Raw genomic sequence first — 56,051 nt, forward strand, 5'->3', positions numbered from 1 at the left:
CCGCCAGATCCGCTTACCTCCCTGCCGGATCGAGATCGCAGTCTCTTTCAATGAAACATCAAGCCCGATATATTGGTCCATGGTTGCCTCCATTCGATGTTTGGGCCCGGTTCAATCGTGAGCCCGTATTGCCATCTTACCGGGGGCAACCACCCCAGCCAGCCATCATCTGATAAATATGACATGGGGTGATCGCGCCGCGATTACTCCATGTTTTGCGAGAACGACATGCGTACAAACAAAGACCTAAAGCGCGAGGAGCGAATCTGAAAGATCGCGACGCGCTTTAGAGCTTCGGCCGAGGATGCCCCATCAGCGCTTCGTACTCCCTGTCGGTCAATCGTGCGCTTGCCCGCAGCTGTGCGGGAATGTCCATGCGTTCGTGCAAGACGGCGGCAATGACGAAAGTTTCATCGTCAACGACAATGTAGGCGGCGTAGTGGTGCTCGATCCTGTGGAGCCGGAAGGGAGACTTCCCGACACGTTCGTCTTCCTTTGCCCTCAGGCGGGCATAGGCTGCCGGGATGTCTTCAAATCCGGCCCGCAGCAGGCGGCCATATGCTTTTGCCTGCTCGGCGGACCATTTCCGTGCTGTTTCGCGGACCGCCAGCCGATAGTTGTCAAGCGCGGTCGGCAGGATGAGAACGCGAGGGGCCACTAGCGCAGCTCTTCATCCAATTCGGCATCGACGGCATCCAGCGCCGACAGGGGCAGCATCTCACCGCGCTGGAATTCCTCTTCCGCCCGCAGCAGCGAGCGGATGGCATAACGGCGGTCTTCTTCGCGTGCCATGTCTTCGCGAATGAGGGCGCGCACATATTCGCTCGGCGTCGTATATTGGCTCTTCCCGTTGGCGCGCATATCGACGAAGGCACGCATTTCATCGGGCAAGCTAACATGCAGGCTGCTGGTCATGACCACGCCCTCCCAATCCAGATTGCTTGCTGAATTGTTCTCATTCAAGTCGCGATGTCAATATTTGACATTCCATGCCCGCAGATCAGCTCCCCCTTACCCTGGACCGCAGGATCATATGGTCGAGCGAAAATCGGCCGGGGCCGCCGGCGATGATGACGAGGAAGCAGACGGCCCAGGTTCCGTGGGTCGGCCAGGCATCGGGATAGACGAAGATCTCGATGACGACGGTCATGCCGAGAAGGGCGAGCGCCGAGAGGCGGCTGGCGAGCCCGATGACGAGCAGCAGCGGAAAGAAATGCTCGGCGAAGGCGGCAAGGTGTGCCGCGATCCAAGGATCGACGAAGGGCAGCCGGTATTCGGTCTCGAAGAGATAGACGGCATTGTCGGTGACATTCCAGCCGTCCACCTTGGTCTGGCCCGATTGCCAGAAGACGGCGGCGATCGACAGGCGCGCGATCAGGGCGATCAGATCGTGCGGGATGCGGTCGAAAAGCCTGAGCGTTGCGTAGAAACGCCCGGCGATCGTGCGCGGTGCGGGGGCGGTCATGCTCATCTCATTGGTCATCGGGGTCGGTCTCCTTGATGGCGGTGAAGGCGCCGGACTGAAGCAGGCCGGCGAGATTGGCGGAAAGATCGAATTCGGCCGTCGAAGTGGCCGCCGCCCCGGCAGCCTCCGAAAGCGTTGCGCCGTCGGCCAGCGCCTGCAGGAAGGCCGCGCCGCCCGGCGGCAGGCGATGGACGTCCACGAGCATATGCGGGCGCACGATCAGCGCATCCTCGCCGATCCAGGGCTCGATGGGCGCCAGATCGAGCGTGCCGCCATTCATCGCCCAGATCGTCACGACAGGGTGCGCAGATCGCAGGATCGACATCGAGGGATGGGCCAGGAAGACGAGACCTTCGAGCTTTTCCGGCGTCACTTTTGAAAGTTCGCCGGCATCGAGAGGAGCTGCATCGGCGGCATGGTAGGCGCGGCCGCGCGCCGCTTCGAGGCGGATGACGTCAGGGAGATAGGCAAGCTCCGACGCAGGCTCGAAGCTCTCGACGAAATCCGCAAAGCCGTCGCCATAGGACAGGAGCAGCGGCGAGCGGGGCGGAAAAAGCCGGATGAATTCTTGCGCCATCGCCGCGAAGAAATCCTTGCCGACGATCCGCTCGCTTGCCGGGAAACGGGAGACGAGCGCGCCGATGAGCCCGCTTGCGACATTGTTGCGGTAGACGCCGAAGCGGCGCGCGGGCTCGCCGCCGTTCCAGGCCGCAAGGCCGGCCGGGACGGGAAGCGCGGTATCGGCGAGCGCCTGGGCAAAACGTGTCTGGATATCGGCCGGCATGGCGGATCTCAGGCGGCGCGGCGGCTGGGGGCGGCATCGAGAATGGCTCGCGCGGCCTCCGCCTCGGCGCGCAGGACATGCCATTCCGGCACGTCATTGTCCCATTCGATCAGGCTGGCGACGGGACCGGTCCTGGCGATGACCTCTTCGTAGAGCGCCCAGACCGGATCTTTCACCGGCGTGTCGTGCGAGTCGATCAGCAGCGGCGCGCCCTGATCGTCCACTGTTTCGGAGTGGCCGCTGAGATGGATCTCGTGCACTCCTTGCACGGGGAAGCGGGCGAGATAATCGCGTGAGTCCATATTGTGATTGGTGGATGCGACGAAGACGTTGTTGACGTCGAGCAGCAGCCCGCATCCGGTGCGCCTGATGAGATCGGCCAGGAATTCCGTTTCCTCGAGCGTGCTTTCCGCAAACAGCAGATAGGTCGCGGGATTTTCGAGCAGCATCTGGCGCTGGAGCGTTTCCTGCACCTCATCAATATGGTCCGCAACGCGGGCAAGTGTCGCTTGCGTGTAGGGAAGCGGCAGCAGGTCGTTCATGAAGACCGTGTCGTGCGACGACCAGGCGAGATGTTCGGAGAAGCTTTCCGGCGCGTAGCGATCACAGAGGATTTTCAGCCGGGCGAGATGCTCGCGGTCGAGCGGCTGCATCGAGCCGATCGACAGGCCGACGCCGTGGATCGACAGCGCATAATCCTCGCGCAGCTTGCCGAGCTGGGCATGCGGCGGGCCGCCGGCGCCCATATAGTTCTCGGCATGGATCTCGAAGAAGCCGACCGGCTGTGGGCGGGAGATGATTTCGGAAAAATGCTCCGGCTTGAAGCCGACGCCGGGGCGGCGGGGAAGTTCGGACGGTTTCACGGATGGTCTCCTTGGAAGAAGCGGACGGCGCGGCTTGCGCCGTCCCTAAAATGCCTGCCGCGGCTCAGGCCGGAGCCTTGCCCTGCATCAGCGAGCCGTGGCCGTCGGGCGTCTTCATCGACATGCAGGTGCCGGCGGGAACGAGCTTCCAGGCGTTCTTCTGGTAATCGACCTTGGCGGTGCCGGCGCAGGTCGTACCGGGGCCGGCGGCGCAATCGTTCTGGCCCTTGAGCGCGACCCCGTAGCACTTCTCCTTGTTGTCGGCGGCGGAAGCGGCCGGCGCGGCAATGGTTGCGAGCGCGGAAGCGAGGGAGCCTGCCAGTGCGAGCGTGACGATGCTGTTCTTCATGATTTAATCTCCGTTGAATGGAGAAGCCGTGGAGTGGCTTCACATTGCGGGCTACGGAGGGAGCGCCGCCGTTGTTACAGCGGTCGGCGCGATTTTTTTAAAGCCGCACCCTTGCCCTTTACGATGGCGCAAGCGAAAAGCCTGGAAACAAAGGGATGCGAGGCCGCTCGAAATATTTTAGCCGGCGCGGTAACAAGAATGTGTGCGCATCCGTAGGGGATTATGTCGGGTGAAACATTCGGCGCGTGAAGAAGAATGGGCAGGCTGGATGCGCAGCGCCATGGCAGGCGATACGCAAGCCTATCACCGCTTCCTCTCGGCCGTCACCCCGCACTTGAGGGCGATGGCGCGCCGGCGTTGCGACCAGTTCGGCGCACCGGCGAGCGAGGCCGAGGACGTGGTGCAGGAAGTGCTGCTCGCCGTCCACCTGAAGCGCGGAACGTGGGACCCGGCGCGCCCGATCGGCCCGTGGCTGTCGACGATCGTGCGCAACAAGCTGATCGACAGCCTGCGCCGCCGCGGACGCCACATCGACGTGCCGATCGACGACGTGATGGCGACGCTGGAGGCCGAAGAGCAGACCGGCAACTTGGATCGGCTCGATGCCGAGCATATGCTGGAGCGCCTGAGAGATCCGCAGCGCGATATCGTCCGATCCATTTCCATGGAAGGGGCGGGCATACGCGAGACGGCCGAGAGGCTGAAGATGAGTGAAGGCGCGGTGCGTGTTGCCCTTCACCGGGCGCTGAAAACGCTCGCCGCGCTTTACCGGAGTGACGACAAGTGAAAACGGACGAGTTGATCAACCTTCTGTCGGAAGATGCGCCGGTGCGGTTGCGGCTCGGCCGCATGATGGCGCTGGCGCTGCTGATCGGCGCGGCGATCTCGGTCACGCTGATGGTTTCCACGATCGGCCTGCGCCACAACATGCAGACCGTCTTCGAGACGGCGCGCGTCTTCTTCAAGATCTGCGAGACGCTGCTGCTGGCGATCCTCGCCTCCCGCCTCGTCTTCCAGATCGGCCGGCCGGGCGTTCCGCTGAGGGCGCGCGCCCTTGCGCTGCTCCTGCCGGCGGCGCTGCTCGTCGCGGCCGTCATTGCCGAGCTTGTCGTCGTGCCGGAACAGAACTGGGCGGCGAGCATGATCGGCGACAATGCGGCGTTCTGCGTCTTCTTCATCCCGGTTCTGTCGCTGGCGCCGCTGGCGGGTTTCATGCTGGCGCTGAAGAATGCCGCGCCCGGCGATCCCGCGGCGGCGGGGGCGGCGGCTGGTCTTGCCGCTGGCGCCGTTGCGGCTGCGATCTATGCCTGGCACTGCCCGGATGACAGCCCGCTCTTCCTCGTCAGCTGGTATGTCCTGGCCATTGCGATCGTTACGACAGCGGGGTCGTTGATGGGCCGGCGTCTCCTGCGCTGGTAGTTTCCGCAGCGTTCGAATTTCAGGCGCCGTTCTTCATTCTTGCGGGACGCGCAGTCATGCGCGCGGCCGCCCTGCTTTCTTCCCAAGTAACTTTGTTGACTCCGTCTTTTACTCGGTTGAAAAGAGACTTGGCTATAGAGGAGACGACTGATGGCTGACGAGAATAATACAGGTTCCGCTGTCGCGGCCGCGGAGACGGCTGCATCTGCCAAAACCGAGGCGAAGAAGCCGCGTGCGCCGCGGCGCCAGAAGGCTGCCGCCGAAGCTGCTCCCACCGTATCGGAAGCGGTGAGCGCGCCTTCGCCGGCGGCAAGCCCGGCAAAGCCCGACGGCCGGTCCAAGGGCGCCAGGCGCAAGCCCGCCGAAGCGAAGGCTGCGGCCGGCAAGAGCGCGCCCAAGACCGCTGCTGCGAAGAAGGCGGCGAAACCTGCCGCGCAGCCGGCTAAGGCTTCCGCGCCCGCCATCGATGAGCTCGAAGACCTCATTCATCTCGAAGAGGAAAACAAGAGGCTTCGGAAATCCCTGGCCGACAAGCTGCGCCAGGAAAATGCCGAGCTGCGCAAGAAGCTCGGGCTTGCCTGAGTCTCCCGAGCGGGCAAGTCACGACGCCGATCTCAGCCATTTCATTTCACCGGGCGCATTTCGGTGCGCCCGGCCGAACGGCCCATGAGGGCATAGTCGCTGCAGCAGCATCGCAGCCCAATTGCGGGAGGGTTGAAGCATCATGAAGACACCGTGGAGATTCCTTGCCGATTTGACGTCACGCCGACGGCCGGCGAAAGCGCAGGAAAATTCGACCGGGCACGATGCCGAGCCGACCGAAAGCGAAGCCAAACCCGCGTCGGCCGTTGCTTCCGATGCGGCGGAAGCTCCGGGGGCGACCGGTCGCGACACGTTAGATCGGCCCGCGGCATCGAAGGAAGCGGAAGCCGTTCGCGATGCCGCTGAGGCGCAAACGCCCGACCTCGATGACACCAGTCCCTCGCCTGTCGAAACGGATGCTCCGGCGACGACCGCGAAGCCTCAGCGAAAGCCGCCGGCCAAGCGCCTGGGCAGCGCGAAGCGGACGGCGGCCGACGTGGCCGCCAAGAATACCGCCGCGCAGGAGCGATCCGCGCAAGCCTCACCTTCCCGCGATCCGTTCTTCGACGAAGTGGCGAGCCTCGACGAGGACATCAGGAAGCTGAGGAGCGAACTGGCGCAAAAGCTTCATCGGCAGAACGCCCAGCTTAAGAAAATGCTCGAGCGTTTCGACCGCTCCTGAGTTCCGTTTCCGTCAGTCCAGAATGACGTGGGGGACGAAACGCGAGAGGTTCGCGGTGATGCGCGATTTGTCCTCGCGGATGCCGAGGCCGCAGGCACGGTCGCCGACGACCCAACTGCCGAGCACCGCAAAGCCGCCCGGGCCTTCGAAGAGCGGCGTATAACCCTGAATGACGAAGCCCTCTTCGCCATAGCCCCCGGGCGCGGATGCAAATTCCTCGCCATTGCGGAAGATCGTCACGTTTTCGCCTTCGCGCGAAAGGAGCGGCTTGCGGACATAGTCCGTCAGGTCGGATGCCTTGGGATCGTCAGGGAAATAGCTCGGCAGCAGATTGGGGTGATTGGGATAGCGGCGCCACAGCAGCGGCAAAAGCCCCTTGTTCGAAAGCACGGCCTTCCAGGCGGGCTCGACGAAGGCGTCGCCGCTGCGGATGAGTTGCTGCCCGAAGGGTTCGCGCAGCATGAATTCCCAAGGGTAGAGCTTGAAGCAGCGATCGATCACCCGATCCTGCAGATCCGTATAACGCCCCTGCGCATCGATGCCGATTTCGCCGATATCGAGCAGCTGCACGCGATGGCCGGCCTGGATGGCGCAATCCATCAGGTAGACGGTCGTGCCCCGGTCCTCTTCGTTGTCGGTCATGACGGCGAAGTGGAAAATGGAATCGCGGGGAAACTGCTCGAACGCCTCGACGAGGCTTTCCTGCAGCAGATTGTACTGGTCGGCGCCGTCAGGCAGGACGCCCAGGGCAATCTGATCGGTCAGCCAATTATATTGGAAATAGGCGGTCTCGAAGACGGCGGTCGGCGTATCCGCATTGTATTCGAGAAGTTTGACCGGCCCCGTGCCGTCATAGGCGAGGTCGAAGCGGCCATAAAGATGCCGGTCGCCACGGCGCCACGACCGCTGCACCACGTCGCGCAGGTCCGCTGGGATGGCGAGCCTGTCGAGCGTCTCCTCGTCGTTGACGATGTCGCCGACCAGGTCCATGCACATGTCATGCAGTTCCTGGCTCGGCTCTTCGATCTTCGTTTCGATTTCGTCGAGTGTGAATGTATAGGCGGCATCGTCGAGCCAATAGGGCTCGCCGTACATTTCGTGAAAGCCGAAGCCGACCGCCCGGGCCTTGTCCAGCCAGTCCGGGCGCGCCGGAAGCGTGATGCGCTTCATGTCAGCCGCCGAAGCTGAAGGACGACCGGCCCCCGAAGCCCTGGCGGGCGACGGTGCGGGTGTTGACGTTGACGGGTTTCATCGTCTGGCGTGTCGGCGCAGCCACGTCGCTGCCGCCGCTTCTCACCGTCGTTACGAGTTCACCGGAGCGATTGCGGTAGATCGGCGACGCGCCGCCATAGGAGCCGCCGCCGCTCTCCTCCTGGCGCCGGCGGTAGGTGTAATAGTCGCCGATATTGTCGAGCGCCGAGGACAGGAGATAACCGGTGAGAAACGGCATGAAAAAGCTGCCGGTCGCGCCGAGATTGTTGGTGACCGTGGCCTTCGGCTGCTCCATGCATCTGCCCGCCCCGTATTCGGCTTCGCAGGCGGCCATGCCGTCGAAACGGGGCGCGGTCGCAAGATGGCCACGCATGGCATCCTGATAGGAGGCCTGGCACACCTGCTGGTCCATGCCGGTTGCCACGCACTGGTCGACGGAGGTGAACATCACCTGCGAGTCTGCAGGATCGTCTCCGCAGCCGGAAAGCATCATGGTGGAAACGGCAATGGTGCCGAGGGCAAGAACTGGCGGCCGGCGGCCGGTCAGGCGTCTGCGCATGGCGGCCTCCTCAGTAGGTCATGCAGGCGGCATTGAGGATACCGATCACGAGGGCGATGCCGCCGCCCCACAGACCTGCCGCGATTTCGCCGCGCGTGATCTTCTCGTGCAGATCCTGCATCGTGAAGTTGGCGATGAAGAAGCCGAGCACCTGCACCAGCGTGCCGATGGCCGCCCAGATGATGTAGTCGATGATGCTCACCGAATTGGCGGCGGCCGAGGCGAGCGGCAGGCTGAAGCCGAGGAGGGCGCCGAGGAAAGCGGTGACGGCGGCGAGGTTGCCCGCGCGGATCAGCTCGACTTCCTTGTGCGGGGTGAGCCGCGTGTAAACCGCGCCGAAAACCCCGTAGGCGGCGAGACCGATGGCAAAATAAATCAGGAAGGCTGGAAGTCCCGCCACATAATCGAGCATATAAAATTCCTCCATTGATAAATTGAAAGCTCTTCAAACCCGCCTGACATCGGCAGGCGCGATGCCGTAGCCGATCAGGAATTCGATGGAACTTCCCGCAAGGCTCTGGCCCTGATCGAGATCGCGCTCGACATTGAGAAGCAGCATCTCGCGCGTTCTGCCGAGCGGGCGGTAATAGAGCATGCAGGTCTGGTGAATGGATCGCTGCATCTCGCCGTCGTCGATGGTCTCGACGAATTGCACGAGTTCGGCGCGTTCCGGCCCTTCGCCCCAGAAGCGGTTGAAGACGATGCCGTCGGCATCATAGGAGGGCTGGCCGATCAGCCCGTTCGGGCCGGTCCATCGGTTCCATTCGCTCTGGCTGACCGGCACGACGCTGTCCCAGGGCCAGTAGAAGCTCACATCTTCGATGGCGTCACCCACCGCGCCCGAGGCCGACATGACCTGGACCATGCGATGCTCGTCGTCATAATAGCGGGAGAGGGTCGTGGCGGCGTCGAGCTGCACCTGGCCGTAGGCGGCGATGATGAACGGCCCGCTCTTCGGCAGAGGCATGGCGGGCGTGCCCGGCAGCGCGTCGGCTTCGAGCGACAGGAAATCGATCTCCAGCGCCCCGCCTATGCTGGCGCCGAGAGGGCCTCGCTCGGGCGCGAAAGTCTTGTCCTTGCCTCCGCCGAACCAGCCGATCATTGTACATCCCCCAGTTGAGCCCAGCCAATCGCGGCCGAACTCAACCGCATTTCGCTGATGTAGTAAAGTGTCTCGCCGCCGTTGAGCAGCAGGTCGTCCCGGCAGTTGAGGTCGGTGACGCCTTTGTTCAGCATACCGACCAAGGTCACTTTGTACTTACGCTTGAGGCTCAGGAACACCGAGCCGTAGCTGAGCGGCGCGGCGAGCTGCGGCACCAGCAGCGAGAAGGCGGTATCGGCTGAACCGGCCGACAGCAGGCGCGCCGCGATCTCCGACGAACCGGGATCGCGCGCCGAACGGGACAGCAATTCCTCGGCCAGCGATCCCACCGCTTCGACGCGGGGACGGCGCTGCTTGACCATCTGCGCGGTACGGTCGTCCTGGAAATAGGCGACGATGTGGGCGGCGGGCGCGTGCTCTTCGGCAATCAGCACGGCGGCCAGCGTCTCGTCGTCGTTTGCCCCGCGGATGATGATCGACCTGGCTCCTGCCGCGCCCGCGCGCGTCAGCGCCTCGGCATCCGCCAGCCGCTCGGTGCGGATGTAATCGGCGAAATCGATCGACGGATTTTCGGTGGGTTCCTTGGCGATCAGCACGCTCATCGGCTCGTGCGCTTGCCGCTCGGTGTGCAGGAGGCGCAGGATTTGCAGGGTCTGCCCCTCCTGCCAGCCCATGACGATGACATGGTCGGCTCTTTCGCCGTAATCGCCCAATCCCCGCATGCGGTTCCTCCAGATCGTGCCTATGCCTGTCAACAATTTGCCGAGGACAGCGGTGAAGATCGCGATGCCGCCGGGAAGCACGAACAGGGCGACGAGCAGCCGGCCCGCCCCCGATCTCGGCGAGATGTCCCCATAGCCGACGGTCGTCGCCGTCACCATGTAGTAATAGATGAAATCGAAGACGTCCCCGACGATCCCGCTTTCCCCGGCGAGGGCGAGCAGCACGTAGGAGGCGACGAGATGGACTGTGAAAATCGATAGCAGCGCCGACCATGTCAGCTCGCTCAGCGATAGGTAGACACGCCGCAGGATCGAGCCGAGAAATATCAAGCGAGTCCATTCCCCTGTTGCCGACCGGACATATATCAACTTATGTAAGCACCGCAAACTTTAGATTGATACTGACGACTACTTTCAGCCGACGGAGGATCTTTTGGAGACCTGGACCCTAACGACCCTGACCCGCCTATTCGCAGCCGATCCCGATCCCTTGGGCGACGTTGACGTCTCCGTTCCCGATCAGGGCGACGTCATCTGCGTGACCCTCAAGGAAAAAGGCGATCTCGACGTCTTCGTGACGGTGAGCGGCGAACGCGACATCCTTGTCAGCGCCGTTCTTCTGCCATGCAAGGACGTTCCCAAACGGGAGGCTTTCGAGCGCATGGTGCTCAAGACGCATAAATTCGTGCCGCTTTCCAGCTTCGGCATCACCACCATCGGCGGCGAGGAATGGTATGAACTGTTCGGCTCGCTCTCGGCGCGCTCGCGGGCCGACACCATCGTCGAGGAGGTGGCGATTCTCGCCGCCAATGCGGTCGATGCGGCAAGAATGGTCGAAGAGTGGAAGAAGGGAGAAATTGCATCGTGAGCACCTGGGGCAAGATTTTCACCGCCATTCGCGGCGGCATCAACGAGGCGGCCGAAGCCGCCGCCGACAGCCAGTCGATGCGCATTCTGGATCAGGAAATCAGGGATGCCGAGCAGTCGCTTCGCCAGGCACGCTCGGATCTGGCAGGCATCATGGCGTCGAACAAGAGTGTCACGCGCCGGCTCGATGAGAGCCGCGCCAAGGAGTACAAGGATACCGAAAGCGCCAGGGCCGCCATTGCCGCCGGCCGGACGGATCTGGCCCAGGGGCTCGCGCAGCGCATCGCCAATATCAGGGCCGAGGTGCAGCGGGATCAGGACGAGCTCGATCGCCTGCTGCCGCGCCAGCAGCAGATGCTGCGCACCATCCAGGACACCGAAGCGCGCATCACGCAGATGAAGCGCGAGATCGAAAACGTCAAGGCGAACGAGTCGCTCCTGCGGGCGCAGTCGGCCATCGCGCACAGCCAGTCCGGGATCAACACCCGCCTCGGCAGCGCCGTCCAGAGCCTGGAGCGCATCAAGAAGCGCCAGGAAGCGATCGCCGGCCGGATCGAGGCGGGCGCCGAACTCGCCGCGCTCGAAGACGGCAGCGATCTCGACCGCCAGCTTCGTGAAGCCGGTATCGGCGGCGCCAGCCAATCGGCCGACGACGTTCTCGCCCAGCTGATGGCGCCCACCTCGGCCCAGCCGGTCTTGCTGCCGCCACCGTCGGACAAGAAATAATAGGGATTCGGCCAGGGCCGGCTTTGCCGCCGATCCTGGCCGGGTTTGCCCGCATCAGCCGTTCGTCAGAAGACGGCAGGCGCGGTCTATGCGCGACAGAGCTTCGATGAGCTCATTCTCCGAGGTCGCGTAGGAAATGCGGAAATAGGGAGACAGGCCGAAGGCCGAACCCGGCACGACGGCGACATGGGCCTCTTCGAGCAGGTAATCGGTGAAGTCGTGGTCGGCTTCGATCTTCCGGCCTTTCGGCGTCACCTTGCCGATCACCCCGGCGCAGCCGGAAAAGGTATAGAAGGCGCCTTCCGGCGTGCGGCACTCCAGGCCTTCGATGGCGTTCAGCGCAGCCACGACGATGTCGCGCCGGCGGCGGAAACTCTGCTGGCGCTCCTTCAGGAAATCCTGCGGCCCGTTCAGGGCCTCGACCGCGGCGGCCTGGCTGACGGAGGATGGGCAGGAGGTCGCCTGGCTCTGAATGACGGCCATCGCCTTGATCAGGGCTTTCGGCCCGCCGGCATAGCCGATGCGCCAGCCGGTCATGGCATAGGCCTTGGAAACGCCGTTGACGGTCAGCGTCCGGCTCTTCAGCCTCGGTTCGAGGGCGGCGGGCGTGACGAAGCGGAATCCGTCATAGACGATGTGCTCGTACATATCGTCCACCATCAGCCAGACATGCGGGTGACGGAACAGGACGTCGAGCAGCGGTCGGTAATCGTCAGCACTGTAGGCCGCGCCAGACGGGTTGGACGGCGAGTTGAGCAGCACCCAGCGCGTCTTCGGCGTGATCGCTTTTTCCAACTGCTCGGCCGTCAGCCGGAAGCCCGCCTTGGCGTCGCAGGGGATCAGGACGCTGGTTCCGCCTGAGATCTCGACGATATCCGAATAGGATGTCCAGTAGGGCGTCGGGATGATGACTTCGTCGCCGGGGTCGAGGCTTGCCATGAAGGCGTTGAAGAGGATCTGCTTGGCGCCGGTTGCAACCGTCACCTCGTCAAGCGCGTAGTCGACGCCGTTCTCCCGGCGGAATTTTTCGACGATCGCCTTCTTCAGCTCCGGCGAGCCGTCGAGGGCCGTATACTTCGTCTCGCCCCGGTCGATCGCCGCCTTGGCGGCGTTCTTGATGTTTTCAGGCGTATCGAAATCCGGCTCGCCGGCGCAGAGCACGATGACCGGAAGGCCGTCGCGCTTCATGGCCGCGGCGCGGGCGCCGATCGCAAGGATTTTCGAAACGCCGACGGAGGCGATGCGCGAGGCGGGCTTGAAGCCTGCCTCTTCGATCCGGGTGGTGATCGTCACGCTGCTCTCCGATCCTATTCGATGTCGAAGGAAACGCCTTGCGCCAGCGGCAGGGCCTTCGAATAGTTGATCGTGTTGGTGGCGCGGCGCATATAGGCCCGCCATGCATCCGAACCGGATTCACGGCCGCCGCCGGTTTCCTTTTCACCGCCGAAAGCGCCGCCGATTTCCGCGCCCGACGTGCCGATATTGACGTTGGCAATGCCGCAGTCGGAGCCGTCGGCGGCGAGGAAGCGTTCCGATTCCTGCATGTCGCGGGTGAAGATCGACGAGGAGAGGCCGGCCGCGACCGCATTATGATCTTCGATCACCGCGTCGAAATCGCTGTATTTCATGACGTAGAGGATCGGCGCGAAGGTTTCCTCCAGCACGGGGCCGGCCTGCTTCGGCATTTCGATGAGCGCCGGCTTCACGTAATAGCCGGCTTCATGGCCGAGGTCGACGCGCTCGCCGCCATGGACGGTTCCGCCGTGTTTCCCGGCCTCGGCGATCGCCTTCTGCATGGCGTCGAAGGCAGCCTTGTCGATCAGCGGGCCGACGAGGGCCGCGGATTCGAGCGGATTGCCGACCGATACCGACGCATAGGCCTTTTTCAGGCGCGGAACGAGTTCGGAGTAGACGCTTTCATGAACGAACAGGCGGCGCATCGTCGTGCAGCGCTGGCCGGCGGTGCCCATGGCGCCGAAGGCGATGGCGCGCAATGCCATGTCGAGATCGGCCGAGGGGCAGACGATGCCGGCATTGTTGCCGCCGAGTTCGAGAATCCCACGGGCGAAACGCTTGGCAAGACGCGGGCCGACTTCGCGGCCCATGCGGGTCGAGCCGGTGGCCGAGACGAGCGGCACCTTCGGGTGGTCGACCAGCACTTCGCCGATCGCCCGGTCGCCGATCAGCACCTGCGACAGGTTATCGGGGGCATCGCCGAAGCGGGTAAGCGCGCGCTCGAAGACCGCCTGGGCGGCAAGCGCGGTCAGCGGCGTCTTTTCCGAGGGCTTCCAGACGACCGGATTGCCGCAGACGATGGCAAGTGCTGCATTCCAGGCCCAGACGGCGACCGGGAAGTTGAAGGCGGAGATGACGCCGACGACGCCGAGCGGATGCCAGGTTTCCATCATGCGATGGCCCGGCCGCTCGGTGGCGATCGTCAGGCCGTAAAGCTGGCGGGAAAGCCCGACGGCGAAATCGCAGATGTCGATCATCTCCTGCACTTCGCCGAGCCCTTCCGAGGGGATCTTGCCGGCTTCGAGCGAAACGAGGCGGCCGAGATCGGCCTTGGAGGCGCGAAGCTCCTCGCCGAGGATGCGGATCAGCTCGCCGCGCTTTGGCGCCGGCACGAGGCGCCAGGTGCGGAAGGCCTTGTCGGCCTTTTCGATCCTGGCGGCGGCTTCTGATGCCGAGACGGTTTTCAGGCTGGCGACCTGCTCGCCGCTGACGGGGCTGTAGGACGGCATGTCGCCGCCGGTATAGAGGTCCTTGGCGACGCCCAGCTTCTCCAGAAGTGCTGCGGCTTCCTTGGTGACGTCGATTTTCGTGGTCGCGATATTCATGAGCGAGCTCCTGTTTTCTCTTTTTCGACTGAGCCGAACCGCACGCTGCCGAGCCTGGCCGGCGAGGTGAGCGCTTTCAGGCCGGCGGCCATATGCTTTTGTTTTTCCGGGGTGTAGCGATCGTAGAAAGCCTGGTTGCGGCGACCGATGGCATGTTCGGCGCTGAAGCTGCCGTCATATTCGCCGACCGCGGTCTCGATCACCCAGTCCCGAAGCCGGCTTTCGAAGGTCTCGTCCTGCAGCAAGTGGCTGTCTTTGGGCACGACGAGGTTGAAGTGCACGCCGCCGTCACCGATATGGCCGAAATCGCAGATGGTGATGCCGGGGAATTTCGCCGGCATGTCGGCCCTCATGCGGTCGCAGAAGGCCATGATGTCTCCCCTGCGGAAGGAGAGGTCGAAGGCGATCAGCTTGCCGAGATGTTTGACGCCTTCCGACAGGCAATGACGCAGAGCCCAGATTTCCTGCGGCGGGCCGGGTAGGGCATCGGCCAGAGGTGCCGCCGGCAGTTCCCAGATCTCCGCCAAAGTGGCTTCGAGCACGGCGTCGAGCGGTTGTTCGCCCTCGCGCGGCGCCCAGGTTCTGCTGATCTCGGCCAGGATGACGTAATCCGGGACCTGGCCGCCCTGGAAGGGATTGCGCAGCGACGGCACATGCGCGAAGGCGGCTTTGACCGCGTTGGCGGACATGCCTTCGAAGGCGGAAAGATAGGCGCCGAGCCTCTCTTCCATCGCCCGCAGCAGCGGCAGAACATGCGCGCCGCTTGCCGGCACCAGAAGCGCCGTCGCCACCTGCCGGGGCAGCGGCTCGAGATTCAGCACGCATTCGGTCACGATGCCGAAGGCGCCTGACGTGCCGATGAAGAGCTGCTTCCAGTCGACGCCGGTATTGTCCTTGCGCAGATGGTTTTGCAGGTCGAGCACGCTTCCCTGTTCGTCGGCGAGCACGACGGTCAAGCCAAGCGTGTTGCGGCGCACGTCGCCATATTTGAGGAAGCGGGAGCCGCCCGTGTTCGTCGCGACCATGCCGCCGATGCGGGGATCGGCGCCGAGATCGATCGGAAAGAACAAGCCGTGCTCTTCCAGCCGTCCGTTGAGCTCCGAAAGTCGCATGCCTGCATCGACCCGCACCGAGCGGTTGTCGAGATCGAGATCCATTCCGGCGCTGAGCCGATCCAGGCTGAGAACGGCCTCGTTTCCGGAGGCGTCGGGCGTCGAGCCGGAAACCAGCCCCGTATTGCCGGACTGCGGGATGAGAGGGATGGCGTGGCGCACACAATAGGCGACGGCGGCCGAGACCTCGGCAGTCGTTCTCGGCCTCAGCACCGCGGCAGCGCGGCCGCGGTCATAGCGCGCGCCGGTTTCATAGGCTTCCATCCCGGCCTGCGCCACGATGCCCTTATCGCCGAGGATGGCGGTCAGGGCATCGATATGTAAGCGCTCCAGCGTCATTCCGCGGCGACCGAAGACAGGGCGCCGAGGGACTGTTCGATGGAAGCGGCCTCGATACCTGCATAATGATCGAACTCGTTCAGCACCGTGGCGCCGAGATCGGCTTCGAAGCGCTTCTGGTTCGGGCTGGCGACGAATTCCTGCTGCGCGGTGTCGCCGAGGTTCGACTGGAAGATGCCGGCGGCGCTGACGGGGAGGAAGTCCTCGTAGACGATCGGGTCAAATCTGATGAAACCGTCCGCGATCAGCGCGTCGAGATCTCGGGAGGCGAGTGGGCCGGCCGTGCGGCCCTTTTCGGTCAGGGAATAGCTGAAATAGCCGAGGCCAGCCGCGCGAATGCCGGCCCAGTTGTCCGGGAAGCCTTCGAATGCCTTTGCCAGCGCCGCCTCGTATTCGCGGGCGTTGGAACCGTCTGCCGCCGGGCGGACGATCTTGCGGGAGGCTTCCAGCAGTTCGTCGTAAAGGGCGCGCCCCTTCGGCGTCAGCGCAATGCCGCGCTGCTCGATCTCGCCGAAGCGGGCGGTGTGCGAGCCCTCCTTCCAGCTGCCGTCGCCGGCGGCGAAGGAAACCGGTTCTTCCAGCGCCTTGAAAGAGGTCTGGCGCAGCAGGATCGGGCACCTGCGGGTCGGCGGGCCCTCGACCACGGCCTTCGGCGCAATGCCGTATTCCGGCATCAGCGCCTCAACCCTGTCGATATCGAGCGTGCGGGGCGTCAGGTGGTTGATGTGCGGCCCCTTGAAGGAGACGACATCGGCGATCAGCCGGTGCGCATCGTGCAGGCGCTTGTACATGCCGGCATCGACATTGGCCTTGTCATGCCAGCGGAAGGTTTCGAGCACTTCGGAAACGAAGCGGTCGGCGTCCGCCTTGTCGAGCCCGCCGTTGCGTTCCGCCTTCTCGGTCAGTTCGACGGCGCCGGCCGTGAAGATCCGGCGCTTCGCCAGAACGGCCCCGGCCTCGGCGCGCAGGCTCTCGTCCTTGATCAGGTCCAGACGCAGGAGCGAGGTGAAGACGCGGAACGGGTTCTTCTTGAGCGCGGCTTCGCCGACCGGCCGGAAGGCGGTGGAATGGACGGGAACGCCCGCCGTGGAAAGATCGTAATAGCCGACGGGATACATGCCCATGACGGCGAAGACGCGGCGCATCATCGCCAGTTCGGCGGCGGTTCCCAAGCGGATGGCGCCGTGGCGCTCCTCGGAGATGCGCTCGAGCGAGTCGGTGGCGTCGAGGCGTTCCTTCAGATCGGGATCGGCGGCCAATGCCTCGTCGTTCACTCTTGCGACCAGTTCCATCAGCGTGTCGTAGGCCGGCACTTCCTGGCGATACATGGCGGACATGGCGGCGGAAAAGGCTGAGCGGATGTCGTCTGAGGAAACTAGGTTTTGCATGGCCACCTTCTTGAGGAAAATTCCGATTGGCTGGCGGCCACCTTATGCGTTGCCGTCCCCTTCGTGTTGTGAGATTAGATGTTCAGTTGATGCGGAAATGGAATGACCATGCGCCGAAGGTTGATACCCGACATCGCCAATCTGCAGGCTTTCGAATCCGCTGCGCGCCACGGAAACTTCACCAGGGCGGCGGCGGAACTCAACCTGACGCAAAGCGCAGTCAGCCGGCAAATCAGGGATTTGGAGGAGCAGACGGGGCTTCTGCTTTTCGAAAGGGTGCGCCAGCGCGTGGTGCTCTCGGAAGCCGGCGCGCGCTTTCTGCCCGATGTCCGCAAATTGCTCGGACAATCCGAAAAGCTCATGATCGGCGCCATGGCCGCCGAGCACATGAAGCAATCGCTGCACATCGCGACCCTGCCGACTTTCGGCGCCCGCTGGCTCGTGCCGCGGCTCGGCGGCTTCATGGCGCTCTCCGATGTCGCCGTCACGATCGAGTCCCGCTCGCAGCCCTTCGTCTTCGAGGAAGAGAATTTCGATCTGGCCATCCACTACGGCCAGCCCGTCTGGCCGCGCGCCACCTGCACCTTCCTGTGCAACGAGACCGTGCTTCCCGTCGTCAAGCGGGAGGTGGCGGAGAAATGGGCGCTCGAAGAGCCGGGCGGCCTGTCGGCGATACCGCTCATCCACCTGACGACCCGTCCGCGGCTCTGGTCGGACTGGTTCGACGCGCACGGCGTCGTCAGCGAGAACGCCTATCGCGGGCTGCGGCTGGATCAGTTCTCGATGATCATTTCGGCGGCCGTCGCAGGGCTCGGTGCCGCCTTGCTGCCCTCATATCTGATCGAAGAGGAATTGCGCAGCGGCATATTGGTCTCGCTGTTCGATCTGCCGATGGCGACGGAAAACAGCTATTACATCGCTGTCCCTGAGGAAAAGCAGCAGAACGCGGCCACGAAGAATTTCGTGGAGTGGCTGACGTCGCAGGTCGGAGGCGATATCCGCGCGTCGTGATCGCAGCCGACTAGGCGCGATCAGACCTCGTCGCGCTGGGCGCGCAGATTGGTGACGACGCGGCGGTTCTGCACCTTGCAGGAGCGTTCCGTGCAGTCGCGGACTTCGCGGTCGTTGCCGTAGCCCTTGGCCCACATGCGCCGTGCATCCACGCCCTTCGAGACGAGATAGGCCATCGCCGCGTCGGCGCGCTGCTGCGACAGCGTTTTCATCTTGGCCTCGGAGCCGGAATCGTCGGCAAATCCCTGCAGCTTGATCAGCCAGTTCGGATTTCTGGCGAGCCAGGCGGCCTGGCTGTCCAGCGTCGCCATGGCGACGGAATCGAGCCTGGCGGAGTCCTGGGTGAAATAGATCCGCCGGCCGACATTGAGGATGAAGTCCTCTTCGCTGCCGGCAGACACATTCTCGAAGCCGGGCGCGGGATCGTTGGTCTGGCCGGTCATCGGCGCCGCGGCCGGTTCTTCCACGGAGGCGATATCGGTGGTGGAGCAGGCGGAAAGCGCCAGCAGCATGGCCGCGGCGAGAAGGCGGCTCTTGTATCCGTTCGAAGCAGACATCAGGGCGTGTTCCTTATTCGACCGCGGTGACTTCAGTGACCGGAGGCGCTTGGTCGGCGATATGCGGCAGAACCTGCACGGCGGTGCCGATCGGGCAGCGCTGGTAGAGATCGATGGCATCCTCGTTGAACATGCGGATGCAGCCGCTGGAGGCATCCTTGCCGATGCTCCAGGGCTCCAGCGTGCCGTGGAAACGATAGCCGGTGTCGACGCCGTCGCGATGCAGATACATGGCGCGAGGGCCGAGCGGGTTTTTCGGCGAGCCGCCGGCGACGAATTCAGGCAGTTCGGGATGGCGCTTGCGCATCTCCGGCGGCGGCGTCCAGCGCGGCCAGAGCGATTTGCTGTCGATCGTGGCGCGGCCGAACCATTTGAAGCCGTCGCGGCCGACGCCGACGCCGTAGCGGATCGCCGTCTTGTTCTCCATGATCAGGTAGAGGAAATGATGCCTGGTATCGACGACGACGGTGCCGATCGGCTCGCTGCTGAAATATTTGACGACCTGGCGGTGCCATCGCCTGTCGATCTTGGCAAAGTTCGTCGCGCGAAACGTCACGCCGTTGTCGACCGATGTGGCGGCGAAAAAGGAAGAGGCCTGAGCGAAAGCCGGCCTGCCGACCGCGCCGGCGCCAAGTAACGCCAGACCGCCAAGCAAAATATCCCTGCGTGTCCCCACCATCGGCTATATCCCCCTTTAGCCCAAGCAGCGGAGTGGCAGTAAAGCAGATTTTTCATTTGCGACAATAGAAAATGCCGTCGCCGTAATTCTTTCTGCGACTGACGAGCGGCTTTTCCTGGCGAGAATATCCTCGAAACGCCGCGATGAAACTCAGCGCAGGGCTCTCCGGTGACGGGCCGAGGCAAGCCGATGCCGCTTGCCTCCGGCCCCAGTTTTAGCCTCAGGCGATGCCGCCGAGGCAGACATATTTGATTTCGGTGAATTCCTCGATGCCGTATTTCGAGCCTTCGCGGCCAAGGCCGGAAAGCTTGACGCCGCCGAAGGGCGCTTCGGCCGTCGAGATCAGTCCGGTGTTGACGCCGACCATGCCGTATTCCAGCGCCTCGGCGACCCGGAAGACACGGGCGAGATCCTTGGAATAGAAATAAGAGGCGAGGCCGAACTCGGTGTCGTTGGCCTGGGCGATGACATCGGCTTCGTCCTTGAAGCGGAAGAGGGGCGCCACAGGCCCGAAGGTCTCTTCCTTGGCCACTGCCATGGCAGGAGTGATGTCGGCAAGCACGGTCGCCTCATAGAAGCGTCCGCCAAGCGGGTGACGCTTGCCGCCGGCCACGACCCGGCCGCCCTTGGACAGCGCGTCGGCGACATGTTCCTCAACCTTGGCAAGGGCTGCCTCGTCGATCAGCGGACCGAGATTGATGCCCTCGTCGAAACCATTGCCGGTTTTCAGCTTGCCGACCGCTTTCGACAGCTTCTCGGCAAAGGCATCATAGACGCCCTCCTGGACATAAAGCCGGTTGGCGCAGACGCAGGTCTGGCCGTTGTTGCGGAACTTGGCGATCAGCGCGCCTTCGACGGCCGCATCGAGATCGGCATCGTCGAAGACGATGAAGGGGGCATTGCCGCCGAGCTCAAGCCCGAGCTTCTTGATGGTCGGCGCGCTCTGTTTGTAAAGCTCGGTGCCGACTTCGGTCGAGCCTGTGAAGGTCAGCTTGCGCACGATCGGGCTTGCGGTCATCTCGCCGCCGATGGCGCGGGCCGAGCCGGTCAAGACGCTGAACAGGCCCTTGGGGAAACCGGCACGTTCGGCCAGCACGGCGATGGCGATCGCCGAAAACGGCGTCTGGCTGGCCGGCTTCAGCACCATGGCGCAGCCGGCGGCAAAGGCCGGTCCCGCCTTGCGGGTGATCATCGCATTCGGGAAATTCCAGGGCGTGATCGCGGCAACGACGCCGATCGGCTGCTTCATCACAAGGATGCGTTTGTCCTTCTGGTGGCCGGGAACGATGTCGCCGTAGAGACGCCGCGCCTCCTCGGCAAACCATTCGATGAAGCTCGCGCCATAGGCGATCTCGCCCTTGGCTTCCGCCAGCGGCTTGCCCTGTTCCGCCGTCAGGATGCGGCCGAGATCGTCCTGATGCTCCATCATCAGCTCGAACCAGCGCCTGAGGATGACCGAACGTTCCTTGGCGGTACGGGCTGCCCATTCCTTCTGGGCAAGCTCGGCCGCGGCAATCGCCGCCCTGGTCTCGGCAGCCCCCAGATTGGGAACGCGGCCGATGATCTCGCCGGTCGCCGGGTTGTCGACGGCGATGCCATTCTCCCCAGCCTCGATCCATTCGACGCCGACCAAAGCGGCCTGGCGGAACAATGTTGCGTCCTTCAATTGCATGACTGTCTCCTGCGATAGAGCATTTCCGAATTTCGAGTCGCGGCGATGCTCTATCTCTTTTCGTATTTATGCAATTGCGTCAGATAAAATCGTTGCGCGGTTTTACTGCGCTCGTGCGCCGCCGGCCCTAGTCGAAGATCTTTTCGCCGCGGTACGATCGGACCCGGCGAGCCCGCATAGCCATGGTTCTGTCGACGAGACGGGCGGTCACATAAGCGAAACATAGGACCGCGCCGAGAAGCACGAAGAATGCCAGAGGGCCGTTCAATCCAAGCGATCCCGCGACCGGCTTGAAAACGCCGATGATACCCCGGTGCAGGATGTAGACGGGGTAGGAGATATAGCCGACCCAGGTCGCCAGGGCTTGCGCTCTTGCCGGCATCTCCAGGAAGAGCCCGAGCATCACGATGAGCGGCGCCAGGGCCATCGCGAACATCAAATCATAGTAAGGCCGCAGCACGGCGGGGACCGGAGCTGCAATGCAGATCATCAGAAGAAGGCACGGCGCCATGGCGATCCAGCCCTTCCTCCAGGCGGGCGTGCCACCGAAGAACCGGCTGATGACGACGCCTGCGGTAAATGAAAACATCACCCTTGGGAGCCCGCCCACTGCCGAAGGCCACTCCCAGCCGATGTTCAGCAAGCCGTATTTCAGGCCGACAAAGGCCAAAAATGCAGCCGAGACCAACACGACTCCGCAAAGGGCACGGACGGAGAGCCGGAAAAGCCACAATGCGAAGACGATATTCACCAACAATTCCCAGAACATCGACCATGCCGGGCCGTTGATGGGAAACATTCCCTGCATCGGCTTGGCTTGCAGGAAATACATGGGGCTCGGCAGGAAAAACGTGTTTGCCACCGTTGATGCCAGCAGGTCGATAAGGGTCTGATCTCTCAGCCCCCAGCTCGTTAACAGCATGATCTGCAGGAGGCCGACCAAAATTCCGATCAGATAGAGCGGATAAAGGCGCTTGATCCGAGCCATCATAAAGGACTGGAAAAACAGGCCGCGCGAGAGCCGTTTTCCATAAATGTCCGCGATGATAAATCCGCTGAGGACGAAGAAAAAGTCGACGGCCAGATAGGCTGATGGAGCATATCGCTCCTGGAAATGCGTAGCGACGACACAAATGGCGGCAAAACCGCGCATCGCATCCAGCGTATAGTAGCGCTTGCGCTCGCCGACCGACGTTCCGAGGTCGGCGATCGTCGGTGGGGCAGAACCGTGGTCGAGACTAGCCATCTTGTAGATTGTCCTTCGGAGCCGGTGGATTGGAACAGCGCCGAGGCGCCGTTCTGATGATTTGGGGGTTCGAACCGCCTCGGAGGGAGGAAATCACGCAGCCTTGGCGACCGCACCCCTATTACCTCTGCGCTGCCGGGCCTGCTTTATACTACCGATCAAAACATTTAGCTGAGCTTTGCACATCACGAATATCAGGGCGCCGTAAGCAATGCCGCCTGAGAGGATTTCCGCAGCCAAACGCGGATACGGGGACCAGTGGGCCAGCAATTCGTGGAGGAGCATGACGACAGCAACCATTCCTGCACAGGCGATGCTCGGCCGGATGAATTGCGCCAGATAGGCCCGGATGCTCAGCTCTATGTGCTGCGAAACCTTCCAGCTGGTGATCGGCCAAAACAGCAGGACTTCGATCATGATCGCGAAAACAATCGTCGTCACGCCATAAGGGTAGAGAACCGCGATGGTCAGGAGGGTCAGGAGGTTTCGTGCCAGCTGGTAGTAAAACCACCAGTCCATCTCTCCCTGGCTCTTTATCAGGGATGCCTGCACGTAGCCGATCCCGGCCATCAAACCGATAACGCAGTAGAACCGGACAGGCCAAACGGCCTCGATCCAATGCGCACCGAAAATCGTCGTGATCGCATCGCCGGCAACGGCGGCAAGGCCAATGAACACCGGGTACGAAACCAGAGAGCAGCCAAATGTCGCCATCAGGAATGCTTCCCGGACTTTCTTCGGATCGGCCCGCAATGAAGACAGCAAGACATGCGTGACAGATGTCAGGCCACCGGCAATGACGTTGTTGATCATGTCGAACAGACGCTTCGAAAAGTTATAGATACCGAGCGCTGCCGGGCTCAAGAGCACGCCTATGAGCAGGTTGTCCAGGCTCATCGTCTGCAAGAACCGGGTGCCGGATGCAAAGAAGCCATAGTGAAGGAGGTCGTTGAGGCTCGATCTCTTCAGCTTGAGCCCCGGGAACCATCCCGCACCCCAGAAAGCGGCGCCGCATGATGCCGCCGTGGCGGCGATCTGTGCGATCGCAAGCCCCCACAAGCCGAAACCGGCGAGGACCAAAACAAGGCAGATGCAGGCAGACGTGATGGTCGCTATGACTGTGCGGACGGCGACCAGATGAAACGACATCTTCCTGTTGACGATCGCATTGGGAACGACGGCCGTGAAATCGAAAAAGACCTTCAGCCCCATGATGTAAATGAGCGGCGTGATTTGCTCATGTCCCACGTAAGCCGCGATCGACGAGGCAGCGAGACACAAAACGCCATAGACCAAAAATGAAAATGCAAGCGAAAGGGCGAAGATCGTATCGAGATGGCTGCGCCTTATCTCGGCTCTCTGGATGATCGCTTCGCCGAATGCAGTCGGTCCGAAACTGCCTGCGAACGACACAATGCTGAATGACAGCGCAACGAGACCGAAATCCTGAGGCTGGAGAACGCGAGAAGTCACCACGAAGACAGCGAAGGTGAGGACTGTCGGAATGAGGGTGCTGAGCGCCGACCAGAATGCGCCTGTCACGGCTGCGGCGGATCTGTTCTCACTGACATGGCTGAAGAGAATATCGTCGTCTTGTAAAACCGACAAACTGAGCTCCTACCGATAATCAGACTATGGAAGGTTGAGGGACGAGATCGGGGGCGGGAATGCTGGGACTTGGATTCATCGGTCGGCTCGACTTGTACCAAGTTCCGCCCATCTCATATGGCAGGCGAGACATTGCCGCGAAAATCTCGCCGGCATTCGTCGCTCTCTCCACCAGAGGGCTGTCGCCGGTCCGGCTGGCGATGAAGTCGTGCAGATCGCTTCCATCCCTCGCAACCGCGATATGCGGCTTGTTGAGCAGAAGACAGAGAATGTGACCGTGGAGATGGTTGGTGATGATGCGCTGCGCGCCGGACAGGATCTTGACGCCATAATCGACGTATCGAGCGGCGACGTCCTGGCGATGCTGGGCCATCATCTCTCTGCGGCTGAAGCCGTGCCGCAACGCTGACTTTACGACGCTCGATTTGCGCATGCGCGAGAAACTATCGGGACCGTTGACCCAATCGGTCAGAGGTCCATCAACGATCGCCCGCGCTTTGGCTATTTCGGCCCCGTCCTCTCCAGGAGGCTGCATGACATACAATACCCTGAGAGGATCGGCCTCGAAGGGTTTCAACGTCTCGATGCCGAATGCCGTGTCCGGGCCGGCCTCGACGTCACAGTCGAAGTTGGCCTTTGCCAGCTCGAAACTCCGATCGTCGCGCGTCACGCAGAAGAATTTGCGATGCCTCCCGATCGTATGTCTGGCGTATTCCCTGAGCGACTCGTTGGCGAAACGAATTGTTTGCGGCATCTGGATGATCGTTCGATCCGGATATTTCCACATCAAACGGTAGCGAACATCATCCCTGCCAGTTTGCGCGTCTCCAAAATCGCCGCATCCGCAAATGAATATTGGAGCATCGCCTGGTGTTGATTTTATCGCAGCAATACTTTCGGAGGCGCTACAAGTAAGTGACGGAAACCGCCTCGTTACTTCTATTAATACTTTCGCCAATCCGAGCCAGCTTGCATGGTGGCCGGGATCTTTATTTGATGGAAAGTTAATTATAATGTAAGGCTGCCCCGGCTTTACAAATTTCCTTACTATTTCAATCAACTTTTCTTTTTGTCGCCGTATTACAACTTCGCCGAGATGGTCCATATATACTACTTGCATTTTAAAAATTCAGACAGAACTACATCTGCGATTTCGGAGAGTCAATTGGATGCTTGGTTGCTTTAGGTTGTAACTGGGTAGGCAAATTGTCTCACCTCCCTGGCCGCCTACGAACACGAGGTTCGGGTGTCGGTGCTGCCTCATTCATGAGCTGCTTCGATAACGGCATGCGGAAATCCTCATCTAATCTTCTGTCCTCGCCGGCCTACCTTCCCAGCTGCCACCGAACCCGCACAAGCGCCGAACGGGCGCCTCCCAAGACGAAGTGGAGCTGACATGCATACCGATCAACTTGAAATCTCCCGCCGGGACTTGCTTATCTCGTCGGCCGCGGCGGTCGCGGTCACTGGGGCCGCGACCGCAGCAGCGGCGCAAACCGCTGGAGAAGAGATGGCTCTGACCTCCAAACTATCGCTCACCGTCAACGGCAAAAGCCACGCCATCGAAATCGACAATCGAACCACGCTGCTCGACGCCTTGCGGGAGCATCTTCACCTCACGGGGACCAAGAAGGGGTGCGACCACGGCCAATGCGGCGCATGCACGGTCATGGTGGACGGGCGCAGGATCAATTCCTGCCTGACGCTCGCCGTGATGCATGACGGCGACCAGGTGACGACGATCGAGGGGCTGGGCCAGCCCGGCGACCTCCACCCCATGCAGGCTGCCTTCGTTAAACATGACGGCTTCCAGTGCGGCTATTGCACGCCGGGGCAGATCTGTTCCTCCGTGGCGGTGCTCGAGGAGATCAAGGCGAACATCCCGAGCCACGTCACTGGCGATCTCACGGCCCCCGCGCAGGTGACCCCCGCCGAAATCCGCGAGCGCATGAGCGGCAACATCTGTCGCTGCGGCGCCTACTCGAACATCCTCGACGCCATCGTCGAAGTCGCGGGGACGAGAGCATGAGAGCCTTCACCTACGAACGCGCGACGACGATAGAAGCCGCCGCCAAATCCGCTGCGACCAATCCGAACGCCAAGTTCATCGCCGGCGGCACCAATCTTCTCGATCTCATGAAGCTGGAGATCGAAACACCGACGCATCTGATCGACGTCAACGGTCTCGGCGTCGACAGGATCGAGGCCACTGGGGAAGGCGGATTGCGCATCGGCGCGCTGGTCCGCAACACCGACCTTGCCGCCCACGAAACCGTCCGGCGCGACTACGGGCTTCTTTCTCGCGCGCTCGTCGCGGGGGCCTCGGGCCAGCTGCGCAACAGGGCGACCACGGCCGGCAACCTTCTGCAGCGGACGCGCTGTCCCTACTTCTATGACACCAACCAGCCGTGCAACAAGCGGCAGCCGGGCAGCGGCTGCTCGGCGATCGGCGGCTTCAGCCGCCAGCATGCCGTCGTCGGCACGAGCGAGGCCTGCATCGCCACCCATCCGAGCGACATGGCGATCGCCATGCGGGCGCTCGACGCCGTCGTCGAGACGGCCAAGCCCGATGGCAGCCGCCGGTCCATTCCGATCGCCGAGTTTCACCGGCTGCCGGGCGACACGCCCCATATCGAAACCGTGCTCGAACGCGGCGAGCTCATTACCGCGGTTCTGCTGCCTCCGCCGATCGGCGGCCGGCAGATCTACCGGAAGGTCCGCGACCGCGCCTCCTACGCCTTCGCGCTCGTCTCCGTCGGCGCGGTCATCCAGCCCGACGGCACCGGCCGCGTGGCGGTCGGCGGCATCGCCCACAAGCCATGGCGGGTCGAAGCGGCGGATGCCGCGCTTTCCGGGGGAGCAAAAGCGGCGGCCGCCGCCCTTCTCGCGGATGCCCGACCGACCGAGCAGAACCGATTCAAGGTCGATCTCGTCGAGCGCACGCTCGGCGCGGTCATCGCCGAAGCCAAGGGATGAGAAGCCATGCAGTTCGATACGCCAGCAACGACCAATCCGATCGACCGTCTCAAGGTCGTCGGCCAGCCGGTTCACCGCATCGACGGCCAGTTGAAGACCACGGGCCAGGCCAAATATGCCTATGAGTGGCATGACCCGAACATGCCTTACGCCTACGGATATCCGGTGGGGGCGGCCATCGCCAAGGGCCGCATCAAGTCGATCGATGTCTCCGCCGCTAGGAAAGCGCCCGGCGTTCTCGCCGTCGTGACGGCGCCCGAGGTCGGCGAGCGGAAGAAGGGCAGGTTCAACACCGCCAAGCTCTTCGGCGGCGAGGAAATCCAGCACTATCACCAGGCAGTCGCCGTCGTCGTCGCGGAAACCTTTGAGCAGGCGCGCGCCGCAGCCGCGCTCGTCAACGTCGATTACATCGAGGAGAAGGGCGCCTTCGATCTGAGGGCGGCGATGGCTTCGGCGGTCAAGCCCGAATCCGGCGATCCCGATACATCAGCCGGCGATTTCGACGCCGCCTTCAAGGCTGCGCCCGTCACCGTCGACCTGTCCTATACGACGCCGGACCAGTCGCATGCGATGATGGAGCCGCATGCTTCCATCGCGGCCTGGGACGGCGACGAGCTGACGATATGGGCATCGAGCCAGATGATCGACTGGTGGCGCTCGGACCTCGCGGCGACGCTCGACATCGACAAGGAAAAGATCCATCTGATGTCGCCCTTCATAGGCGGCGGCTTCGGCGGCAAACTGTTCCTGCGGGCCGACGCGGTGCTCGCCGCCTTCGGCGCCAAGGCTGCGAAGCGACCGGTCAAGGTCGCGCTGCCGAGGCCGTTCGTCATGAACAATACGACGCACCGGCCGGCGACGATCCAGCGCATTCGCATCGGCGCCGGGCGCGACGGCAAGATCACGGCGATCGCCCATGAGAGCTGGTCGGGAGACCAGCCCGGAGGCCAGCCGGAAACGGCCGTGAACCAGACCCGGCTGCTTTATGCCGGCGCCAACCGCATGACGGCAATGCGGCTTGCGACGCTCGATCTTCCCGAAGGCAACGCCATGCGGGCTCCGGGCGAAGCCCCCGGCCTCATGGCGCTGGAGATCGCCATGGACGAGATGGCGGAGAAGCTCGGGCTCGATCCCGTCGAGTTCAGGATCGTCAACGATACGCAGGTCGATCCGGAAAAGCCGGAGCGTCCCTTCTCTCATCGCAATTTCGTCGGCTGCCTGAAGCTCGGCGCGGAACGCTTCGGATGGAGCGGCCGCGGCAAGCCCGGTTCGCGCCGCGAGGGCAATTGGCTGATCGGCGTCGGTGTCGCGGCTGCCTTCCGCAACAATCTGCTGCTTCCCTCGGGCGCCCGTGTCCGCCTCGACCGGGAAGGCGTCGTCACCGTCGAAACTGATATGACCGACATCGGCACGGGCAGCTATACCATCATCGCGCAGACAGCGGCCGAGATGATGGGCGTCACGGTCGACAAGGTCGGCGTTCACCTCGGCGATTCCCGCTTTCCGGTCTCCGCCGGCTCCGGCGGCCAGTTTGGGGCCAATTGTTCCACGGCGGGCGTCTATGCCGCCTGCGTCAAGCTGCGCGAGGCGGTCGCCCGGAAGCTCGGCTTCAACTCCGAGGACATCATCTTCGAGAATGGCGAAGTCAGGTCCGGCGATAGGTCGGTGCCGCTTGCCGAGGCCGCGGGCGCCGATGGTCTCGTCGGCGAGGATACGATCCAGTGGGGCAATCTCTCCGAGACGCACCAGCAGTCGACCTTCGGAGCGCATTTCGTCGAGGTCGGCGTCGATGTCGCCACGGGTGAGAGCCGGATACGCAGAATGCTGGCCGTCTGTGCCGCGGGACGGATCCTCAACCCGATCACGGCACGCAGCCAGGTGATCGGCGCCATGACCATGGGGGCCGGCGGCGCCCTGTCGGAGGAACTCGCAGTCGATACCCGCCGCGGCTTCTTCGTCAACCATGATCTTGCCGGCTATGAGGTTCCCGTGCATGCCGACATTCCGCATCAGGAAGTGATCTTCCTCGATGAGACGGACCCGATGTCTTCGCCGATGAAGGCGAAGGGCGTCGGCGAGCTCGGGCTCTGCGGCGTCTCCGCCGCGATCGCCAACGCCATCTACAATGCGACGGGCATCCGGGTCCGCCATTATCCGATCACGCTCGACAAGCTGATCGGCGGTCTGCCCGATGTCGCATAGCGCAATCGACGTCTCGACGCCGGCCTTCATTCCCGGGCCCGTCCGGGCGCTTGCGACGGACGACCCGGCCGAGATTCTCGGCTTCGCCGCCGCCTGCCTCAGAGAGGGCGTCGATGTGGCGCTCGCGACCCTGGTCGAGATCCGAGGCGGAGCGGCGCGCGCGCTCGGATCGCACGTGGCGGTGGCGGCCGATGGCCGTTACTGCGGCTATGTCTCCGGCGGCTGCGTCGAGGCAGCGGTCGCCTCGGAAGCGCTGCTTGCCATGGCGGAGGGCCGCGACCGGACGGTCATGTTCGGCGACGGCTCTCCCTTCTTCGATATCGTGCTGCCGTGCGGCGGCGGCATCAGCGTCGCCATCCATCTCCTGCGGGAAGGGACCGCGATCGAGCAGGCGCTCGATCGTCTCCGGAACCGCCAGCCGGCGGGGCTGCGTTACAACCCGGAGCGACAGTCGCTTCGGCTCGTCGACGCTCCCGAGCGGGCATGCTGGCAGGCCGATGATTTCCTGACGATCTACCGCCCGCGCACCCGCCTCGTCATCTCGGGACAAACGGTGGAGGCCAGCGTTGTTGCCCGTCTTGGCGCAGCATCGGATTTCGAGGTCTTCGTTCGCGCGGCCGGGCGATCCATCGTCGAGGACGCCGATGCCTTTACGGCGATCGTCTTCCTGCATCACGATCTCGACCAGGAGGCGCCGGTCCTCGAAGCGGCTCTCGGTTCGCCCGCCTTTTATGTCGGCGCGCTGGGAAGCACGAGGACGCAGCGGCGACGTGTCGAGCGCCTGAGGGAGCGCGGCTTCGGCAGCGATGATCTCAGCCGCATCAAGGCCCCGATCGGCATATTCGGCCCGACACGGGATTCGACGTCGCTGGCCCTGTCGATCCTCGCCGATGTCGCGGCCTGCCGGCTGGCGACCTATGGATGACCTGCTAGAGCAAGGAGTTTCCGTCGCCATCGTCATCCTCGCGGCAGGACGATCAAGCCGGATGGGCATGAGCGGCGCCCACAAGCTGCTTGCCGAATTCGACGGCGTGCCGCTCATTCGCCGGTCGGCGATCACGGCGGGCGATTGCGAGAGCTTGTCGGTCATCGTGGTCACCGGATACCGGCATGCCGAACTTCAGGCTGTTATCGCGGAGCTGCCGGTCAGGATCGCCCAGAATGCAGCGTTTTCCTCCGGCATGGCCGGCTCGCTCGCGCTCGGTATTGCCACGGCCGAGGCCGATCGGCCGGATGGGATCATGATCATGCTCGCCGACATGCCGGCATTGACCGCAGCCGATCTCCGCGCCCTCATTGCCGCGTTTCGCCGTTGCGCAGGCCAAGCCATCATTCGCGCCGCCGCGCGGGGCAAGCCGGGCAATCCGGTGATTTTCCCCCGTGCGCTTTACGCTCGTTTGAAAAGCCTGACGGGGGACAAGGGCGCGCGCGGACTGATCCGGAATTCGGGCCTGACCGTCGTCGATGTCGAGATCGGCGACGGCGCCCTCGTCGATGTCGACACGCCGGATGCCGTCGAAGCGGCGGGCGGGGTCTTGCGCGGCTGAAAACTCGCAGGGCGCCGTTACGATTTCGCGGAGATCGCGCTCAGCTCTTCGAGATCGAGATCCCGTTCCAGCTCGTCCAGCGTCTCGTCGTCGATGTCGCCGGCGCGGTGGAGCCGGATGAGTTCGCGGCGCCCGGTGGCGACGGCTTCGAGGATCAGGTCGAAATGGGCCTGGAGCACGGGCGTGTAATGCTCCGTGCGGGCGGCATAGTCGACGATCGACACGGCCCGGCGCTGATACCTCTCCAGCAATTGCGGGTGGATCAGTTTGCCGTCGCCGTCATAGGCCCGGCTTTGCACGGTCACGAACTGCGCCTGGGCCATGGCGGCTTCCGCCTGGCTCATGGTCAGGCGCGCCTTTTCCGATTCCGGTTCGCTCAGTCTCGCCCAGCCGATCACATATCCCAATGTCGTGCCTTGCAGGAGAACGGTTCCGAGGATGACGGCAAAGGAGGTGACGAGGATGAAATCGCGGCCGGGGAAACCCGCCGGCACGCTGAGCGCCAGTGCCAGCGTGACCACGCCGCGCACGCCGGCCCAGCCGAGCACGGCGGAACCACGCAGGCCGAGCGGCGTGTGGCGACGAAAGCCCAGCGCATTGCAGAACCCGATCAGGAGATCGGAACCGAAGACCCAGGCGAAGCGCGCGAAGGTCAGCGCAAGCAGGATCGCGAGCATCGGCCATCCCATGGTGGCGATCACCACTTCGAAACCGCCGCCGCGTTCGACGACGCCTCTAAGCGAAAGGCCGATCAGGATGAAGACGGCGGCTTCCATGAGGAAAACGAGGACTGTCCAGAAGGATGTGCCTCGCATGCGCGTTGCGGCGGAAAGAACGGTGTGCTGGTGCCAGCCTGCGATCAGGCCCGCCGTCACCGTGGCGATGACGCCGGAGACGTGGATGAATTCGCCGAGCAGATAGGATGTCCAGGAGAGCAGGACTGTGGCGGCGATCATCAGGTACTCGTCGCCGAGGCGGCGCACGAGCAGAACCCATGTCGCGCCGACGGCAATGCCGACGAGCGCGCCGCCGACCGACAGCACGAAAAAGCTCGTCGCCGCTTCGCCGGCGCTGAAGGCGCCGGTGACGCCGGCGGCCACGGCGAAACGGAAGAGCACCAGGCCGCTCGCATCATTGAGCAGGCTTTCGCCTTCGAGCAGGATCTGCAGGCGCCGCGGCAGCCTCACCCGCTCCAGCACGGCGCGGGCGGAGATCGCGTCCGGCGGCGAGACGATCGCCCCGAGCGCGGCGCAGGCGGCCCATGGGAGCGACGGGAAGAGAAGATGGGTCACCACGGCGACGACGACACAGGTGAAGAAGACCGCGCCGATGGCAAGCGAGGCGATGCCGATCATGTGGCGGCGCAGGCGCCTCAGCGCGATGGACCAGGCGCCATCCATCAGCAGCGGCGGCAGGAAGATCACCAGCACCAGCGCAGGGTCGACCTCGATGGTCGGCAGCCCCGGCACGAAGGCGAGCAGCGCGCCGCCGGCAAGCAGCGCCACGGACGGCGGCAGCTGAAGCCTGTGGGCGGCGTAATGCAGCGCGATGATCGCGACGAACATGCCGATGACAAGCTCGAACAAGTGTGTCGGGTCCATGCGCCTCCCCCGGACGGTGTTAAGACGGTCCTACTACAGAACGCCTTTTGCCGAAACCGTCAGCGGTGGCGCAAAGCGTCGAGCACCGCGAGAAATGCGGGTGAGGACTGGCGCCGGCTCGGATAGTAGAGATGGAAGCCGTCCCAGTGCGGCGAATATTTCCGCAACAGGCGCATGAGGCGGCCGTCTTCCACATAAGGCAGGATGATATCCTCGGGAATATAGGCGAGACCGAAGCCGTCGAGCGCTGCATCCAGCACGTCGAAGATATTGTTGAAGCCCACCTGGCCATCCACCCGGATCCTGAGTTCTCTGCCGTCTTCCTCGAACTCCCAGACGTAGAATGCGCCCGATGTCGGCAGGCGGAAATTGATGCAGCGGTGGTCGACGAGGTCCTGGGGATGCAGCGGTTCCGGATGGTTGGCTAAATAGGACGGCGCGCCGACGACGGCGAGACAGAAGTCGGGGCCGATGCGCGCCGAGATCATATCCTTCGCCAGGTGCTCGCCCATCCGCACGCCGGCATCGTAACGCTCCGTGACGATGTCGGTCAGGCCGTTGTCGAGCGCAAGCTCGACCTTCACGTCCGGATAGGCGGGAAGAAATTTTCTAAGCTTTGGCCATAAGAAATGCCTGATCGCATAGTCGGAGGCGGCGATGCGGATGGTCCCGGCCGGCTTGTCGCGAAGCGCGCTCAGCGCATCGATCTGCATTTCGATCTCGTCGAAATGCGGAGCGATGCCCTCGAGCAGCCGTTCGCCGGCTTCGGTAGGCGATACCGCGCGCGTGGTGCGGGTCAGCAGCCGCACGCCGAGCCTTGCCTCCAGCTGGCGGATGGTGTGGCTGAGCGCGGACTGCGAGACGCCCGATTTGGCCGCAGCCCTCGTGAAGCTCCGCTCGCGTGCCACGGCCACGAAAGCCATAAGGTCATTGATGTTCTCACGAGGCATTCATGAATCCTCTTCATATGATTGCGCTCGTTATAACGTCCGAGTGATGGCTGGGACAGCATTTGATTGCGGCCTGCGGTAACGGCGCAATCAAACATTCGCGAAGGCTCGACCGTCGCAATCAGCAAGGAAGGATGTCGCCCGGTTGCGGCGGATGACCTCAGGGTGCGTCCTTTGCAGCACCCTTCCGCACTTCGTCTTCCATGACGATGCCGTTCAGCGCCGCGACATGGTCGCTCAGCATCGGCACGTAATCGTCGCCATGGCCGGTTGCTTCCGCATGCGTGTAATAATGCCGGGCGGCCGAGGCCATGACGGACATCACCTGCGCGTCGGCGGCCATGTTGTTGATGTAGCGCAGGTCCTTCGCGGCATTGGCGATGGCGAATTTATGGGCGTCGCGATCGTGCTCGACGACATAGCGCATGAAAGTTTCGAAGAAGCCGTTTCCGAGGCGGCTCGGGCCGATCACCTCCCGGATCATCTGAGGCGAGATGCCGACTTTGGCGCCGAGCGTCACCGCTTCGGAATACAGCGCGCCGTAGCTCATGCCGATGAAATTCATCAGGAGCTTCATCTTGTGGCCGCTGCCGACGGGCCCCGTCCGGGTGATGCGGCCCGCCCAGCAGTCGATCACCGGCCGCACGCGCTCGAACAGCGCGTCGTCGCATCCGACCATGGCATCGAGCGTTCCTTCCTCCGCCTCCTTCGGGGTGCGCCCGAGCGGCGCATCGACCATATGCATTCCCCTGGAGGCGAGTTCGGCTGCGAGTTTTGCGGTCGAGCCGGGATCCGAGGTCGAGGTGTCCACCACGATGAGGCCAGGCCTGGCGCCGGCGAGAATGCCGTCATCCGCGCCGATCACGGCTTCCACCTGCGCCGAGGTCGACAGGCAGATGAAAATGATGTCGCACCTTGCCGCCATGTCGCTCGGGCTTGCGGCCTCCTTCGCGCCCATCGACAGCAGGCTTTCCACGGGTTTGCGGTTGCTGCGGCCGCGCACCCACAATTCGTAGCCCGCCTTGCGGATATTCTTTGCCATGCCGTGGCCCATGAAACCCAGGCCGATGAAGCCGATAACCGGTTTGTCACCCATGCTCGTTCCTTTCGCTCACGCGGCGTTGATGATCCGATGCCTTATCGATGGCGGGCAAGCCACGACATGTCGGGGTTGGCGACATCGCGCGGCAGATATTCCGCGCCGATCGGCTGCCGCCAGCCGAGTTCGGCGACGCGCGACAGCACATAGCCGTAATCGAGCTCGCCGTGGTCAGGCGTTCCCCGGTCCGGCACCGACGCGATCTGGACATGGCCGATCAGCGGCAGCAGCGTCTCGAAGCGGCGGGTCACGTCGCCCTCGATGATCTGGATATGATAGAAGTCGAACATCAGGCGCAGATTGGGCCTGCCGACCTCGCGGATGATGTCGGCCGCCTGCTCCGCGCCGTTCAGGAAATAGCCCGGCGCATTGTAAGGGTTGAGCGGCTCGATGAGGATGGTGACGCCATCCCCGGCGGCATCGCAGGCGTAGCCGAGATTTTCGCAGAATGCGCGCCGGGCGCGCGGCCCGCTGGAATTGCCGGCCATGACATGAACGGCCGATGCGGAGATCCCAGCGGCATAGGCAAGCGCTTCATCGATGGCCGCCCGCGCATCGGCTTCCCGCCCCGGCAGCGCGGAAAGACCGTTTTCCCCGATCGCGACATTGCCGCGGCTGGTGTTGAGGCCGAGCATCGAAAGACCGGTTTCCTCGAGCGCCGCCTTCGTTTCCGAAACGGGCACGCCATAGGGCCAGTGGCATTCCACCGCATCGAAACCGGCGGCTTTGGCCGCGCGAATGGCGTCGGGAAGGGGGCGATCGTTCCAGAGGAAGCCGAGATTTGCGGAAAACTTCATGCTTCCCACTCCACATTGAAATGCGTCACGATATCGGCAACCTGCCCCTTGTTCAAAAGACGCGGGCGGCAGCCGCAGGTCAGCACCGCAAGCCGCGCATTGGCTTCCAGCTCCTCGATCGCGTTGCAGGCCGCTTCCACATCCTTGCCGGCGACGACGGGACCGTGATTGGCGAGCATCACCGCGGAGCGCTTTCCGGCAAGCCCCCGCACGGCGTCGCCCATGGCCGGATCGCCCGGCCGGAAGAAGGGCAGGAGCTTCACCCGGCCAAGCTGCATGACGGCATAGGGCGTCAGCGGCGGCAGAAAGTCGTCCTCATCGACATCGGGCATCAGCGACCACGCCACGGCATGGCAGGAATGCAGATGGACGACCGCGCCCGCCTGGCTGCGCGTATCGTAGAAGGCGGTGTGCAGCGGCATTTCCTTGGTCGGCTGGTCGCCGCTCAGGTGCCGGCCCTCGGCGTCGAAGCGGCTGAGGCGGGAAGGATCGAGCCGGCCGAAGCTGGAGCCGGTCGGCGAGACGAGCAGCCCGCCATCCGGCGTGCGCGCCGAAATATTGCCGGTCGAGCCATGGGTAAGGCCGCGGTCGAACAGCGATTTCGCCAGGGTGCAGATGAGTTCGCGCAGGCGGGATTCTTCTGTCATGTGTCGAGCACCGTAAGGGCCTTAGCGAAAAAGTCTTCGCTGCCGAAATTTCCCGATTTCAGGGTGATGGCGACATCGTGATTTCCGGTGCGGGCAAAACACCAGGGCACGCCGGGCGCGATTTCGGCCCCGACATCGAGCCTCGATATGCCGAGGCTCTTGGTCACGGCACCCGACGTCTCGCCGCCGGCGATGACGAAACGCCTGACGCCAAGATCCCTTGCCTTGGCGGCGCAGGCGGCGAGGGTCTCTTCGACGAGTGCACCGGCGCGTTCGGTGCCGAGTTTCTCCTGCGCTGCGCGCACGGCGTCCGGTGCCGCGGTGGCGTAGATGATTGGCGTGGTGGCGAGATCTTGGCGCAAGAGCCAGTCGAGGGCCGCCTCATGTCCATTCTCGGCGAGTTCCAGCGGGTCCAGTTTCAGGCTTGGCCGCGGCTCCGACAGAAAGGCCGTGACCTGGCGGTTCGTCATGGCCGAGCAACTGCCGGAGAGAACGATGGCCGGCCCATTCTCGAAGCGGTGATCGCGGCCGGTCTCGTGGCGCGCGAGCAGACCCTGTTTCAGCCAGATCTCCGGCAGCGGCATGGCGATGGCGCTGCCGCCGGTCAGCAGCGTCATGTCATGGCAGGCCTCTGCGATCAGGAAGAGATCGTCATTCGCCACGGCATCGACGACGACGTGGGCAACGCCCTCGCTTCGCAGCAGCGCAAGCCTGTCGCGCAGCGCCGCCGCTCCCTTCGCCACGCTATGCCGGTTGGCAAGCCCGACGGGCGACGTCACCTGCGGCGCCAGCAGGCGGAGGAGGTTCGAATCGCGCATCGGTGTCAGCGGATGATCCTTCATCGGGCTTTCGGCAAGCGGCTGTTCGCCGACGAAGAGATTGCCCATGAAGATGGAGCGGCCGTTTTCGGGAAAGGCCGGGCAATAGATCGTCTGCTTGGTTCCGAGAGCCTTCATCAGGGCTTCGGCGACCGGGCCGATATTGCCCTGCGGCGTCGAATCGAACGTCGAGCAGTATTTCCAGAAAAACCGCTCGGCGCCGGCCTTGCGAAGCCAATCGAGCGCGGTCTGCGTTTCGGCCACCGCTTCGCCGACCGGCGCGGTCCGGCATTTCAGCGCGATGATTTCCAGCGGCGCGGTGTCGGCAGGCGGCTCCTGCGGCACGCCGATCCTCAAAGACACCCGCACGCCGGATCGCGCCAGCAGGCCGGCGAGATCGGTCGCGCCGGTGAAATCATCTGCTATCGCGCCAAAATATGTCGTCATGGACTCCACCCGCTCCGATGATTGCGACCCGTCGCCCAGATCAATCACCCATATCCGGCAGTTTTCAAGCCCACATCTCGCACAATTCGGAGTTTGCCGGATCGAATGTCGATGGCCTGATGTGCGGCACAATCGCCTTTGACGACTGGGTTGACGGCAGCCTCTTTCGGCATTCCCGGGCGATGCCGGCGGCGACCTCGGCAAACCTTGATGACCAGGATTTCCGTGCAACCTCTTCGGGAGCGCCACATCCCGGATTTTTATCTCTTAAAAGATGATAAAAACAATCATATTATATTGACACAGCTTGCATCGCTCCATAGGTTCCGCCCGCATCCGAGACTGGGGACCAAGCAATGGCGCATGTTTTTTTGAATGTTTCTAATAATGTATCGCGAATTTATAGAGATACCCTATTTGCCACGACCGCGATCGTCCTGATCGGTATTGCAGCATCGCCGGCCGCCGCCCAGAGCGCTTCCACAGGTGACACCGCGACGACGCTGGAACCGATCGTCATCCAGGGTGCAGCCTCTGATAGCAAGACCGACCGGACGTCGGTGACTGCCAAGAACAGCGCCGGTGCGACCAAGATCAGCACGCCGCTCGTCGAGACGCCGCGTTCGATCTCCGTCACCACCGAGAAGGAAATCGAGCAGCGCGGCGCGCAGTCGGTCATCGAGGCGGTGCGTTACACGGCCGGCGTGACGACAGGAACGAGCGGCTTCGATCCGCGTTTCGACCAGATCTATATTCGCGGCTACAACGCCACGACGGTCGGCGACTATCGTGACGGATTGCGCCAGCCCTATATCAATTACGGCACGTTCCGCACCGATCCCTATCAGCTGCAGCGCGTCGAGGTGATCAAGGGGCCGGTATCGGTTCTCTACGGCTCGGGATCGCCGGGCGGTCTCGTCAACAAGATCTCGAAGCTTCCGACCGAAGAGTCGATCCGTGAAGTCGGCATTACCTACGGCACCAAGGACCGGGTGCAGGGGATGTTCGATTTCGGCGGACCGATCAGCGAAGGCAACGACGATTTCCTCTATCGCATCGTCGGCCTCGCCCGCCGCGGCGACACCAATTTCGATATTGCCGACGACCGCTATTTCCTGGCGCCGTCCTTTACCTGGAAGCCTGACGAGGGCACGACCTTCACGGTATACGGTCTGGCGCAGTCCGACGAAACCGACGCCAATGTCGGCGCGATCACGACCGTGGACGGCAGGATTCTCGCTATCAGGCAGAGCGACCCCGACTATGACTACCAGAAGGTCAAGCAGCAGCAGGTTGGCTACCAGTTCGAGCATGAATTCGACAACGGCCTTACCTTCCGGCAGAACCTGCGTTATTCGCATCTCGATCTCAGGGCTCGCTACCTCGGCGTTACCGGCTGGACCGGGACCGTCGCGCATCGCGGCACGAATGCGATCCGGGACGAAATGAACGTCTTCCAGGTCGACAACCAGCTCGAAGCGAAGTTCGATACTGGTCCGCTTGCGCATACGATGCTGTTCGGGCTCGACTACACCAATCTCAAGTCGAGCTTTGGCTATGGCTTCGGAGCCGCCGATCCGGCATTCGACTTCGATATCGCCAATCCGACTTACGGAGTCTCGGGCTCAACGCCGGACTATAATTTCCTGGCTTCCGATGCCGATATGCGGCAGGTCGGCATCTACGCCATGGACCAGGTCGAGGTCGGAAACTGGCGCTTCAACTTCGGCGGTCGGCAGACCTGGGTGGACCAGACGCGAGATTCGACCTTGCCCTCGGTCAGCTCGGAGGATGTCGACAAGAATGCCTTCTCCGTACAGGCAGGCGCGCTTTACCTCTTCGACAACGGCATCGCGCCGTTCGTTTCCTACGCGACCTCCTTCGATCCGGTCACCAACCGATCGGCAACCAACACAATTCTTCCGCCGACCAAGGGCGAGCAATACGAAGTCGGCGTGAAGTACCAGCCTCCCGGCTCCGATATCCTGCTCTCGGCCGTCGCCTATCACATCGTCGAGCAGAATAAGCCGAGGCTCGCCGACCCACTGACCTTTGCCTACGACTCCCAGGGCGAAGTGACTGGAAAGGGTATCGAACTCGAAGCCCGCGCGGCAATCGCCGACGGTCTCGATATCATTGCGGCCTACACCTACAACGACTCCGAAGTGACCGGGGGTAACAACGTCGGAAATACTCCTGCCGTGACCCCGACCCATATTGCGAGCCTGTGGGCGAACTATACCTTCCAGGAAAGCAATCCCTTCAACGGTCTGTCGGTTGGCGCCGGCGTGCGCTACATCGGCGAGACCTGGACGGATGTCGCCAACACCTCGAAAAATCCTGCGACTTTCTATGTCGATGCATCGGCCTCCTATGATTTCGGCGCGGTCGGCAAGAAATACGAGGGCCTGACGGCAGCCTTCGCCATCCGCAATATTGCCGATGAGCGCGAAACAGTGTGCGAAGAGGGCTTCTGCTATCTCGGCCAGGGCCGCAACATGACCGGCACCTTGAAGTATCGGTGGTAGGCATGGCGGTGGAGATGAACGGGCCGTCAGAGCGTCCTTCGATCGCTGATCATTCCATCGCCCACCAGGCCGTCGATCTCGACGGCCTGGTGGGCGACGGCCCGTTCGCTTATTGCCGCGGCAAGCTGCTCAGTTCTCCCTCGCAGACGGGCCTGGTCGTTTCCTGCCGGGATCTCGGCGACCGCGACGTCTTTGACGGGATCATCGCCCGCTATGGCCAGAAGTTTCCGGGCAGCGACCGCCGCGCAATCGTCTCCATGTGGACGCTCTATTATTTCAGCATGCTGACGATCGCGCCGACCGTCCATATGTTCGTGAACCGCATCGCGCTGCCGATGGAGATCGACCGGCTCTCACTCGTCTGCAACGAACAGACAGGCGAGCCGGAAGCATTCGTGATGTCCGCCAGTCCTGAGCCGACTACCGATCCGGCCGGCGAGCTTCACCGGCTGATGCTCGGCCATGCCGAGCCCGTCATCGCGGCGATCGCCGCCAATGCCGGCGTCGCGCCGAAGCTCCTCTGGAACAATGTCGCGGCCTATCTCTCCTGGATTCTGAAAGAGATCGCCCATCGCCATGAGCTCGCCCTCGTCGAAGGCGGCCTGGCGCTGCTCGATGACGCGCAATGGCCGGGCGGCGGCCGCAACCCGATGTTCGGCATGATCCGCATGGCACGCCAGCAATGCGGCCTCGAATTCGCCCGCCGCAAGGTCTGCTGCCTGCGCTACAACCTGCCCGGCGTCGGCGGCTGCGGCGAAGCCTGCCCGCTGCCGGACGGGCGGCATTAGCGCGCTTCGGCAGGGTCTCGCGGAAGAATTCAAAAAAAGAGAGAGCATTTCCTCCGTTTCGAGAACGGAGGAAATGCTCCCAGTGCACTGACGTTTCAGGCGGGGATGACGCCCGGCGCTCTGCGTGGACGGAGCCTGTCGGCCGCCGCCTATGCCGCGTACCCGCTGCCGAAGGCGGCAACAACTCTGTTGCCGCGCGTCTGCACGGCCGAAGCGGGCGGTACGGCTGGCCCGGTTCGCAGATCATGCCGCTGATCGCTGCTCAATTTGAAGCGCTCGACCAACCGGCTGAGCGTCTTGGCCTCGTTCGCCAGGGAGGCACTGGCAGCGGTCGTTTCTTCAACCATCGCGGCGTTCTTCTGAGTGACCTGATCCATCTGGTTGATGGCGACGTTGACTTCGCTGAGGCCTACGGATTGTTCCCTTGCGGAGGTTGCGATCGCCTCGATGTGATCGTTGATCGTGGCCACATCTATTTCGATCGTCTTCAGAACTTCGCCGGTCTCGCTGACCAGTTTGACGCCGTCGCTGACCTCGGCGTTGGAGGTTCGGATCAGTGCTTTGATTTCCTTCGCGGCCGTCGCCGATCTCTGGGCAAGCTCCCGTACTTCCTGCGCCACGACGGCGAAGCCTTTGCCTGCCTCGCCCGCCCGTGCGGCTTCCACTCCGGCATTCAGTGCCAGGAGATTTGTCTGGAAGGCGATTTCATCGATCACGCCGATGATGTTGGAGATCTGGTTCGATGACTCTTCGATCCGGCTCATGGCGTTGACTGCCCTTGCGACAACCTCTCCGGAGCGCAGCGCACTGGTATTCGCCTGGTTCGCCACCGCTCTTGCTTCCTCGGCACGGTTCGACGAATTGACGACATTCGTGGTGATCTCGTCGAGTGCCGCGGCCGTTTGCTCGAGAGAAGCAGCCTGCTGCTCCGTTCGCGTCGAAAGATCGTTGGCTCCCTGGCTGATTTCGCGCGTGCCGCCGTCGATGGTCACTGTGGCCGTGGAGATTGCCGAGAGAGTAGCGGCCAGTTGTTGAACCGAACTGTTGAAGTCGTGACGCAGAGCTTCGAAATCGGCTGCAAAAGCGTCGTCCAGCTGGAATGCCAGATCCCCGGATGCGAGGCGCTTCAGTCCTACCGCCAGGCCTGACGTCGCCACGCGAAGCCGTTCGGCCGCCTCGGCTTCGGCCTGTTGCTGAGCAGCTACGCGATCCTGTTCGGCTTGGGCCCGCGCCTGCTCCGTTTCGGCCTGCAGCTGGCTGTTCGCGATGAGCGCCTGGCGGAACTTTTCTACCGCAGCAGCCATTTCGCCGATCTCGTCGCTACGCTCGCGTCCGGGTACTTCGCGCGTCGTGTCCCCGTTCCGCAATGAGTTCATATAGGCGGACATCCGAGTTAGCGGCGCGATAACGCGCATATGGCTGAGGACGATCGCAGCCACGCCGGCTGCGAATGCGACAGCGAGCGCAACGACGGCCGCCGTGACGCTGAACTCTACCGCGGCATTGGCCGTCGTCAGGTTGCTGCTGTTGTCGGCTACGTTCAAGTTGACGTCCTTCTGGATCAGGTCACCGGCTGCGTCGTAGTTCGTTTTGCCCTCGCCGAGCAGCAGCATCGTCGCATCGTCAGGCTTGCCGTTGTCCGCGAGCGCCTTGGCTCGCTGCCATACCTGCTGGTAGGCCGTGTCTGCGCTTACGAAGTCCTGATAGATGGCCCGCTCGGCATCGGTCGTGATGGCAGATTGGTAGTCCTGCAGGTCTTTGCCGATCTGCTCGGCCGTATCGTTCAAGCCGGAAAGAATCTCCTGGCGCGTTGCGTCGCGCGCGAGGACATAACCGAGATGTGCAACGCGCATATCGCCGTGGTCGACGTTGAGCTGGTTGAGCGTCAACATGGAGGGGACCGTATCGAAGGCGATCGACTGGCTGGCAGTCTTGATCGTGGAAAGGGATCGCAACCCCAGAATACCTTGCCCGAGCGAAATGGCGACCAGTGTTCCAAAAAGTCCGAACAAAGTAAATTTGAGGGTCATTCGCATGATGTCTGCTCCTTAGTCTTGCCGAGAGGCCTCGTGCGAGAACGGGAGCATCGGGATCCGTAAATTTTTATTAATCATGCGGCTTCCTCGTTTTTGTCGCTTCTTCCGCATTCGGGATGTGGATAGGCGTGCGCGTTGAGGATAGCTGCGGCGAGCCTATGCTGTATTAGCCAGGCAGAACATGTTGTATTCAGTTCGCGGCGGCTTTGGGAGAGTTGGCCGGTCAGGGAGGAATTGATGGCGGATGATCAAGGTTTGCCGTTCACCTTTCAATATGGCGGTTCTTCGTTTGATAACATGATCGAAACCCTCGGCGGCGCATTCGGGACATTTACCGCCGAGCCGGCGCGACGCAGCCGCGAATTCAGCTGGGGGATCGATCTTGCGGTGAGCGACAGGACGATACTGGTGCGAGGCTCACACCAGGACCAATTCACCTTTCGGGTGGAGCCGATTTCGGAAACGGCTCAATACTTGTGCGTCATCGTCCCACGCAATGGTGGCATGGGCATCACCCGCAGCTCCCGTTGCGGTCAGGCTTGCTCGAACAGGCTTCTTCTCTACACCAATTACGAAGCCGGCGAGGTGGCGATGTATGGTCAGAATAGTCTGATAGACGAGCTGTTGATCGACTGGTCCATCATTCGCCAAACCGTGGCGCAAATTTTCGAAAGACCGTTGGATGGGTCCCTGGAATTTCTGTTCGAATTGGACGGGACGACCGCGGCCGGCGCGACGATAAAAGGGCTCGCCGAGACGATCATCGACGGTATGAGTGGGGCCGGTCTCTTGATGAGGTCTCCCATTGCGATGGCGAATCTCACCCAGACCATGGCTGATCTCGTGGTTCGCCAGGTGCCGCATCGTCTAACGCCGTTTCTCGGCAAGAAAGTGCATATGATCGCACCGCGCCATGTCCGCCGGGCAATCGAATTCATGCATGAGAATATCGATCAGCCGATTACCATGGCGCTCGTCGCCGAATTCGTCGGGGTCTCCACCCGAGCTCTCGAAATCGGCTTCCGTATGTTCAAATACACGAGTCCGGCAGGCTATCTGCAGGCGTTGCGGCTACAGGCAGTCCGGCGAGATCTTCTCGATCCTGCAAATGATGAGAGCGTCAAATCTGTCTGTCTGAAGTGGGGTTTCTTCCACTTCGGGCGCTTCTCGGCCGTCTATGCCTCTGCCTACGGAGAAAAACCATCCGAAACGCGCCTGCGCTCCCGAGCCTTAAGATAGGAGGCGTGGCATAGGCGCGGCCGGATTCAGAAGGCGCGAAAAAGCCTGTCCCACAGCGCCCGCGCAGGCGATGCCAGTGGTTTCGATTCTTCGGTCGCAATCTTGATGTCTGGGCCACTCCCTTGTGTCGTGAATTCCGCAGTCATCCGGGCGAAATTGCTCGCCACCTCGGCAAAACGCACGGATCCGCTTTCGCCAAGCACTTTACGCAGCGTCGCTAAAGTCAGGTCGAAGTTCCTGTGAATCTGCTCGAACCGCCCGCAACTTCGTTTTTCTATGCGCACGGCAAGATCGCCGTCCGCGAGCGCCGAGACGACCCGGCTGATCTCGGAATAGCTTTCCTGCAGGACGGTGAGCAGTTCGTTGAAAGTTTCGGCACTTCGATTGAACTCCGGGTCTTGAAAGTTCTGCCGTATTCGCCCCGAGAAATCTCCCTGGGCAGCAGCGCTAGCCGCAGCAACGAGTTCCAGGCGGAATCGGCCGGCTTCTCCGTCCGCCCTCGGCTCTTCAGCTTCCAACAGTTCAAGCATATTGCCGCTCGTGTCCTGGTCGTTCACCGGGCCGAACTCCCTTGAAGCCCACGATAGCCGGACTGCGGCTTGAGATCGTACCGGGTCAGCATCTCTCAAAACCACACAGCCAATTGGTTTCCATTTTTCACGCCGGATTGGCAGGCGCGAGCTACGTGACGATCAACGGCTTGGTCTGATGGCCGTCTAGCACCTCACCCTGTTGGTTCGTGCATTGGCTCTCCTTGGCCGAGGCGGGTGCCGTATCGGATTCTGTTCGCGCGGCATTGGCGAGCCGCGTCAGCTTCGCAAACATGGCAACCAGTTGATCCATCACCGCTGCGATATTCGTACGGGCTTCTTCCAGCTGCTCTGCCGGCGAACTCGGTTCCTTTGCATCGCCTGAAGGATCTGCTTGCTTCCCGGGGAACGTGATTATGTTGCTCATGGGGCTCCCTATGAAATTGGTGGCAGATGATCGGCAAGCTCGCCTGATCATCCGGATGGCCATGCCTCGTGCAGGGCCTGCCTCTGCATTGGTGGAGCTATCCTTTACGGTGGATGAAGAACAAGCGGCGCGAGGAGATAGCTTCGCAGATCGGATACTGATTTGCGCACTTGAAGAGTGTCGGGACGCGATTCTCTGCGAACTGCCGCGCCCTCACGCCCGCCGGCGCAGAACGATCAGCAGCATCGGCGCTCCCACAAGGGCGGAGATCAAGCCGGCGGGCACCTGATAGGGGAAGGCGGCCATGCGGCCGGCCCAGTCGGCGATGACGAGCAGGGTCGCGCCGATGAGGGCGGCGGCGAGGAGCTGGGTGGAGGGGCGGCGAAGGCCGAGGCCGTGGGCGAGGTGCGGCGCCATCAGGCCGATGAAGCTCAAGGGGCCGACGACAAGTGTCGCGGCTGCCGTCATGATCGCCGAGAGCCCGAACAGGACCGCGCGCGTGGGGACGATCCTGAGGCCGAGTTCGCTCGCCGCCTCCGGGCCGAGCTGCAGCAGCGCAAGCCATCGGCTGGCGAGAAAGGCAGCGATGAGGCAGACAAGCGCGATCGAGAGGGCGCTTGCGGCAACCGCATTGTCGACGAAATAAGTCGAGCCGGCCATCCAGCGGATGAGCGCGAGGCCGCGGGGATCGCCGCTCGCGGCAAGGACGCCGATCCCGGCATCGAGCATCGCGCCGAAGGCGATGCCGGCGAGCAGCACGCGGTTCGGGCCGAAGCCGGAACGGGCGCTCAAGAGGAAGATCAGCATAAGCACGGCAAGCGCTCCGCCGCCGGCAAAGGCAAGCTGGACGGTGAGCCCCGGCGCTGAAAAGGCGAAGAGGGCGGCCGCGACGCCGAGGGTCGCCCCGGCCGATACGCCGAGCACTTCGGGGCTTGCCATTTCGTTTCCGGTCAGCCGCTGCAGAATGAGGCCGGTCACGCCGAGCACGGTTCCGGCGCCGAACGCCGCGGCGACGCGCGGCAGGCGAAGCGGGAGGATCTCGTCCCATGAGGCGGCCGGCAGCCAGCCCCAGGCGCCGTCGGGCGCGCGGCCGAAGAAGATCGCGGCGATCGCTAGTGCAACGACCGAGGCGAGCAGCAGGGCAAGCGGTGCCGTTTTACGGCCGGGCGCAAGCCGTGGCGAGGTCATGGCAGGCAGCGCGCGCGAGGCGGTGGCGAGGCGCGGCAGAAGCGCTATCAGGATCGGCCCGCCGAGCAGTGCCGTCACCGCGCCCGTCGGCACGAAATCTCCGGGAGCAAGAAGCTTGATGGTCTCGTCCGTCAGGAGGAGAAGGCCGGCGCCGGCAACGGGCGACCAGACCAATTGACTGAGGATGCGCCTGGCGCCGGCCAGCCGGACGATCTGCGGGGCGACCAGCCCGATGAAGCCGATGACGCCGACGGCGCTGGTGACGAGGGCGCTCAGCGCAATCGCGATCGCCAGGACGAAGCCCCGCGCCCATTTGATCCGCAGGCCGAGGCTGGTTGCGCCGGCATCGCCGAGCTGGCTCAGCGCCAGCGGCCGCGTGGCGAGAAGGGCAAGGGCGGCAAGCAGCGCCACCTTCGGCAGCAGCGACAGCGGGATCGCCCAGCTTTGCTGCGAGAGCGAGCCGGCGCCCCAGATGAAGATGCCGGAGAGATATTGATCGTTCATCAGAATGAGGATCGCCGCCGCCGCGCCGCACCAGAGGCCGATGATCATGCCCGACAGGATGAGGGAAAAGGGCGAAAAGCCGTGCCGGGCGCTGATCGAAAAGATGGCGAAAGCGGCAGCGGCACTTCCGCCGAGCGCGACCGCGTCTCGGCCCCATCCCGCCAATGAGGGGACGGCGAGCATGGCGGAAACCAGCGCCAGATTGGCGCCGGCCGAGACGCCGAGCGTCGTCGGCGAGGCCAGCGGATTGCGCAGCACCTGCTGCAGGATCGTTCCCGACAGCGCGAGCGCGGCTCCCGTGATCAGCGCCGTCGCCATGCGCGGCAGCGTGGAATAGAGAAGCAGCAGGTGCTGGGCGTCGTAACCGCCCGTCGTCTCCAGATGCGGCAGCGCCGGCAGGAGATCGAGAGCGGCCAGGCTGAGGCCTGAAAACAGCAGCAGCGCCGCAAGTGCCGGCGCGCCGAAGTGGGAAAATTGCGCGTTCATCAGGCGGCAGTCTCCAGAACATCGACCATCAGGGTCGAAAAGCGCAGCGCCTCCTGGACCATTCCAAACATCAGGACGCCTGGAACGACCGAGATCCGCTGCCGCCGGACGAAGGGAAGGCTGGTCCAGAGCGGGCTTTCGGAAAGCCGGGTCAGGACATCGGGCGGAAGCAGCGGCGACACGACGACGAGGTGGGCTTCTTCGCCGAGTTCGGCGAGCTGCTCCAGGCCGATCGTCTGAAATCCCCAATAGCTCGCCTCGCCCTTCCAGGCATTCTCCAGGCCGATGCGTCTCATGGCGCCGCCGTAAAGCCCGGGGCCGCCATAGATGCGCGCATGCCTCTGGTCGATGAAATTGATGACGGCGACAGGCGGCGCGGACAGGCTTTTCACCCGCTCGCGCAACTGGCCGAACGTCGCATCGGCGCGGGACAGAAACGCCTCCGCTTCCCGCTGTCGCCCGAGCATGGCGCCGAGACGCAGCGTTTCGGCATAGGAGCGGTCGAGCGCATCGCCGTTCTCGGCATAGACGGTGAAGGTCTCCACGGGTGCGATGCGGGACAGCTTTTCATCCAGCGCCGCCAGGAACGGCGTGCTGAGGATCAGCGACGGCCGGAGGCTGGTGAGAACTTCGAGATTGATCTCCGACGTGGTGCCGACATCGACGACATCAGGCGGCATAGACGGCTCGACAACCCATTCCGGCCAGTTCCGCAGCGCGGCGATCGCACGCGGCACGCTGCCGAGCGCCAGCATCGTCGATGCCAGTCCGTAATCGAGCGAGACGACCGCACCATCGCGGGCGCGCGCGACGAAAGGTGTGCTGGTCATTGCCAGCGCGCCCAGAAGAAAGTCCCGTCGTCTCAAAGCGCGGTCTCGCTCGGCTGTTTTCCGGCGAGCGGCTTGACCATGAAGAGGCAGGGATGGTCTTCGTGCCAGAGCTTGGCAAACACCTCCGCCCTGACGAAGCCGTTCCGGTCGTAGAAGCGGCGGGTCGCCTCGAATTGCGGTTCGTCGCGGCCGCGCGGCGCCAGTGTCTTGACCGTCAGCAGCCGGGCGCCCGATTGATGGGCGAAACGTTCGGCCGCGTCGACGAGATGCCGTCCGGCGCCGTGGCCGTGATATTCCGGCCGCGTCGCGATCAGCGCGATCTCGACAGCGCCGGGCAGGTGCGGCTTCAGCGCGATCATGGCGGTGACGACATCCGCCTCGACATAGCCGAACACCGGCAGATCCTCGACTGCCTCCGCGCTCGCTTCGATGACCTCGGGTTCCGAAAACCAGTCGGGCAGGGCGCCCATGATCGATCGGCAGAGCTCCGCCTTGCCCGTCAGGATCTCAACTGTTCGTCCCATTTTTTCTCGTCTCCGGTCGGCCGATTTAAACTTGACTCCTGTTATCACCTTAAATTAGACACTGCAATCAAATCGTGTACCTTTGTTCAAAGGCAGCACCGAGGCCGAACCGACCAGCAACGACAGAGCCTGATTTTCCATTTGTAAAAAGGGTACAGGACAATGCGAGCATCGCATCGTGATGTGAACGGAAATGCGGTTGTCAACGCGATGATCGAAAACAAGGAGAAACTCCTTAAAACGATTGAAAGCGTTGTCAAATCAAGGTCATATTCTGAGGATATATTTCAGGATGGCGTCATCAAGGCTTACGGGGTGAATGTCGAAGGCATTCGTTGCCCCATCGGTTACGCATTCCGGATGGTCTATAACCTCGCGCTTGACGAGAGCCGGCGGCGGCGTCAGCAGATGAACAACTATAGGTCGATAGACCAGGTGCAGGAGATTACCGCTCCGATCCCGACCGTGCTCGACCAGCTCGTCGCCGCCGAGACTTTACGCGATGTGCTCGCCTCGCTGGAAGCGCTGCCGAAGCGGACCAACGACGCCTTCATCCGCCATCGCCTGAACGGCGTGCCGCAGAAGGATATAGCGGCCGAACTCGGCGTATCGAGGACGCTCGTCAATTTCATGATCAAGGCGGCGGAGCAGCATTGCCATTCGGCGATCACCGAACCCGCCAGCCCCGATCATGAACCTCGCCGGGATACTACCGCCGTGCGGCGTGCAGCGCCTGCTGCAGGTCGCTCCACAGCAGTTCCGGCTCTTCCAGCCCAACGGCGAAACGAATTGTCTGTTCGCTCACGCCGAACCGGATGAAAGTGGTCATCCGGTCGGGGATCTGCAGCGCGACCTTGGCCGGGACCACGAGCGTTTCCGGTCCTCCCCAGCTGACGCCGAGGCGGATCTCGCGAAGCGCGTTGACGAAGCGCGCGACATCGATGTCGGGCGTGAGGTCGAAGGCGAAGAGCCCGGCATAACCCGACAGCGTCGCCCGGCCGGGATGATCCTGAAAGGCCGGGTGGCGGACGCGGGCGATGTCGGGATGTTGCTTCAGCCGGTCGGCGAGCAGAAGCCCGCTGCGTTCATGTTCCTTGAGCCGGACGCGCAGCGTGCGCATGCCGCGCAGCAGGAGCCAGGCCTCGAAGGGCGAAAGCTTGGCGCCGACATAGGGATAGGAGGTCGAGTTGATCTTGGCGATCGCCTCCTTCGTGCCGACCACAACGCCGGCGACCGTATCGCTGTGGCCGCCGAGATATTTCGAGGCGGCGTGAATGACGATATCGACGCCGTGCTGGATCGGCTTCTGGAAGAGCGGCGTCGCCCAGGAATTGTCGATGATCGTGGTGACGCCGGCCTCCTTCGCCATGGCCGACAGCGCCACGATGTCCTGAAGCTCGAAGACGAAGGAGGAGGGGTTTTCGAGATAGAGCAGCTTGGCGCCGGGCAGCGCCTTGCGCACCTCGTCATGGTCGGAGGGATCGACGAAATCCACCGTGACGCCGAGCCTGCCGAGCAGCTTCACGAGAAGGCGGTAGACGTCATTATAGAGGTGGCGGACGGCGACGACCCGGTCGCCCACTTCCACGAGGCTGAGAATGGTCGAGGTGATGGCGGCCGTTCCGCTGGAAAAGGCGCGCCCATCCTCCGCGCCTTCGAGGCGGGCGACCAGGAGCTCGAATTCGCGCACGGTCGGATTGTCGCCGCGCGAATAGATGAAGTTGCGCGCCCGGCCGGCGAAGACATCCTCCATCGCCTCATAACTGTCATAGGTGAAGAGCGAGGTCTGGAAGATCGGCGGCGACACGGCGTTGAAGGCCGTGGGATCAACGGGCGTGAAGAGATCGTCGGCGGCCGCATGGGCGCCAAGGTCGCGCGGGCTGAAGGACTGGTTCATGATGATCCTTTCATGGACAAAAGCGGGGATGGGGACGGATAGCGCTCAGAGGTTCGGCCGAGCGCTGCCGAAGGGCGCCGAGCGACCTTGCCAGGCAGAAGCATGACAGCAGGCCGGTGAGCGCCGAGGCCAGGAACATGGCCCAGAGCAGGCCGGAAAAACCGAAGAAGGGCGGCAGGAGGGCAAGCAGCGGAAAGAGAAGATATCCGTTCTGCGCCAGGCCGACGGCAAGGGCGGCTTTCGGCCTGCCCTGCGCCTGGAAGAGGATCAGCACGGTCTGCCTGAGGCCGAACAGCAGGAAGGGGAGATGGGTCGCGATGATCGCCTGGCCTGCGATCGACACCACGGGCACATCGTCGGTGAAGAACGAGGCGAGGTGTTCGGAAAAGATGATCGCCGCCAGCCCGTAGACGCCGCCGACCGCGCTGGTGACGGCGGTCAGCATCCGGGCTGACGAGAGCACCCGTGATATATCCCCGCGGCCCCAGGCAAAACTCAGGATGGCCTGCGCCCCGAGCGAAATGCCGATGACGGGAAGTGCGCCGACCGCGAGCAGCCGCAGGGCGATCCCGACTCCGGCAATGCCGTCCTCGCCATGATAGGTGCCGGCGACCGACAGCATCGCGGCGATTGCGCCGGCCGTCGCAAGGCTCGTCAGCGTCGTCGGCGCGCCCACGGCAAGCACCGGCCTGAGATGCCTGAGATCGCCGAACCGCCAGCCCAACGTCAGCCGGATCGTGCCGAGCCGTCTCGCGTGATAGGCGCCGTAGATGGAGAGCGCCACGAGCTGGGAGAGGATCGTTGCGATCGCCACCCCCTGCAGGCCGAGGCCGAAGCCGAAGATCATGATCGGATCGAGGACGATGTTCAGCGCGAAGCAGGCGACCAGCGTCCACATGCTGAAGCGGGCATTGCCCTCGGCGATCGCCAGGAAATCGAGAATGATCTGCGCCATCGTCAGCGGGATCGAGACCGCGATGATGAGGAGATAATGCTGCGCAAGCGGCTCGATGGCGGGTGTCGCGCCGAACAGCAGGAAAGATGGGAACGCGACGATGACGACCGCGCTTGCCGCGCCGAAAAGGACGCCAGCTGCAAGGCTGATCGAGGCCAGCGTGCTCGCCCGCGACCGGTCGCCGGCGCCGAGCGCCCGTCCGACCTCGGTCGCCACGCCGACGCCGATGCCTTCGCCGAAGGCGGCGACCAGCATGAGGATCGGCAGCACGATCATGATCGCGGCGATCTGATCCTCGCCGATCATGCCGACGAAGATCATGTTGATCGTGTGATGCGCGGCATTGATCGACAGGCCGAACATGGCGGGCAGGCCGAGGCGCAGCAGCAGCCGGAAAAGCTGTGGGCTGGCAAGATCTTCCGGGGCAAGCCGCCGTTTCCGCAGGCTGCCGCTCATCTCGCTCATGTCGTTCATGATGCGGGCACCCAGAGATGATCACCGAAGAAGCGCTCGCGGGTCAGCATGACGAGAAGCGCCCGCTTGTGCGGAAAATCGAAATGCTTGACCTTGGCAAAGCCCGAGCGGTCGAGATTGCGGATCTGCTGCTCGTGGCTGGCGCGCGGCTCGCCGACGATGCGCTTCGTGCGGGGATCGTCGAGGAAGATGAAATGCATCAGCGAGGGAAGCCAGGCGCTGATCCATTTCTTGCCGCGATAATCCGGCTCGCCGATCGCCACATGCCATCCACGATCGTAATCGTCGGCATCGTAATAGGGACCGAGCCTGTTTTCCTTGGCCCAGTAGACCTCGAAATAGCCGAAGGGAATATCGGCGAAACTGCCGATCAGCGGCAGGACATGCGGATCGGCGATCCTTTCTTCCAGGATCTCCCGGTGCTTGTCGATCGAGCCCGCATCCTCCCAGATCGTGTTGACCTGCTCGTCGTTCATCCAGCGATGGAAGGCCGCAAGATCGGTTTCGGGATCGGCCACCCTGAAACTGATGTCCCGTTCCAGCCATGGGATGAAGCGCTGGTAGACCGTGCCCTTCGGCTTTGCCGGCCGGCGCGGATGATAACGGCCTGCCGTCATCTCCTGCACGGGCGGCAGCGGATAGGACATTTGCGGCAGCCACGGGGAGGGCCATTGCCAGAGGATGGCGGAATCGAGCCGTCCGTCGATGCCTGAAATGTGCCGGGGAAGGCTAGGCTGATGGCCTTCGAAAGCGACCGATTTGATCGAGCGGTCTTGCGCCGTCACCGCTTCGGCGGCCGCCATGAGAAGCTCCGCCGATTGCACGGGATTTCCCTCGTAGAAGGTCAGCGAGGCGATGCCGGCTTCGACTTCGAGGGCGACTTCGTGATTGCCGTGTGCGGTGTTGAGATGGACGATATTGGGGGCAAGCCTGACATAGCTGCGCGCCTGCAGAGCCCGCCTTTGCTTGGCGGCGTCGAAATCCATGATGTTCTCCTTCATCGGCAGGGCTTTAGATGCTGCGAGCATGAAGCCCGCTCCTGCGCCGATTTGGTAGAATGACGATCCATCCCTGGGCGGATTTAGGGGTAAACGAAGAAAAAAATTCTCAGCAATTTTCTAAACTCCAGCAGGGGGGATCCGTCATTTGCGCATGACGACAATCTCTGCAGGAGCTTCGAATGGATAATCTTGAGCCCCGCGACGATCTCTGGATCGTCGTCCACGACACCGAGCATCACTACTCGATCTGGCCGCAGGACAAGCGGATTCCGGTGAGCTGGCAGGCAGCGGGTTTTGCCGGTTCGCGCCAGGAATGCCTTGCCCATATCCGTGACGTCTGGGCCGATCCGCGCCCGCTTTCCCTGCGCTCGGCCATGTCAGCCGATGCGCGTCTCTGAAAAGGTCTGGATGGCAAGATGAACAAGCAGATTACCAATTTCGCCGATGCCCGCCCGACCGATGCTGTGGACGCCGTCTTCGAGAGCTTTCCGCTGACGATCGCGCAGAAGCGCATCTGGTCGCTGGAGCAGATCGGCAACTACACCGTCTTTCCCGACCAGATCATCGGGCTGCGATTGAGTGCCGCAATCAACGTCGAGACGCTTACCGGCGCCTGCCGCGCGCTCGTGGCTGAGAACCCGTCGCTGGCCACCCGCTTCCGCCGGCTGGCGGGCGGCCGCATCGAGCAGTATCGCGGCGCGTCGAACGCCGTGCCGATCGAAATCCTCGGCAAGGAAGGAGCCGCTCTTTCAGAGGCTGAAGCCTTGGCCGTGCGAAAAGCCTTCCGCGCCAAGCGCTTCGATCTGCTGGAAGGCCCGGGTGCGCGCATCCAGATCATCCGGCTTGCCGACGGGCAATCACTGCTGACGATCGTGCTGCATCCGATCATCTCAGACGACCGGGAAAAATCCGTTCTTGCCGCTTCGCTGGCGCGCATTCTCGACGGCCAATCCGGCGGTGACATGCGCCCGGCGGAAATTTCGGCCGGAACGCGGGAGGAAGAATGGCTGGAGACGGATGCGGCGCGCGAAGCGCTGGCCTATTGGCGCGAGACGATCGGTCTCGACTATGCCGCATCGACTTTTCCCACCCGCTTCAACAGCGGTGGGCTTGCCGGCGTGGCGCGCGCGGAGCATCGGTTTGCAATCGAGCCCGAGTTGTGGGGCAGGCTCGAACGGCATGCGCAGGGCAAGGGATATCAGGTCGAGCGCGTGCTGCACGCCGCCTTCTGCGCGCTGCTGGCGCGCTACAGCGGCAACTATGCTTTGCTGACCGGGCTGCTGGTCGCACGCCCCCGCACGGAACACTTCGCCAGCCGCGGCCGCGCCGAACAGGTGCTTCCCCTCGTCCTGCCGCTCGCCTCCCGGCATTCGCTCGACGATGTCGTCGCGGCGATCTCGTCGGTGACGGAGGAGGGGCTTCGCCGGCTCGTGCCGCTGGAGCGCATCACGCAGGAACTGGTCGTCGATGAAGCGGCCGCCCAGGAAGCCGTGGTCAAGGCGCTGTTCGAATTCCGCGAACCCTATCCGGTGCCGGGAGATGCTGCGAATCTGGAACCATCAGGCGCGCGCGCCGACAGCGAGCTTTCCCTGGTCGTCGAGGCGCGTCTGGAAGGCGGCGCATTCGGGCTGGTCGATTACGCCCAGGATCTTTACGACGGCGCGCTGATCGCCCGCGTCGCCAAGCATTTCCGCCTGGTGCTCGAACAGATCGTCGCGCAGCCGGATCTCCGGATTAGGGATATCGAACTCGTCGGCAGCGACGAGCTCGACTGGTTGTCGGCGCCTTATGAAGATGACGTCGTCAACGACGACAGGCCGGTCCACGAGCTGATATCGGCCCATTCGCGCCGGACGCCTGAGAAGACGGCGATCGTCTATGGCGACGAGGAGTGGAGCCATGGCTGGCTGGAGGCGAGCACCAACCGCCTCGGGCATCGGCTGCGGCAGCTTGGCGTTCGCGCCGAGGTGACGGTCGCGATCTTCATCAAGCGTTCGCCGGAGGCGATCGTCGGCATTCTCGCCACCCTGAAGGCCGGCGGTGCCTATATCCCGGTCGAGCCCGACCATCCGCCGGCGCGCAACCACCACATCCTGCGCGACGGCGGCGTCAAGATCGTCCTGACCCACAGCTGGCTGCGCCATCGGCTGCCGGAAGAGCTCGATGCGATTATCCTCGAACTCGACAAGCTCGATCTCGACGGCGAGCCGGATACGCCGCTCTATGTTCCCACGCATAAGGATCAGCTCGCCTATGTCATGTACACGTCGGGATCGACCGGATTGCCGAAGGGTGTGGCCGTCGAGCATGGTCCGCTGACGCACCATCTGCAGAATACTTCGCGTGTCTACGGCATGAGCTCGGAGTCCCGCGAACTGCCCTTCCTGCCCTTCAGCTCGGACGGCGGCCATGAGCGCTGGATGAACCCGCTCATGGAAGGCGGCAGCATCATTCTTCCCGACCAGCCGCTCTGGACCCCGGAAGAGACGCTGACGGCGATGCGCAAGCACGGCGCCAACAATGCGAGCATTCCGACAACCTATCTGCAGCAGCTGGCGGAATGGGCCGACATTACCGACGGCGCCCCGCCGATGCGGCTTTACTCCTTCGGCGGCGAGGGGCTGGCGCAATCGACCTTCGACCTCCTGTCGCGGGCGCTGAAATCGGAATGGCTTATCAACGGCTACGGTCCCACGGAAACCATCATGACGCCGATGGTCTGGAAGGTGAGGGCCGGCACGAAGTTCCAGGGCGTCTACGCCCCGCTCGGCCGCGCCGTCGGGCTCCGGCGCGTCTATGTGCTCGACCCCGACCTCAATCTGTGCCCGATCGGCGTGACCGGCGAGCTTTATATCGGCGGCGAGGGCATTGCGCGCGGCTATCTCGGCAAGCCGGATACGACGGCGGACCGCTTCATCCCAGATCCGTTCTCGCAAGAGGGCGGCCGGCTTTACCGCTCCGGCGACCTCACGCGCTGGCGCGAAGACGGAACCGTCGAATTCGTCGGCCGCGTCGACCATCAGGTGAAGCTGCGCGGCTACCGCATCGAGCTCGGCGAGATCGAAGCGGCGCTGCTCCAGCAGCCGGGCGTCGGCGAAGCCCTGGTCGTGCTTCGCGACGACGATGCCGGCGAGAAAGCGCTGGTCGCCTATGTCGTTCCGAAGAAGGACGAGAGGCTCGATGTCGAGACTGTTCGATCCGGCCTCGAACGCAGCCTGCCGTCCTACATGGTGCCGGCGGCCGTGGTCGAACTCGAAAAGATGCCGACCAATCCGAACAGCAAGCTCGACCGTTTCGCGCTGCCCGCACCCCAGCCGGTCAAGCGCGCCATCGTCGAGCCGGCGACCGCGCTCGAAGAAGAGGTGCTGGATGTCTGGCGCCAGGTTCTCAAGCTGGAAGCGATCAGCGTCGAGGACAATTTCTTCGCGATCGGCGGCAATTCGCTGGGCGCGATCCGCATCCTGTCGCAGCTGCGGCAGCGCCGGCCGAAGATCCCGCTCACCGTCGCCGATATCTTCAACAACCCGACCATTCGTGCCTTTGCCGGCGTGATGGAACAGGGGGAGGAGCGGGATCTTTCCGAGGTGATCGTGCTGCGCGCCTCCGGCACCAAGCCGCGGCTCTATTGCTTCCCCGGACTTCTCGTCAGCACCCGCGAATATGTGAAGCTCGTCGATTATCTCGGCGCCGATCAGCCGGCGACCGGCTTCATTTGCCATTCGCTGTCCGAGAAGAAGGAAGTCGGCGCGCCTGTCGAAGAGATCATCGAGAGCTAT

54 protein-coding genes (1 of these 54 running past the window's edge) are annotated in these 56,051 nt (G+C 63.2%); 18 read left to right on the forward strand and 36 right to left on the reverse strand.

Annotated elements, in window-relative coordinates:
* Window positions 1-286: 286 nt before the first annotated feature.
* From ATY78_RS19575 to ATY78_RS19600, 6 genes are all read right to left on the reverse strand, one after another.
* On the reverse strand, window positions 287-658 hold the full coding sequence (locus tag ATY78_RS19575; RefSeq protein ID WP_088683970.1) for a type II toxin-antitoxin system RelE/ParE family toxin: 372 nt from the start codon (window positions 656-658) through the stop codon (window positions 287-289).
* Window positions 658-915 carry a CopG family transcriptional regulator gene (locus ATY78_RS19580; RefSeq protein ID WP_088684275.1) on the reverse strand — a complete coding sequence of 86 codons (258 nt, stop codon included), beginning with the start codon at window positions 913-915 and terminating at the stop codon, window positions 658-660. Before ATY78_RS19580 ends, ATY78_RS19575 begins: the two co-directional genes overlap by 1 nt.
* An 85-nt stretch (window positions 916-1,000) precedes the next feature.
* The gene (locus ATY78_RS19585; RefSeq protein ID WP_245313612.1) at window positions 1,001-1,471 is read right to left on the reverse strand and encodes a DoxX family protein; all 471 of its coding nucleotides are present in this window, start codon (window positions 1,469-1,471) and stop codon (window positions 1,001-1,003) included.
* Window position 1,472: 1 nt separating this feature from the next.
* The gene (locus tag ATY78_RS19590; protein WP_088683971.1) at window positions 1,473-2,249 is read right to left on the reverse strand and encodes a DNA-binding domain-containing protein; all 777 of its coding nucleotides are present in this window, start codon (window positions 2,247-2,249) and stop codon (window positions 1,473-1,475) included.
* Window positions 2,250-2,257: 8 nt separating this feature from the next.
* Window positions 2,258-3,112, reverse strand: a complete 855-nt coding sequence (locus ATY78_RS19595; RefSeq protein WP_088683972.1) for a DUF692 domain-containing protein — start codon at window positions 3,110-3,112, stop codon at window positions 2,258-2,260.
* 64 nt (window positions 3,113-3,176) lie between these two features.
* The gene (locus tag ATY78_RS19600) at window positions 3,177-3,461 is read right to left on the reverse strand and encodes a DUF2282 domain-containing protein (protein ID WP_088683973.1); all 285 of its coding nucleotides are present in this window, start codon (window positions 3,459-3,461) and stop codon (window positions 3,177-3,179) included.
* 229 nt (window positions 3,462-3,690) lie between these two features.
* On the opposite strand from ATY78_RS19600, the gene ATY78_RS19605 reads away from it, so the two are divergent.
* The 4 genes from ATY78_RS19605 (at window position 3,691) to ATY78_RS19620 (ending at window position 6,144) form a co-directional block, all read left to right on the forward strand.
* Window positions 3,691-4,248 (forward strand): sigma-70 family RNA polymerase sigma factor, encoded by a 558-nt coding sequence (locus tag ATY78_RS19605; RefSeq protein WP_088683974.1) that lies wholly within the window; start codon window positions 3,691-3,693, stop codon window positions 4,246-4,248.
* The gene (locus ATY78_RS19610) at window positions 4,245-4,880 is read left to right on the forward strand and encodes a DUF1109 domain-containing protein (protein WP_088683975.1); all 636 of its coding nucleotides are present in this window, start codon (window positions 4,245-4,247) and stop codon (window positions 4,878-4,880) included. The genes ATY78_RS19605 and ATY78_RS19610 overlap by 4 nt, the downstream gene beginning before the upstream one ends.
* Window positions 4,881-5,030: 150 nt before the next feature.
* Window positions 5,031-5,462 carry a SyrB2 regulator gene (locus tag ATY78_RS19615; RefSeq protein WP_088683976.1) on the forward strand — a complete coding sequence of 144 codons (432 nt, stop codon included), beginning with the start codon at window positions 5,031-5,033 and terminating at the stop codon, window positions 5,460-5,462.
* Window positions 5,463-5,604: 142 nt separating this feature from the next.
* The gene (locus ATY78_RS19620) at window positions 5,605-6,144 is read left to right on the forward strand and encodes a hypothetical protein (RefSeq protein WP_088683977.1); all 540 of its coding nucleotides are present in this window, start codon (window positions 5,605-5,607) and stop codon (window positions 6,142-6,144) included.
* Window positions 6,145-6,156: 12 nt separating this feature from the next.
* Here ATY78_RS19620 and ATY78_RS19625 read toward each other — a convergent pair whose 3' ends face one another.
* From ATY78_RS19625 to ATY78_RS19645, 5 genes are read right to left on the reverse strand one after another with little or no spacing between them, the layout of a single operon-like run.
* The gene (locus ATY78_RS19625; RefSeq protein WP_088683978.1) at window positions 6,157-7,314 is read right to left on the reverse strand and encodes a glutathionylspermidine synthase family protein; all 1,158 of its coding nucleotides are present in this window, start codon (window positions 7,312-7,314) and stop codon (window positions 6,157-6,159) included.
* A 1-nt stretch (window position 7,315) separates the two neighbouring features.
* On the reverse strand, window positions 7,316-7,915 hold the full coding sequence (locus ATY78_RS19630) for a DUF1190 domain-containing protein (protein WP_088683979.1): 600 nt from the start codon (window positions 7,913-7,915) through the stop codon (window positions 7,316-7,318).
* Window positions 7,916-7,925: 10 nt separating this feature from the next.
* Window positions 7,926-8,327 carry a DUF350 domain-containing protein gene (locus ATY78_RS19635; RefSeq protein ID WP_088684277.1) on the reverse strand — a complete coding sequence of 134 codons (402 nt, stop codon included), beginning with the start codon at window positions 8,325-8,327 and terminating at the stop codon, window positions 7,926-7,928.
* 33 nt (window positions 8,328-8,360) lie between these two features.
* Window positions 8,361-9,017 carry a YjfK family protein gene (locus ATY78_RS19640; protein ID WP_088683980.1) on the reverse strand — a complete coding sequence of 219 codons (657 nt, stop codon included), beginning with the start codon at window positions 9,015-9,017 and terminating at the stop codon, window positions 8,361-8,363.
* The gene (locus ATY78_RS19645) at window positions 9,014-10,069 is read right to left on the reverse strand and encodes an ion channel (RefSeq protein ID WP_088683981.1); all 1,056 of its coding nucleotides are present in this window, start codon (window positions 10,067-10,069) and stop codon (window positions 9,014-9,016) included. Before ATY78_RS19645 ends, ATY78_RS19640 begins: the two co-directional genes overlap by 4 nt.
* A 103-nt stretch (window positions 10,070-10,172) precedes the next feature.
* Between ATY78_RS19645 and ATY78_RS19650 the strand changes: the two genes are divergently transcribed.
* Together ATY78_RS19650 and ATY78_RS19655 are read left to right on the forward strand one after the other, a co-directional pair.
* Window positions 10,173-10,607, forward strand: coding sequence for a YjfI family protein (locus ATY78_RS19650; RefSeq protein ID WP_088683982.1), 435 nt, complete (start codon window positions 10,173-10,175; stop codon window positions 10,605-10,607).
* The gene (locus ATY78_RS19655) at window positions 10,604-11,332 is read left to right on the forward strand and encodes a PspA/IM30 family protein (RefSeq protein ID WP_088683983.1); all 729 of its coding nucleotides are present in this window, start codon (window positions 10,604-10,606) and stop codon (window positions 11,330-11,332) included. Before ATY78_RS19650 ends, ATY78_RS19655 begins: the two co-directional genes overlap by 4 nt.
* A 54-nt stretch (window positions 11,333-11,386) precedes the next feature.
* On the opposite strand, the gene ATY78_RS19660 is transcribed toward ATY78_RS19655, so the two are convergent.
* From ATY78_RS19660 to ATY78_RS19675, 4 genes are read right to left on the reverse strand one after another with little or no spacing between them, the layout of a single operon-like run.
* Entirely contained in the window at window positions 11,387-12,625 is a 1,239-nt protein-coding gene (locus ATY78_RS19660) for a pyridoxal phosphate-dependent aminotransferase (protein ID WP_088683984.1), read from the reverse strand.
* 14 nt (window positions 12,626-12,639) lie between these two features.
* A complete protein-coding gene (locus ATY78_RS19665; RefSeq protein ID WP_088683985.1) occupies window positions 12,640-14,172 on the reverse strand; it encodes an aldehyde dehydrogenase family protein in 1,533 nt (510 codons plus the stop codon).
* Window positions 14,169-15,623, reverse strand: a complete 1,455-nt coding sequence (locus ATY78_RS19670; protein WP_088683986.1) for an FAD-binding oxidoreductase — start codon at window positions 15,621-15,623, stop codon at window positions 14,169-14,171. The genes ATY78_RS19665 and ATY78_RS19670 overlap by 4 nt, the downstream gene beginning before the upstream one ends.
* Window positions 15,620-17,017: a VOC family protein gene (locus ATY78_RS19675; RefSeq protein ID WP_088683987.1), complete on the reverse strand. Its 1,398-nt coding sequence runs from the start codon at window positions 17,015-17,017 to the stop codon at window positions 15,620-15,622. Before ATY78_RS19675 ends, ATY78_RS19670 begins: the two co-directional genes overlap by 4 nt.
* Before the next feature lie 96 nt (window positions 17,018-17,113).
* On the opposite strand from ATY78_RS19675, the gene ATY78_RS19680 reads away from it, so the two are divergent.
* On the forward strand, window positions 17,114-18,022 hold the full coding sequence (locus ATY78_RS19680) for a LysR family transcriptional regulator (RefSeq protein ID WP_088683988.1): 909 nt from the start codon (window positions 17,114-17,116) through the stop codon (window positions 18,020-18,022).
* Between the two features lie 20 nt (window positions 18,023-18,042).
* Here the strand turns inward: ATY78_RS19680 and ATY78_RS19685 are convergent, their stop codons facing one another.
* The 6 genes from ATY78_RS19685 to ATY78_RS19710 form a co-directional block, all read right to left on the reverse strand.
* The gene (locus ATY78_RS19685) at window positions 18,043-18,579 is read right to left on the reverse strand and encodes an OmpA family protein (protein WP_088683989.1); all 537 of its coding nucleotides are present in this window, start codon (window positions 18,577-18,579) and stop codon (window positions 18,043-18,045) included.
* 13 nt (window positions 18,580-18,592) lie between these two features.
* On the reverse strand, window positions 18,593-19,258 hold the full coding sequence (locus tag ATY78_RS19690) for a L,D-transpeptidase (RefSeq protein WP_088683990.1): 666 nt from the start codon (window positions 19,256-19,258) through the stop codon (window positions 18,593-18,595).
* Window positions 19,259-19,478: 220 nt separating this feature from the next.
* Window positions 19,479-20,930 carry an NADP-dependent succinate-semialdehyde dehydrogenase gene (gene gabD / locus ATY78_RS19695; RefSeq protein ID WP_088683991.1) on the reverse strand — a complete coding sequence of 484 codons (1,452 nt, stop codon included), beginning with the start codon at window positions 20,928-20,930 and terminating at the stop codon, window positions 19,479-19,481.
* 127 nt (window positions 20,931-21,057) lie between these two features.
* Window positions 21,058-22,176 (reverse strand): acyltransferase, encoded by a 1,119-nt coding sequence (locus ATY78_RS19700; RefSeq protein WP_088683992.1) that lies wholly within the window; start codon window positions 22,174-22,176, stop codon window positions 21,058-21,060.
* Window positions 22,177-22,269: 93 nt separating this feature from the next.
* On the reverse strand, window positions 22,270-23,784 hold the full coding sequence (locus ATY78_RS19705; RefSeq protein ID WP_088683993.1) for a lipopolysaccharide biosynthesis protein: 1,515 nt from the start codon (window positions 23,782-23,784) through the stop codon (window positions 22,270-22,272).
* Between the two features lie 19 nt (window positions 23,785-23,803).
* The gene (locus ATY78_RS19710; protein WP_088684278.1) at window positions 23,804-24,889 is read right to left on the reverse strand and encodes a polysaccharide pyruvyl transferase family protein; all 1,086 of its coding nucleotides are present in this window, start codon (window positions 24,887-24,889) and stop codon (window positions 23,804-23,806) included.
* A 291-nt stretch (window positions 24,890-25,180) separates the two neighbouring features.
* Between ATY78_RS19710 and paoA the strand changes: the two genes are divergently transcribed.
* The 5 genes from paoA to ATY78_RS19735 are packed head-to-tail and all read left to right on the forward strand — an operon-like array spanning window position 25,181 to window position 30,509.
* A complete protein-coding gene (paoA, locus tag ATY78_RS19715; RefSeq protein WP_088683994.1) occupies window positions 25,181-25,813 on the forward strand; it encodes an aldehyde dehydrogenase iron-sulfur subunit PaoA in 633 nt (210 codons plus the stop codon).
* Entirely contained in the window at window positions 25,810-26,760 is a 951-nt protein-coding gene (locus ATY78_RS19720) for a xanthine dehydrogenase family protein subunit M (protein WP_088683995.1), read from the forward strand. The genes paoA and ATY78_RS19720 overlap by 4 nt, the downstream gene beginning before the upstream one ends.
* Window positions 26,761-26,766: 6 nt before the next feature.
* Complete coding sequence (gene paoC, locus ATY78_RS19725) at window positions 26,767-28,962, forward strand: aldehyde oxidoreductase molybdenum-binding subunit PaoC (RefSeq protein ID WP_088683996.1); 2,196 nt, start codon at window positions 26,767-26,769, stop codon at window positions 28,960-28,962.
* Window positions 28,952-29,887: an XdhC family protein gene (locus ATY78_RS19730; protein ID WP_088683997.1), complete on the forward strand. Its 936-nt coding sequence runs from the start codon at window positions 28,952-28,954 to the stop codon at window positions 29,885-29,887. The genes paoC and ATY78_RS19730 overlap by 11 nt, the downstream gene beginning before the upstream one ends.
* The gene (locus ATY78_RS19735) at window positions 29,880-30,509 is read left to right on the forward strand and encodes a nucleotidyltransferase family protein (RefSeq protein ID WP_088683998.1); all 630 of its coding nucleotides are present in this window, start codon (window positions 29,880-29,882) and stop codon (window positions 30,507-30,509) included. Before ATY78_RS19730 ends, ATY78_RS19735 begins: the two co-directional genes overlap by 8 nt.
* 17 nt (window positions 30,510-30,526) lie before the next feature.
* On the opposite strand, the gene ATY78_RS19740 is transcribed toward ATY78_RS19735, so the two are convergent.
* The 6 genes from ATY78_RS19740 to otnK form a co-directional block, all read right to left on the reverse strand.
* Window positions 30,527-32,110 (reverse strand): Na+/H+ antiporter, encoded by a 1,584-nt coding sequence (locus tag ATY78_RS19740; RefSeq protein WP_088683999.1) that lies wholly within the window; start codon window positions 32,108-32,110, stop codon window positions 30,527-30,529.
* Window positions 32,111-32,169: 59 nt separating this feature from the next.
* The gene (locus ATY78_RS19745) at window positions 32,170-33,060 is read right to left on the reverse strand and encodes a LysR family transcriptional regulator (protein WP_088684000.1); all 891 of its coding nucleotides are present in this window, start codon (window positions 33,058-33,060) and stop codon (window positions 32,170-32,172) included.
* Between the two features lie 160 nt (window positions 33,061-33,220).
* Window positions 33,221-34,156, reverse strand: a complete 936-nt coding sequence (locus ATY78_RS19750) for an NAD(P)-dependent oxidoreductase (protein WP_088684001.1) — start codon at window positions 34,154-34,156, stop codon at window positions 33,221-33,223.
* A gap of 41 nt (window positions 34,157-34,197) precedes the next feature.
* The gene (locus ATY78_RS19755; RefSeq protein ID WP_088684002.1) at window positions 34,198-34,956 is read right to left on the reverse strand and encodes a TIM barrel protein; all 759 of its coding nucleotides are present in this window, start codon (window positions 34,954-34,956) and stop codon (window positions 34,198-34,200) included.
* A complete protein-coding gene (locus tag ATY78_RS19760) occupies window positions 34,953-35,603 on the reverse strand; it encodes an aldolase (RefSeq protein WP_088684003.1) in 651 nt (216 codons plus the stop codon). Before ATY78_RS19760 ends, ATY78_RS19755 begins: the two co-directional genes overlap by 4 nt.
* Window positions 35,600-36,868, reverse strand: coding sequence for a 3-oxo-tetronate kinase (gene otnK / locus ATY78_RS19765; protein ID WP_088684004.1), 1,269 nt, complete (start codon window positions 36,866-36,868; stop codon window positions 35,600-35,602). The genes ATY78_RS19760 and otnK overlap by 4 nt, the downstream gene beginning before the upstream one ends.
* 356 nt (window positions 36,869-37,224) lie before the next feature.
* On the opposite strand from otnK, the gene ATY78_RS19770 reads away from it, so the two are divergent.
* The gene (locus ATY78_RS19770) at window positions 37,225-39,396 is read left to right on the forward strand and encodes a TonB-dependent siderophore receptor (protein WP_088684005.1); all 2,172 of its coding nucleotides are present in this window, start codon (window positions 37,225-37,227) and stop codon (window positions 39,394-39,396) included.
* A gap of 2 nt (window positions 39,397-39,398) precedes the next feature.
* Complete coding sequence (gene fhuF, locus ATY78_RS19775) at window positions 39,399-40,184, forward strand: siderophore-iron reductase FhuF (RefSeq protein WP_088684006.1); 786 nt, start codon at window positions 39,399-39,401, stop codon at window positions 40,182-40,184.
* A gap of 149 nt (window positions 40,185-40,333) precedes the next feature.
* On the opposite strand, the gene ATY78_RS19780 is transcribed toward fhuF, so the two are convergent.
* Complete coding sequence (locus ATY78_RS19780; RefSeq protein WP_088684007.1) at window positions 40,334-42,220, reverse strand: HAMP domain-containing methyl-accepting chemotaxis protein; 1,887 nt, start codon at window positions 42,218-42,220, stop codon at window positions 40,334-40,336.
* 237 nt (window positions 42,221-42,457) lie between these two features.
* Between ATY78_RS19780 and ATY78_RS19785 the strand changes: the two genes are divergently transcribed.
* Complete coding sequence (locus ATY78_RS19785; protein ID WP_088684008.1) at window positions 42,458-43,459, forward strand: AraC family transcriptional regulator; 1,002 nt, start codon at window positions 42,458-42,460, stop codon at window positions 43,457-43,459.
* Between the two features lie 26 nt (window positions 43,460-43,485).
* On the opposite strand, the gene ATY78_RS19790 is transcribed toward ATY78_RS19785, so the two are convergent.
* The 5 genes from ATY78_RS19790 to ATY78_RS19810 all read right to left on the reverse strand — a co-directional run bounded on the left by ATY78_RS19790 (window position 43,486) and on the right by ATY78_RS19810 (window position 47,948).
* A complete protein-coding gene (locus ATY78_RS19790) occupies window positions 43,486-44,016 on the reverse strand; it encodes a hypothetical protein (RefSeq protein ID WP_088684009.1) in 531 nt (176 codons plus the stop codon).
* Between the two features lie 124 nt (window positions 44,017-44,140).
* Window positions 44,141-44,416: a hypothetical protein gene (locus ATY78_RS19795; RefSeq protein WP_141105656.1), complete on the reverse strand. Its 276-nt coding sequence runs from the start codon at window positions 44,414-44,416 to the stop codon at window positions 44,141-44,143.
* A 213-nt stretch (window positions 44,417-44,629) separates the two neighbouring features.
* Complete coding sequence (gene fhuB / locus ATY78_RS19800; RefSeq protein WP_088684011.1) at window positions 44,630-46,594, reverse strand: Fe(3+)-hydroxamate ABC transporter permease FhuB; 1,965 nt, start codon at window positions 46,592-46,594, stop codon at window positions 44,630-44,632.
* Window positions 46,594-47,424, reverse strand: coding sequence for an iron-siderophore ABC transporter substrate-binding protein (locus ATY78_RS19805; RefSeq protein ID WP_088684012.1), 831 nt, complete (start codon window positions 47,422-47,424; stop codon window positions 46,594-46,596). The genes fhuB and ATY78_RS19805 overlap by 1 nt, the downstream gene beginning before the upstream one ends.
* Before the next feature lie 32 nt (window positions 47,425-47,456).
* The gene (locus tag ATY78_RS19810) at window positions 47,457-47,948 is read right to left on the reverse strand and encodes a GNAT family N-acetyltransferase (RefSeq protein WP_088684013.1); all 492 of its coding nucleotides are present in this window, start codon (window positions 47,946-47,948) and stop codon (window positions 47,457-47,459) included.
* 162 nt (window positions 47,949-48,110) lie between these two features.
* On the opposite strand from ATY78_RS19810, the gene ATY78_RS19815 reads away from it, so the two are divergent.
* Window positions 48,111-48,767, forward strand: coding sequence for a sigma-70 family RNA polymerase sigma factor (locus tag ATY78_RS19815; protein WP_088684014.1), 657 nt, complete (start codon window positions 48,111-48,113; stop codon window positions 48,765-48,767).
* Here ATY78_RS19815 and ATY78_RS19820 read toward each other — a convergent pair.
* From ATY78_RS19820 to ATY78_RS19830, 3 genes are read right to left on the reverse strand one after another with little or no spacing between them, the layout of a single operon-like run.
* A complete protein-coding gene (locus ATY78_RS19820) occupies window positions 48,658-49,845 on the reverse strand; it encodes a PLP-dependent transferase (protein WP_088684015.1) in 1,188 nt (395 codons plus the stop codon). The two genes, ATY78_RS19815 and ATY78_RS19820, sit on opposite strands and share 110 nt — an antisense overlap.
* 10 nt (window positions 49,846-49,855) lie before the next feature.
* Window positions 49,856-51,274: an MATE family efflux transporter gene (locus tag ATY78_RS19825; RefSeq protein WP_088684016.1), complete on the reverse strand. Its 1,419-nt coding sequence runs from the start codon at window positions 51,272-51,274 to the stop codon at window positions 49,856-49,858.
* A complete protein-coding gene (locus ATY78_RS19830) occupies window positions 51,271-52,260 on the reverse strand; it encodes a GNAT family N-acetyltransferase (protein WP_190237501.1) in 990 nt (329 codons plus the stop codon). The genes ATY78_RS19825 and ATY78_RS19830 overlap by 4 nt, the downstream gene beginning before the upstream one ends.
* A gap of 194 nt (window positions 52,261-52,454) precedes the next feature.
* Between ATY78_RS19830 and ATY78_RS19835 the strand changes: the two genes are divergently transcribed.
* The gene (locus ATY78_RS19835; protein ID WP_088684018.1) at window positions 52,455-52,673 is read left to right on the forward strand and encodes an MbtH family NRPS accessory protein; all 219 of its coding nucleotides are present in this window, start codon (window positions 52,455-52,457) and stop codon (window positions 52,671-52,673) included.
* An 18-nt stretch (window positions 52,674-52,691) separates the two neighbouring features.
* Window positions 52,692-56,051 carry the 5' portion of a non-ribosomal peptide synthetase gene (locus ATY78_RS19840; RefSeq protein ID WP_088684019.1) on the forward strand. 630 nt of this gene lie beyond the right edge of the window, so 3,360 of the gene's 3,990 nt are visible here — the first part of the coding sequence; its start codon is at window positions 52,692-52,694; its stop codon lies off the right edge, out of view.

The organism is Rhizobium sp. R635 (assembly GCF_002211285.1).
Lineage (GTDB): Bacteria > Pseudomonadota > Alphaproteobacteria > Rhizobiales > Rhizobiaceae > Rhizobium.

What these genes read in the sequence shown, in the direction of transcription:
- ATY78_RS19665 (WP_088683985.1), bottom strand. Translation starts at nt 14,172, where the DNA reads ATGAATATCGCGACCACGAAAATCGACGTCACCAAGGAAGCCGCAGCA.
- ATY78_RS19820 (WP_088684015.1), bottom strand. Translation starts at nt 49,845, where the DNA reads ATGAACCAGTCCTTCAGCCCGCGCGACCTTGGCGCCCATGCGGCCGCC.
- ATY78_RS19730 (WP_088683997.1), top strand. Translation starts at nt 28,952, where the DNA reads ATGTCGCATAGCGCAATCGACGTCTCGACGCCGGCCTTCATTCCCGGG.
- ATY78_RS19600 (WP_088683973.1), bottom strand. Translation starts at nt 3,461, where the DNA reads ATGAAGAACAGCATCGTCACGCTCGCACTGGCAGGCTCCCTCGCTTCC.
- ATY78_RS19585 (WP_245313612.1), bottom strand. Translation starts at nt 1,471, where the DNA reads ATGAGCATGACCGCCCCCGCACCGCGCACGATCGCCGGGCGTTTCTAC.
- ATY78_RS19640 (WP_088683980.1), bottom strand. Translation starts at nt 9,017, where the DNA reads ATGATCGGCTGGTTCGGCGGAGGCAAGGACAAGACTTTCGCGCCCGAG.
- ATY78_RS19710 (WP_088684278.1), bottom strand. Translation starts at nt 24,889, where the DNA reads ATGGACCATCTCGGCGAAGTTGTAATACGGCGACAAAAAGAAAAGTTG.
- ATY78_RS19740 (WP_088683999.1), bottom strand. Translation starts at nt 32,110, where the DNA reads ATGGACCCGACACACTTGTTCGAGCTTGTCATCGGCATGTTCGTCGCG.
- ATY78_RS19830 (WP_190237501.1), bottom strand. Translation starts at nt 52,260, where the DNA reads ATGGATTTCGACGCCGCCAAGCAAAGGCGGGCTCTGCAGGCGCGCAGC.
- paoC (WP_088683996.1), top strand. Translation starts at nt 26,767, where the DNA reads ATGCAGTTCGATACGCCAGCAACGACCAATCCGATCGACCGTCTCAAG.
- ATY78_RS19755 (WP_088684002.1), bottom strand. Translation starts at nt 34,956, where the DNA reads ATGAAGTTTTCCGCAAATCTCGGCTTCCTCTGGAACGATCGCCCCCTT.
- ATY78_RS19785 (WP_088684008.1), top strand. Translation starts at nt 42,458, where the DNA reads ATGGCGGATGATCAAGGTTTGCCGTTCACCTTTCAATATGGCGGTTCT.
- ATY78_RS19625 (WP_088683978.1), bottom strand. Translation starts at nt 7,314, where the DNA reads ATGAAGCGCATCACGCTTCCGGCGCGCCCGGACTGGCTGGACAAGGCC.
- ATY78_RS19805 (WP_088684012.1), bottom strand. Translation starts at nt 47,424, where the DNA reads ATGACCAGCACACCTTTCGTCGCGCGCGCCCGCGATGGTGCGGTCGTC.
- ATY78_RS19810 (WP_088684013.1), bottom strand. Translation starts at nt 47,948, where the DNA reads ATGGGACGAACAGTTGAGATCCTGACGGGCAAGGCGGAGCTCTGCCGA.
- ATY78_RS19825 (WP_088684016.1), bottom strand. Translation starts at nt 51,274, where the DNA reads ATGAACGACATGAGCGAGATGAGCGGCAGCCTGCGGAAACGGCGGCTT.
- ATY78_RS19750 (WP_088684001.1), bottom strand. Translation starts at nt 34,156, where the DNA reads ATGGGTGACAAACCGGTTATCGGCTTCATCGGCCTGGGTTTCATGGGC.
- ATY78_RS19685 (WP_088683989.1), bottom strand. Translation starts at nt 18,579, where the DNA reads ATGTCTGCTTCGAACGGATACAAGAGCCGCCTTCTCGCCGCGGCCATG.
- ATY78_RS19720 (WP_088683995.1), top strand. Translation starts at nt 25,810, where the DNA reads ATGAGAGCCTTCACCTACGAACGCGCGACGACGATAGAAGCCGCCGCC.
- ATY78_RS19670 (WP_088683986.1), bottom strand. Translation starts at nt 15,623, where the DNA reads ATGACGCTGGAGCGCTTACATATCGATGCCCTGACCGCCATCCTCGGC.
- ATY78_RS19745 (WP_088684000.1), bottom strand. Translation starts at nt 33,060, where the DNA reads ATGCCTCGTGAGAACATCAATGACCTTATGGCTTTCGTGGCCGTGGCA.
- ATY78_RS19580 (WP_088684275.1), bottom strand. Translation starts at nt 915, where the DNA reads ATGACCAGCAGCCTGCATGTTAGCTTGCCCGATGAAATGCGTGCCTTC.
- gabD (WP_088683991.1), bottom strand. Translation starts at nt 20,930, where the DNA reads ATGCAATTGAAGGACGCAACATTGTTCCGCCAGGCCGCTTTGGTCGGC.
- ATY78_RS19635 (WP_088684277.1), bottom strand. Translation starts at nt 8,327, where the DNA reads ATGCTCGATTATGTGGCGGGACTTCCAGCCTTCCTGATTTATTTTGCC.
- fhuB (WP_088684011.1), bottom strand. Translation starts at nt 46,594, where the DNA reads ATGAACGCGCAATTTTCCCACTTCGGCGCGCCGGCACTTGCGGCGCTG.
- ATY78_RS19760 (WP_088684003.1), bottom strand. Translation starts at nt 35,603, where the DNA reads ATGACAGAAGAATCCCGCCTGCGCGAACTCATCTGCACCCTGGCGAAA.
- ATY78_RS19815 (WP_088684014.1), top strand. Translation starts at nt 48,111, where the DNA reads ATGCGAGCATCGCATCGTGATGTGAACGGAAATGCGGTTGTCAACGCG.
- ATY78_RS19735 (WP_088683998.1), top strand. Translation starts at nt 29,880, where the DNA reads ATGGATGACCTGCTAGAGCAAGGAGTTTCCGTCGCCATCGTCATCCTC.
- ATY78_RS19700 (WP_088683992.1), bottom strand. Translation starts at nt 22,176, where the DNA reads ATGGCTAGTCTCGACCACGGTTCTGCCCCACCGACGATCGCCGACCTC.
- paoA (WP_088683994.1), top strand. Translation starts at nt 25,181, where the DNA reads ATGCATACCGATCAACTTGAAATCTCCCGCCGGGACTTGCTTATCTCG.
- ATY78_RS19770 (WP_088684005.1), top strand. Translation starts at nt 37,225, where the DNA reads ATGGCGCATGTTTTTTTGAATGTTTCTAATAATGTATCGCGAATTTAT.
- ATY78_RS19780 (WP_088684007.1), bottom strand. Translation starts at nt 42,220, where the DNA reads ATGCGAATGACCCTCAAATTTACTTTGTTCGGACTTTTTGGAACACTG.
- otnK (WP_088684004.1), bottom strand. Translation starts at nt 36,868, where the DNA reads ATGACGACATATTTTGGCGCGATAGCAGATGATTTCACCGGCGCGACC.
- ATY78_RS19590 (WP_088683971.1), bottom strand. Translation starts at nt 2,249, where the DNA reads ATGCCGGCCGATATCCAGACACGTTTTGCCCAGGCGCTCGCCGATACC.
- fhuF (WP_088684006.1), top strand. Translation starts at nt 39,399, where the DNA reads ATGGCGGTGGAGATGAACGGGCCGTCAGAGCGTCCTTCGATCGCTGAT.
- ATY78_RS19795 (WP_141105656.1), bottom strand. Translation starts at nt 44,416, where the DNA reads ATGAGCAACATAATCACGTTCCCCGGGAAGCAAGCAGATCCTTCAGGC.
- ATY78_RS19835 (WP_088684018.1), top strand. Translation starts at nt 52,455, where the DNA reads ATGGATAATCTTGAGCCCCGCGACGATCTCTGGATCGTCGTCCACGAC.
- ATY78_RS19615 (WP_088683976.1), top strand. Translation starts at nt 5,031, where the DNA reads ATGGCTGACGAGAATAATACAGGTTCCGCTGTCGCGGCCGCGGAGACG.
- ATY78_RS19630 (WP_088683979.1), bottom strand. Translation starts at nt 7,915, where the DNA reads ATGCGCAGACGCCTGACCGGCCGCCGGCCGCCAGTTCTTGCCCTCGGC.
- ATY78_RS19680 (WP_088683988.1), top strand. Translation starts at nt 17,114, where the DNA reads ATGACCATGCGCCGAAGGTTGATACCCGACATCGCCAATCTGCAGGCT.
- ATY78_RS19620 (WP_088683977.1), top strand. Translation starts at nt 5,605, where the DNA reads ATGAAGACACCGTGGAGATTCCTTGCCGATTTGACGTCACGCCGACGG.
- ATY78_RS19690 (WP_088683990.1), bottom strand. Translation starts at nt 19,258, where the DNA reads ATGGTGGGGACACGCAGGGATATTTTGCTTGGCGGTCTGGCGTTACTT.